This window comes from Aquimarina longa SW024 (genome assembly GCF_001401755.1).
GTDB lineage: Bacteria > Bacteroidota > Bacteroidia > Flavobacteriales > Flavobacteriaceae > Aquimarina > Aquimarina longa.
Window position 1 is genome coordinate 1 of sequence record NZ_AVQK01000034.1, and the last position, 50,301, is coordinate 50,301.

A 50,301-nucleotide genomic window follows, 5' to 3' on the forward strand; every position below is an offset into this window, starting at 1 on the left:
GTATGTGCGTACTCCTAACTTTTTAATCCACCCCGATGTAGTATGGGCAGTACACATAAATTATGGAGTAGAAAAAAAGCACATCTTATATCATAATGATAAAGAAGTACCTCTGGTAGAAGGCTATGCAGATTATATGTCATACATAGCTAAGGGATTAGAATGGATTAATAAAAAAATAAAACCCTTTGTAGAGCAATACATGCTTGGAGATAATAGAGAGAGGAAGGAAGATTGGGATAAGGTGCAAGCAATACTACAAGAATTTGTAGAAGAAAGTGTTACCGAAGTGGCATTAGGATTTCACGCAATGATAGATAAGGATCGTCTTATCAACTATTCTGAGGTGCAACCCTATAAGGCGGTGCTTAATTATTACATTTTCCAAATGGTATTGTTTTCCATTGCTTTAGATGTACTATTACTCTACCTCACCAGAGGTAAAGTAGCTCCTTCTATGTACAAAGCAGCCAAAGTTGCCAAACGACTAAAGAAAGCACAGAAAACGATTAAAAAGTTTCAGGATCAGTACGATCTTACCTTTCACATGCCTCAGATTAGTATGAATGCAGCCATATACAAAGAACAACATGGCATAGGCAAGGTTACTACCATAATAGAGTATGCATTACGAGCAGATCCATTTTTTGGGATCTCTACAGAATATGAGTTTGAACCAAAGCGATTACCAAAAGCACTCAAAAAATTTAAGGTAAAAGCTATTGTAGAAGGCAAAATTTCTTTTGATATCAATATACGTTACAACACCTTAACAGGAGAGTTCTTATTAACTAATAGTGCCAAAGATCAAAAAGCAGGAGGTAATCATACCCTGCAACCAGGAGATATCTTACAAATGCAAGGTGCTATTGGACTAGAACTAGAAGGAGAAATAAAAGTAGAAGATAAACGAGAAAAAGTATTATTAAAGGTGTTCCCTATAAAAACACATGTAAAAATAGAAGGAAAAGTAGTACTTAACTCTGCGGTAGGAATCACACGTAGATTTGGGATTCATCCTGATCTAGGTCCTTATCTGGAAGATACCTTATTCTTTGACGGGATCACAGGAGAGTATTTTCAAAATGTAGAGTTTGAAGTTATGGATCAAGAATGGTTTGATTCTAATGAAGAGGATGAGCCAACAAAGATTCCAAAATTTGGAGAAGGTACAGCTAGTCTGGGTAGAATGTATATCTTTGAAATATTTAACCCACACGATCGTAAAAAATATTATAATGAAACGAATTAACCAAATTATAGTAGCTCTATGCTGCTCTATAACTCTTATTTCTTGCGCACAAGACCATAAAAAAAATAATATGAAAAGACCTATAGAACAATTATATAGCAATGTAGACTCCTTAGACTATGAAACTATGCCCCAATATTATATAGAAGGTTATCAAAGTGGTTGCTTTTATGAAATCTATATTAATGGAATATTAAGATTTAAACACTATGAAAATGTAGGATTAATGAATCATTCTACTCCTATTAATGATTTGATTTTACAAAGTGGAACACAAAAAGTAACGGTAAAGCTATTTCCTTTAGGTAAAATAGGAGATCAGGAATTTACAACCATAGATGCTGATGCTAAATTTCGATTAAAGATTTTTAAACGAGATAAAAAACAACCTTATGAAGCATTAGGCTATGATGTGGTTAAAGAATATTTTGCCCCTACGGTAAGTGGAGAACGGGGGGATGCTTTTCTTAATGCAGGAGTACCCTACTATGAAGAAACCTTTACGTTTGAAGCAGAAGTGCCCTATGAATTAAAAGGATGGAGTGAATCGCAAGTACTTACAAAACTAGATCAAAAAGAACTGGAGGAAGAAATCCTCGATTTTTACAATGAATATGATGATATAATCCAAAAGCAAGATGAAGAAAAATGGGTAGGAATGGTTAAAAAAAGAGAATTAGAATATCTTAAATCTGTTCATTATAATGATTCTAAAAATCACAAAATAAGAAGGAGAGTTGATCATTCTATTAATATTTTTGACACAGAATTAGTACATAACATACCACTAGATGAGTATGAAATTATTTTTGGAGGAGATGGAAAAGTTGTTACTTTAAAGAGCGTTGAAAGATTAGGGATGTCAGCATATTCTTTCGCTCAAAACAAAAATCGTAATGGTAAAAGGGCAAAAGCAAGAACTTCATACTATCTATTTCTCCACAAACCCAAAGGTAGTAATAAGCTAGAGATCATAAGGTAATGGTAGCGAGGTTACAAATAGCCAAGTCTTATTATTGGGCTACTACTCTGTTGGTTTTTGTTTTTTATATTTCTTGCGCACAAGACCATAAAAAAAACAATATGAAAAGACCTATAGAACAATTATATACTAGTGTAGATTCACTAGACTATACCACCATGCCTCAATATTATATAGAAGGCTACCAAAGTGGTTGTTTTTATGAAATCTATATCAATGGAATACTAACCTTTGAACATTATGAAAATGTAGGATTGATGAATCATGCGACTCCGATTAACGATTTGATTTTACAAAGTGGCACTCAGAAAGTGACAATTAAGTTATTTCCGCTAGGTAAAATAGATGGTAAAGAATATACAACTATAGATGCCGATGATAGTTTTAGGCTTAAAATCTTTAAGCGAGATAAAAAGCAACCATATGAAGCAGGAGCCTATGATATTGTAAAAGAACATTATGCTACTCTTACTGATGGATTGCCTTATTATGAAGAGACATTTACCTTTGAGGCAGAAGTACCTTATCAATTAAAAGGATGGAGCGAATCACAAGTACTTATAGAACTAGATCAAAAAGAATTAGAGCAAGAAATTCTAGATTTCTATAAAGAATATGACGATATTATCCAAAATCAAGATGAGAAAAAATGGGTTGACATGGCTACAACCAGAGAATTGGAGTATTTGAAATCTGCTCATTACAATGACTCTAAAAACTCAGGAATAAGAAGCAGAATAAATCACTTTATTAATGTTATTGATAGCGATTTTATAGAGCCTTTTCCTATGGATAAGTATAAAATGATTTTTGGAGGTGACGGAAAAGTAGTGACATTAAAAAGTATTGACAGAAAAGGTAGAGCAGCTTATTCGTTTGGAGCTAAATTTGATAGGAATGGTAAAATGAGAAAAGTGAGGCAATCTAGATATTTATATCTCCACAAACCTAAAGGCAGTAATAAGCTAGAAATTATACGATAATGATAATTTCGCACCCAAAATCCGATTAATTCCTTTAGCTAACGAAACGAAAAAAAGACTAATATATATTATCAACAACTAAAATTGACATTAGTCGAGATGGCGTTACATACACTTATATCTCATAATTGAGCTACTGCTATACTATTGGTTTTTGTGTTTAGTAAAACACAAAATAGCATTAAAAATAGACCAATAGAACTTATATAGCATAGACTCTTTGTACTCCTTATTTTAAAAATTTTCAAAATTAATCCCTAAGTATTTTTGTACAACAACTAAATAATAAATAATATGATATTCGGATTTCCACCAAAATATGTCAAAAACATTACAGTACCAGAACTATCAGATAAACAATTATTCATTATAGCTATAGAAACTATAGAAGAACTAAAATGGAATATTGATTCTTTGTTCAAAACAGAATGTGTTGCAATTACTAAATTCTCGTGGAGATCATGGAGCGAAGAAGTAACGATTAGTATTAATAATGGCTCTATTCGTCTAAAAAGTGCTTGTATCGAAAGTCAACTAATAGATTTCGGAAAAAACAAAAAGAATGTTACTCGATTTGTTTCAACATTTAATAGAATGAAAGAAGAATTATCTTTAGCTGACATAGAAGCCAAAATTGTTAAGCTAGAAAATAGTCTTAAAGCAGCAGTATCAATATATTAAGTTACACACTTAATCAGATAATGTTTACTATTCTTAAAACCAATAGAATGAAACCAACGACCATAAAAAATACTATAGACACGATTTTGAACCCTGATTTTAGGTGTTCACTTCATCATAATACTACAGATTTCTTGTCTGATTACCCTGAATACTCAGATATTAGTTATACTCCTTTAAAAATGAATCAACGCGTGTACGGGAATTCTGATGCCTGTATTCTTCAGATCGGAAATATGATTGATATCCTAAAACTTAAAAAAACGTCTCTTTTAATTTTTGATCTTGATCATAAAATTATGTGTAACAAAGTCTTTACAGTACATAAAGAAGACTCAGAATGTACTGATCCTTATTTTTTTCCAGATTTTAGTTTTCATTTTTTAACAAATTCAGAGAGTAATGAGTTCTACTATTCTATCCCTACAGTACCCCGCAATGGCACTGATTATGCCACCAGTATCACTGGAGAAGCAGAAATTGAAGATGCCTTATATTTAAGATCTCTTCCTATTGAAGAGATCTTAAAATTTTGTAACAAACTGATCATAATGAATAAACTTTCTGTTGCATCAAATACTACAAGAGTAGCGGTTACTATTCATGAGGTCGATTATCAAAACTCTAAGTGGAGTATTTTTAAGTATTAGTTAATGGGATCTAATTTAACATGTATATCAGTTACATTTCTCATTTGTTTTTTTTGGGTGTTCTACCACCGTAAAGATCAAAAATGAATATATTAAAGGTCTAAAATATTTGAAGAAAAATGAAGGGAAATTTTTGTCAATTACAGGGAGATTTTCTCATCAAAAAGAAAATATTCTTTTTTCTACTCATAGTATAATTCTAAAAGATAAAACTAAAATAGTCTTACTCCTAAATAGATATAAAAATACAAGAAAAGTACTGATTAAAGAAAACAACGGTAAGTATATAACAGTTATAGGTAAAGTTTTTATTAATGAAATCCTTGAAAAATTCGATCTAATTTCTAGAACAAACAACCCTTATTTAGTTGATATTAAATCTATTGAATTATTCTCTGATGAATAGCATATTAAATACTTTTTTGCCTAATGTTCTATGAAACAAGTACTCTTGGTAATCATTTTTTTAGTCGTTATATTTGATAAATAAGTTAATTACAAGTTTCATATAAGTTTTTTAATATTCTTAGCTGATTCAAAATGTAGTGCAATGCATTTTTGATTTGATGCATTGATTAAATCTATTTGTTCTTTATCATCATCTAAATGTATATCAAACCCACTTAGATAGTTAAATTTATCTTGGTAGTTTGTAAGCTGAATATTACTTCCTATACCAAGCCGTATAGCTACATCAAAAATATCTTTATGAATGACCCTAGTCTGATCACCTATTATTTTTCGTGAACTAGTTATCCAAACTTCATGACCTTTTTCAATAAACCCTTTTGCTATTTTTTGTATTTCAGGTTTTTCTAAAGTATTATCAAAATCAAAACTTATCTTCATATTATTTTTTTTAGAGTTTATAATGTTGTTTTAAGCTTTACTAAATTTTCAATTTGAGTCCTTGTCCTTGTCCTTGTCCTTGTCCTTGTCCTTGTCCTTGTCCTTGTCCTTGTCCTTGTCCTTGTCCTTGTCCTTGTCCTTAACCCTTTATAAAGGGTTTGTAAGCCCTTTATAAAGGGTTAGATAATAATCAAACATGATGGATTAACAATATTTAAACAAATGTATATAAAAAATATATTTATAGTATATTTTTTATATACATTTTTTTCATTTTAAAATATATTTAATATATGATAGAGTGTATACTTCTCTGGTTGGGTTTGAACTATAGAGGGGCAATTCTAAAAGTCATTTTACTTTAGGGGGTGGGGTCGTATTTATAGTCAATTTAGTGAGGTTTTTGGCTTTTCTTCTTATGCTTTAATAATTCCTAACCGTTCGCATATTATACATCAATACTTTAACCGTTTTTGAATAGAATTTTCTTTTACTTCCAAATCTTAATAAGATTTGGAAGTAAAAGAAAAACACTAGTAAAAATAAGGCTTCCCATTATTTACAAACTAATACGCCCGAGATACACCCGAAAATGACAAGCTGACAATAATTTTATAATACCTTTCTATAGTTTAACTATTGATTATAAATAATAATACTATTCATTTCTGTTTTGTTTTCGTGTTACTGTCTGTATTCCTATTCGTCAAATATTTTAAATTTAGAGCATTACATACAAACACTTTTAAACCATAAGCAAAATGAAAACAATTAAGTTTTTTTATATATGATTATTTGCTTTAAGAAGTACCAGAAAGCTTAATTATAAGAAGGCTAAAATAAAACTATAAGAGTTTTTTATTTATTCTTATCGAGCCCATTCTTTTGTTAAAAACAAACAGTAGTTTTATTACAAAAAAGATGTATATAAACTTGCAAAGGTAACAATATATTGTTACCTTTATATCAGCAGTAAAAAAGTATTAATCTACTGATAAACATTGTTATAAAACAATAATTCCAACATTTTAAACTGCGAATTATGTCCAAACATAGTGCCTTCGTTATTTGACATTTTGAGACTGTTACACCCCTATAAATCGAGGGGAGATTTTTTTAATGCTAGTTAAAATAAATCGCCCTCGTAATGAAGATGTAACAGGCGAAACGATAAAAAGGCGGTATGGTAGAAGTTATTTAATATAACTTATAGGTTCGATTCCTATACCGTCAACAATATAAATATCAAAAGATATTTATTGAATTAAGAATTACAATTTTAATAGTTATTGCATTCTTCGGAATGTTTAACAATCACAAAACCCGTTAGCATTTATTATTAAACAATTAAAACCCGTTAGCATTATGAACAGTGAAAACCCGTTAATAAAAAACAGACTTGCCACTTATAAAGACTTTGTAGGTGAATTAAAAGTTACTTACAAAAGAACAACACTTGCCACTCAAAAAATCAAATCATCTAGAGACGCCTCAAATTTTATGAAACCATATTTTGACCTATGTATGGATGATAAAGAAGAAGCCAAAATATTACACTTAAATAGAAAAAATTGTGTTGTTAATGTTACAAATCTTACTAAAGGATCAGATTCGAATACTTTAATTCCGATTAAAGATATATTAAGAGATGTTTTATTAATTAAAACCAATAGTATAATATTATTTCATAACCATCCGAGTGGAAGTTTAGAGTTTTCAAATAGTGATATATCAGTTTCAAAAAAGCTAAAGGTAGCATGTGAACTTTTGGAAATCTCCTTATTAGACAGTATAATTCTTACTAGAGAGTCTTATTCATCAATGAATGATGAATGTTTATTTTAATACTCATCTGCACAATTACGTCCATTATAAAGTTATTAAAACCCGTTAGCATTTAAATATTATGAAAAACATATTCTTTCCCAATAACTGTTTAAAAAACCTTTTAGGCAACATCATTTTAACCATAGTATTAACATTTATAATAGTATGTATAATATTTTGCATTATTCAATTATTATTAATCCATCTGCATATTACTGTAGAGTTTGTTAAACCCTTTAATACATAAAAAAAACAAAGTTGGTTGTAGTCGATGAGACTACACTAGGCTATGTGATTACAAGGTATCTTTTAATGGTTATAAAAACGATAAAGAATACTTATACAAAAAAATAGATGAACACTTAATTAACCCGTTAGCATTATGAATATAATAAACAGAAAATACACATTCTTTTTTTTAATCTTACTTACTTCTTTTCTTTCACAATCACAAACTTTTGAACCGATAAAAAACAAAGGCTTTGACTTAGAGAGTGGGACACCTATCAATGAAAATATAGAAATAGAAAATAAAAATTTTGAGTTATTTACAACTTCTAAAGGAAGCAAGTATATAAAATGTCTTTCTGTCCGTACTGGTGAGTTTTATCCATTATGGATGGGAACAAAAACAAAATTAACTCACGAAGGGAAAAGCGTTTATAAGTCCAAAAAAGGCAAATTTTGTATTTACCTTATATCAAAAAAATCTGGTTTTCCTTATCCTGTATGGCTCACAGAACAAAAATAAAAATCAATAATTAGAATTTAAAAACTAACACACAACCATAATTTTATAGGTTGTGTGTTAATCAATACGTTAGCATTTAGCATTAAAATTAATTAACCCGTTAGCATTATAAATATGAAAGAAAGAAATAACAACAGCAATACAGTAGTACAAAATGATTTCAATGGTTGGACAGCTGAAACAACAGAAAATTATGGTGGTTATGATTGGAAAATAACCACAATGAAACAAAGTAATGGCAAAATTGCAACAATAGCAATTGCAGGAAGAGCAGGGAAAAGCAACAATTTTTTAACTTTTGAGACTTCACCCCTAACATCACCAAAAGTAAATCTAGCATCAGTAAAAGCCAACGCCACTGAAAAAAAAGTAAGGGAAACTCATATTATTGGGTTATTACAGTTTGACTGTCTTAAAGAAGCCGAACAATTACCTATTAACCCAAAAGGAGATCATAAGGAGGCTTATAAAATAGAAGTTGGGCAAGTCATATTTTTTAACGGTTACGGACAATCAGAAAGTTACCACGAAAAGAAAGTTATCTATCATATAAATACTTCTGAATGGGGTACTAATTACAAATATGTAAACCTTAAAACATTAGAATTAGGCTCTACAACTCATTTAGAACCATCTACAGAAATTTTTAGAATTGGAACATATTATATTGAAGGTGAAAAAATTAACCTTGACGAATTAAATAATATTCTTATTGAAGCAAAAACTAAAGAACGAAAACAACAAAAAAAGGAAGATGCTAGTAAATTATTAAACCAACAATTAACGAATGCCAAAATTGAAGAAGGTAAAAAAGGTTTAAAAATTCCTAAAAATGTAAAAGCCGTAATAGTTGCTGAATTAATGGAAGATAGAAGCGACAGCCAAACAGATTATTACCACAGTCAAAGCGTTCAAACTATTTATTTAGCATTTAGCACTCACAAAAGAGACTTATTTAATGAAATGCGGAAAGCCTCTTTAAATAGTGATAATGAAGAAATACGAAAATTTGCTATAAAGCCAACAGTTGACCAAAGCGGAGATGTAAAAACAAAAGAAAATGCAGAGTTTTGGACTCCCAAGGACGAACACAGAGAAAAATACTCAATGGGCGCAGGTTATTATTTACATTCTGGTTATAGCCGTAGCGGTTGGAGAATTAGCAAAGAGAAATATTTAGACTTCGAAAATGAAAATACAAAAAACCTTTTAGCTATAGCCAATGCAGAAGGACGGTATTTTTGCCAAGTGAATACTAAACAGGTAAAGCAAGATCAAGCCAAAAAAAAGGTAAGTCTTGACGGTTTAAATCTCGAAATTATTGACTATTCACAAAAAGCTATTGCAATAATAGGTAACACCAAAGAAATCAAAGAAGGATTAAAAGCTATTGGAGGAAGATTTAATTTTCGTTTAAATGTAAACAGTAAAAAAGTGGCGGGGTGGATATTTTCCAAAACTAAAGAAACTGAGGTTAAAAATTTACTTTCTAAATATAAAAATTAGAGCTATGGGGAACAAAATATATCAAGTGTTTTCACCTGATGGCTTTTCGATCAGTCAAGACACATACTCTACACCAGAAGAACAAAAAGAAGCGTTTAATAAATGGAAAAAACGTTATCAAAATCAAGGCTACTATAGTTCAAATAATGGACGAATTCCGCTAGATTATTTAGAACAATATTGTACGTTCAAGGAATTTGAAACAAGTAACCTTAACGACATTAATTTATATTATAATCCATCTTAAAAAATTAATTATAGGCGTAGGGTAATGCTTGCGCCTATTTACAAATATGAAAAGAGAGCCAAAACAAGTATTAAAAGCAATTATTTAACAACTATAACAAATTTATTTAAGACAAAAAAATGAGTAAAATAAATAAACTAGACGAAATAACAAACGAGACTAAAAGAGCTGATTTAATAAGCTATTTAATAGAAAAGCACACAACAGGCTATCAACTAACTGAAGTGATCACAAAGGGCGCAAAATTCAGCGAATATCTAAGTAACAAAAGGGACGGAACAACGGTAATTTTTAAAGAAGTAACAAACGGTGGTTTTGATGTTTTTAAATCATGTTCAGGAATAACACTAAAAGAGATAGAAGAATTTTTAAAATAATCTAAATTAAACCTGTTAGCATTTATGAAAATTAAAAACAAAAAAGGACAAGACGTTATAATCACAGATCTCAAAGAAGCTTTACGAGAAGCTAAAATCTATGTCCGTTGGCATGATGAAACGAAATTAAAAAAAGAATTAGGAGCACTGGAGGACGGAGTTATTTATTTTGAAAATGCACATTCAGAATGGGAACATAACTTAGAACAATTGAAGGAACTAGCAAATCAAATTTTATATAAAGAATTGACCTCAAAAGGATGGGAACAAACAGATCCAAGCTGTAACCAGTATAGAAAAAAGATTGAAGATAATATTTACTTATTTAGAGAAGATAGAATAATTAATCCACATACAGAAGAAATTGAGGTGTATGAATCTAAGATTAACTTATCTAATTATACCCAAATGCAAATGTTTGAGGAAGTTAAACAGTTTGGTTATTCGTTTAACGAGATGTGCAATTGGATTGATGAAGGAATAAATCCCTGTCTTATAGCTAAATGTATTTTTGAAATGGAAGTTTCATAATTAAGCTATGGTATATTTAATATATAAAACAGACAACTGGCATAGTTATAATTCGAGAGAGGTTATAGGAGTGTGTTTTGAGCCTGAAAGTGTTATAAAGACATGTAAAGAACAGGCTAAAAAAGAGGGTGAAAAAATCAAAAAAAACCAACTTTTTAACTTACAAACTTATAACCAAACACAAGGTTATGAAGGCGAAGGGGAATTTCATTTTGAATCTGTTGATACTAATACTTTATTATGAAGATATTAAAAATAGAACTAGAAGAAAATGAGCTAGAAAACGCAGAATTTGTTTTACAAGCCATTGGAAAAGCTATTGAGCATGGTTTTTATAGAGGTATAGAATTCCCTGTTAATTGGCATCTAGAAGCGAAAGCAAATTAAATATAACTTATTAATCAAAAAAAAACTTAAAACATTCTTTATAGTAATAAGAGTGTTTTAAGTTTTTAATATACGTTAGTATTTATGGAAAATAAACTTGATAAAAAATTTGTCAAACGTTGGCAAAAAAATCACAAAAGTAGATTAAAAAAAGTAGCAAGTGGTGATGGGTTAACACCTATTAAAGCACGTATGAGATTAAAATCAATGGAATCGAGAAGTAGAGAAGAAAATTTAAAAATTTCTCAAAAAGATATACTGTATTTGATTGATAAAATTACAAAAATTCTGAAAGAAGAAAATCTAAAAAGAAATATCTTTTTTTCACAGGACGAAGCACCTCAACAGCAAATACACTGTAACTATCGACACATTCAAAATCAAGCTATTTTTATAAGATGGTTTAGCCCAAGGAAAGCAAAGGATGAGCCTTCTATAATGTGGGGTTTTAGATTGAATTATATTAATTAGAAATGTAATACGTTAGCATTTATGGAAAATCAAAACACATCGTTAGAACTAATGAAAATTAAAACTAATTGGCTCGCTGAATTTCAATTCAGCTTGTCATTTTTACAGACACTTAATTTATTTTATCTTATTTTTTATGCTATTGAAGCATCAACCTTATTTATGTTAGTTTTTCCTGAGTCTTTGATAGGACTCGCAAGAATTATAGCTAGTGTGTGTATTGGTGTGGTTATTAGTTCCGCAATTATTGTAGGTACTATTTATAGTGAAAAAGAATGGGGGATGCATAAATATATATTTGGAATTATTTCACTTTTTTTTACACTTAAATTTTTTCACTTTTTTGAAACTTATGATTGGTCAATGGGAGTATTATCACTCATACTTGTTACTATAGAAATGAATCTAGCTCAAATATATTATTTAAAGTATCAAGAAGAAAAGGAAATAAAAAAAACCGAAGAAGAACTAATCATGATTAGTAGAGAACTTTTAGCAGAAAAAGGAAAGTCAATAGTTTGGGAAAAAAATACACTAGATGAAAAAAAGGAACATACCAAGACTAAAGAAGAACTTAAAGAAGTTAAAAAAGAACTCAAAGCAAAAACTTTAAATTTTCCATGCCAACATTGCGGAGCTTCAAATAGTTCTATTAGTAGTAAAAAGAAACATGAAGCAAAATGTATACACAACCCTAGAAATCAAAAAAATACAGAAACATAAGTTTCTGTATTACAAAGTTTATTTTTTTATTATATAAAAAAATAATGATAAATGATTTTAGATATTAATTAAACTAGATTATATTTAATACTATTCAATCATTTATATAAAACAGATGTCTAACAAAATGACAAAATCAGAAGAGAAATTTATTAGCTTTATTAAATTTGAGAGAAATAGATTAGGGTATTCACAGCAAAAATTAGCTGAACTTGCATTTGGAAATATTAAAAATGCAAAGCAAAGAGTTTCTAAAATTGAAAGAGGTCTAAACAGTCCTACCTTAGAGACTATCGACAAAATTTTAGAAGTATTTAATTCAGAAATAGATTTTTTAAAAAAATAACACATAATTCTAACTGAATTATTATATTTCTTAAAATTCTAAATTTCTTCTAAATGGTTAAATATAATAAACATCAAAATGATAGAACGAACTATCCTCAAAAACATAGATTAGAAATTATATATAATAAGGATAGAAATGAAACATTAGGAGAAATGCTTATTAGAAGGAATCATTTACTAATTTTATTATTCGAAAGAATACAAGAAGCCCCCATTGAATTATATGGTAAAGCGGAAGCTCCAATGATTATTTTAAATCGTAAAATAAAACTAACTGCATTTGTAAAAAAATTTAAACTAAACTTTACTAATAGTCCACGAATAAACTCAGAAGTAGTATATACAATGACTATTAATGCAACAGCTATGTTAGAACCTTTTACTATTAACGAATTTATTCAAGATTATGAACAAGAAGACTGGGGGCAAACTATAACTAGACTTCTTGGTAAGAAAACTTTTCTCGAAGAAAAATATAAAGAAAATTTCTCAAAATAGATAAGAGCATCTAGGAGTAGTTTAAGAAAGGACTATAATACTATTATGCAAGAATAAAAGCTCTATAAATTACAATCCTTCGGAAGCATTTCGAAGTAAAGAAATATAAATAAAAATTAAACAATTAAAAAACAACATATTAGGTGGTGGATAACTTTCAACGACCAATACTTTATTAGAATGGACGGGGAGCAGATCTCTGATATTGTAGCATTTTCATTACAGGAGAGCGTAGGCGAGCACTCTTTTTTTAGCGTTACCATACGCACTGATGTATTAGAAAGCAATACCGATCAGGATAGCGTACTGGGAGATAGCAGACGATTCTTAGGTAGAGATTTCTCTATACAAGCACGATCCATTATGGCTATAGAGGGCTATAGCGAACTCGCTTTTAAAGGAATAATCACTGCTATGAATCCACAAAAAGGATATAATGGAGCATCAGAAGATGTAATTGTATTCGAGGGATATAGTAGCTCTATCATACTCGATAATGGCCCAGAATATAAATCCTATAATCAGATGCCACTAGCAGATATTGTACAAGAAACATTAGGGGTCTATGATCAATCTAAACTAAATGTTACTATAGCACCAGAGGATAACAGTACCCTACAGTATTCTGTAATGAATGGAGAGAGCCGATATCAGTATCTAAAACGATTAGCTATATCCAAAGGAGAATACCTACTCTATAATACAGACACCCTATATTTTGGGAAACCTCATCTAGGAGACACCATCCCTCTTACCTATGGTATAGATCTAAAGAGTTTTAAAATAGGTATCACCCCTAAGCATGGAAAAACAACCTATTTTGGACATAACTACCACACCGAAGAAGATACTACCGCAGCCACTACCGATGTCGTAACCAATGCACAGGGAGTAACCGCCATAGCCAATACCGTAGCCGATGCCTTATATAGTGCTACCACACAGGCACAGCACCAATCCTATGAGCACCCAGATCTACAGCAGCGTATCGATACCCGCGTAGCACTACAGAAAAAAGTAACACAGCAGCAGCAAGTTATTATCACTGGTGATAGCACACATATCGGAATTAGCCTAGGTAAAGTAATCAGCATCCGTAATGAGCGAGGTACCTATGGTAGTTATAGGATAACCGATATAAAACACAGCCTAACCGCGATCGGAGCTTACCAAAATAAGATCACAGCTGTACCCATAGATATAGATATATTTCCTCTCACAGATATACAAGCATTCTCTAGTGCACAATCCAATACCGCTACCGTAGTAGATACCAATGATCCCGATAGAATAGGACGTATAAAAATCCGATACCCTTTTGACAATCAATCAGGAGCTACAAGCCCCTGGATACGCGTCGTTACGCCATATACAGGAGCCGATTATGGGGTACATATACTTCCAGAAATTGGAAGTTCTGTACTTATTAATTATCATTCTGGAGACATCGATCAGCCGTATGTTATAGGAGCACTATATACAGGAGTCAACAAACCCGATCAGTGGAACTCTGATGCTAACAATAAAAAAGTAACCCGCACCCGTAGCGGTCATACCATAGAGCTCGATGATACTGAGGGGCAAGAGATGATCAATATCTATGATAATGAAGGCAGTAGGATTAGTTTTAATACCCAAGAAAAATCACTATACATCGCTGCGACAGAAAACATAGAGATCACCGCTAAGAATATCCGTATCGCTGCAGAGGAGCACATCAATATCCAAGCCAATCAAAATATACAAGTAGCAGCACAGCAAGACCTTAGCGCACTAGCAGAAGGCACTGTAGCACTACAATCCACTGGCGATATGACTGCCAGAAGTAGTAGCAACCTAGCCATGGAAGCCACCAGTAATCTTACTGCCTCTGCACAGAATACCACTATAGAAGGACAAACCACCGCAGAGATCAATGGTGCGCAGACCAAAATAGCAGGGCAAGCCCTAGCAGAAGTAACAGGAGCAATCGTAAAAATCAACTAACTATGCCAGGACCAGCAACCACAGTAGGCAGTATGCACCTATGTCCCATGTGTACAGGTACCGTACCCCATGTAGGAGGCCCCGTAATAGGCCCAGGAGTACCCACCGTATTAATCGGCAATAAACCCGCCGCCACTATAGGAGATCTATGTACCTGCGTAGGACCACCAGATACTATTGCTACAGGAGTATCCTCTGTACTAATCGGTGGCAAACCTGCCAGTACCCTAGGCGATACCACAGCACATGGCGGTAGTATTACAGAAGGCAACCCTACCGTACTAATCGGTACAGGATGTAGCCAACCAAGAGCAGTGATGCCCATTGCAGAAATACCGTTCCCCACCATCTCTATTGTTAATAGAATACTCGGCAATACCAGAGAAGCACAAGCCAATCAAGAAGAGTTACGACAACAGTCAGAAGAACAACATGGTTATTTATCTGAATTTAATGTAAGCTTTTAATTAAAAACAACTATGAATATTACATTTCCTACAGATAATCTTGAGAATAAAAAAATTGATTTTAGAAGCGAATTTGGTAACTTTTTAATTGGTGGTGAGAATACTTGGCATGGAGGAATTCATATAGAAGGGAAAGATAACTCCATAAAAGCTATTGCAGATGGTAGAATTATTGCTTATCGATTTACCGAAGACTACAAAGAGGTTATAAAAAAGAACATAGCAACAGGTCAGGAGCATTTATACATCTACTCTAACTGTTTTATAATAATTCAACACGATTTTGACCTTGTAAAACACCTTGTAAAAAATAAAGGAAAAAAAGATGAAAGCATAGAAAAGAAAGTAGAAAACATAACATTCTATAGCTTATATAACCACTTATTACCTTTAGACTCTTTTAACTCAAAAGAAGTACCTCACTTTATGAGTAAAAAAGCTTGTAAAGTGAGTAAAAAGGAAGGATTTCCTTCTAGTTTTAAAACAGGATTAAATGCTCGTATCCTAAAACTAAGCGATAGCAACCCTAATAGTTCTGTAATCGATATGGATAATTCTGGTATAAAATTAGTAATACCCTATCAGGACACAGTATCAAAAGTATATGATAATGAAGGTAATCCAATTATGATTGGTAATTATGCCAAAGTAACATATACAAAAGACGGAAAAGAAATAAAGGATATCTATATCTGTACCAAGGATTATAAGAATCAAAAAAGAGTAAAAGACTTAGGGGATTCCTATCAAGTAGTTATCAAAGAAGACACTCCAAAAACCAAAGGTGCAAGAGTAAGAACCAGTAGTAGCGGTGATGTAACAGCTATTATTCCTTATGGAGAAGAAGTAACAATTATCGAAACAAATGGTAATTGGTATACCATCAAAGGGTATGAAGGTGTTAGCCATAAAGGCAATTTTTTAGAACAAAGCTCAGTCGACAAAAGTAAAATAACAACTGATACAATAGTACCTTGCGACATCCCTATTAAAAAAGGTAAATTGATAGGACATACTGGTTTAAAACAAAGTAGAGCTAAAAAAGGTGATTATTACGTATGCCATCATGAAATATTTATGGCAGATAATAATGATGATAAGATTAAAAAATTTTTAAACGATGATTTTAACATCCACTCCGAAGAAGAAAAACCACTAGACAAAAAGAAATACTACAAACTACCAAAAGACGTTATCCTTTATAAAACACTAAAAGTACCCGATAATGCTACAATAAGAAAAAAAACCCCTGTAAAAGTAATCGCTAAAAAAGATAAGTTCTGTAAAGTAAAAATTCTTGACAAAGTAGAACGTATTGTTGAAAAAAGCGCTTTAGTTGTAAATAATCAAAAAACAAAAGGCAAAAAAATAGTTTATAATATTGCAAATTTTAATTACATCTCTAAAATATTTGATTCAATACTTTCTGAAGAAGATACACTCACCCATATAGAAGACGTAGAAAATAGTCTAGTAAAAGTTAGTTATGAGCCAGAAGGCGAATATATTGATTATAATTTTTGGATTCCATTCTCTGATTTATCTAAGAACTATGAATATGAAATTAAAAACACCAAAACAAAAGTATACAAGAGTGTAAGAAATGCAAAAAGTATAATCGATTACATGAAAGCCCCCAGAAATGAACCCGAAGAAATAGAGTGGTTTAGTTTTAATTTTCTACGAAATATCCTAAATAATAATGATCAACCAGAAGAAGTAGAAAGAAAGAATGTTACCAAAAAAACATATAAAGCAGAAGAAGAAAAAGAACTATTAAAATTTGTTCCACATCAGTTATTAGTAGATGCCGGTGCAACCTATGTAAATAGTACAAAATCAAGATTAAAAAAAGGAGGCGCCAATGCAGGACATTACCCTGTTACCGCAACTAAGATCGATAGCTTTAATAAAATAAATACGATTTTCGAAGGAAAATTAAATAAAGCAGAAATTTCGCCTTTATTTTATACACATCCAGGATTAAATTGTAATGCAGAAGGAGGAATAGGAACCTCACACAGAAGGGTAACATATGTCTACAAAGAAGTAATTGAAAAAAATATAGTCCCCAACATTATACACGAAGATGAAAAAGCAATACAAGCTATAATACCTGTCGAGCTCTATAGAAAAATTGAAAGCAGTAAAAATTATCGAATAATACCGATTGACAATACAGGGCAAGACCCCAAAGTACACGAACATGTCGATACCTTATTTGTTTTTTTTGAAAACAAACTCCCCAATGTATCCAGCTTTGAATTAAAATGGAAAGAAGCCTGTAATGAAAAAGGAGATAGGATAAGACCCATTAATAAAGCTACACACAGACTCCTAGAGTTTAATATAGAAGAGTTTAACCAAAAACAAGAAATACAAAGCCATAAACTAAAAGGAGGCTATACCCCAAAGGTTGGAGACGAAGTAGGATTGGTAAAAGATGTAACAGATATTTGGTTGGCAAGACCAGACAACAATAAAGATACTGATATTACACTAGAAAAACCTACGATAGTAAAGACAACCAATGAAAAAGATATTATACTAGGCGAAGAAAATGGCAATTATCATTATAAACAAGTAGTGACCCATAATCTTTACCTAGGTAACGAAAATGAAACCATAGAAAAAGGTTGGGTAAAGATTGATAAGTTTAATGAAGAAAAATTCTTTAGCCCATACAATTGGAATCAATTTGGTTTTACTATATTAGACGGAGGAGATGAGTATATTTATGCAATAAAAGACACTCCTGGTCATACAGATACTAAAAGCGATTTTATAAAAAAAATATGGAAGAACTTTAATATATTAGGCCCTGTCATAGATGCTAGCGAAGTTAGATTTGCCTTAGGTATGAATGAGGTTCGTTATGAAATGAGTAGAGTAGTCGCCAAACATAAAAATGAGTGGAGTTATAAATATGAGGAGGTAGAAGCTGATGTAGAAAAGTTTTATACTGCACAAATCAAACTTGCTAAAAAAAATAAACGCAAGCAAGACGTAATTGATAAAATGGAAAATCAAAAACAAGAACATCTTAATAACTTAAAAACGCAAGTAACAGATTTAATGTTTTGGGATGATGCCAGTAAACCCTATGTCCCCAAAGTAAGAAAGGTCGAAAAGCCTATTTTATTAAAACCTAAATCTGTAAAACTAGATTTTGGTGTTACAGACGAGCATAGAGCAGATTATAAAGAACAAGACACTCCAGTAACAACAGCTAAACCTACAACAACAGCATCTGAAACAAAACCCGCAGAAACTAAAAAAGAAAAACCAAAACAACCAGAACGAATATTTCCTGCATCACCAAATGTATATCATTTTCATCCCATTGCTTTTATCAATCAAATGAGATTGATGTTTGGAGAGCAAACTGGAGAATGTTATTGTAACCGAGATTTAACTACTGAAGAATTTAAAAATATATTTACAAGAATCCGTAAGAGTGAAAAACTTGGCAATGGTATCTTAAATCATAGTAATTGTGCTATTCCAAGTGATGATAAAACTTTTGAAAGGTTAACAGAAGAGTTAAATAAGACTACAAAGAAATACGGTATTAATCAGTGTGTGCAAAAAATGCATTTTATAGCTCAATTATATTGGGAATCTGCACGATTTACTACAGGATTAGAGTTTGCAGATAGTAGCGGTTATAATCCTGGTCAGCATGATGAAGCAATAAATAATGGTAATACTCAAATGGGTGATGGCCCAAAATATAAGGGGCGTGGATTTATGCAATTGACCTGGCGTAACTCTCAAATAAAATATTTAAAATATGCTGCTAAGTTTGATGGAGATTTAAAAGGTAAAACAGATGAAGAACTCGAATTGCGTAGTAACAATTATGAAACCTATATATCCGAAAATTTATATTATGCTATGGATTCAGCAGGATGGTTCTGGTCTAATTATAAGAAAGCAGGTTCTAAACATTCTGAAATAAAAAAGAAGTCATTAAATGAAATAGCGCTTTTTGGCGATAAGTATATCAATTACATTTCAACTTTAGTGAATGGAGGGGGAAATGGGAAATCGGAACGTAGAAAATACTATAGTCTTTTAAGAAATATTTTTAAATATGATTTTGTATGTATCAATAACGAAAATAGACAAGATATAGAATCTAGCGATATTGCTCCTTGGGTTAAATTTGTGTATCAAGAGTTTGCAGAATATCAGGGTTTAAATGAAACAGAATCTCCTTTAAAAGAAAAAATAGTAAAATATCATAAGCCTGGTAGAAAGAGTGGTGATCATACAATTTCTTGGTGTGCATCTTTTGTTAATTGGTGTTTTGTGCAAGCTGGATATCCAAATATAAACTCTGGATCTAATTGGTATGCCTTTGATTGGGCTCCAGAAGGTAATACTAAAGCATCAGATAAAGATGTAGCAGGACTTACAGGATGGAAAGAGGGTGAGAAATGTGAAGCATTTGTAGGAGCAATAGTAGTACTGAATTACTCACACTGTGCAATTATAGTAGGAAAAAATACTTCTCTAAATAAATATGTATACATAGGAGGGAATCAAGGTAATGGTAGTGTTTCTGGGACACAACAAATTAAGTATGGTACTGTTACAATAGGCAATGAATATGCGATAATGAAACCAATAAAATATAACCCAACTTCTTATGAGTTGCCCGAAATGAATGAGAATGCAGATGGCAGTTATGCGTCAACACGTTAAACCATACAACAAAATGAATAGATTTTTTAGCACAATTATATTACTAACCTTGTTTTTCGCTTTAGGGTGTAAAAAGCAGGAAAATATGAAATCAAGTAGTTCTTTTAATAAAGAACAAACAAATACAATTATTAATAATCCAAATTGTTTTACAAAGAGCGATATTGCAAAGCTGAATGATCATTATACAAAAATAGAGAAAGCATTAAAGCAAGGAGATAATTTTGATTTGGGAAATTCAATAGTTTATTATACAAAAAAGCATAGTGAACTAATTTTAAGAAAATTGAAAGAGAGTACATGCTCTGCAAGACCTATTGAATATTCTGGAAAATGTCTAGAAACTATAAGTTTATATATAGATTATAAAGAAGTTTTTGATACAGATGATGGTAAACATCTAGCAGAAGAAACGTATGAAATAATATTATCTAAGAAAAATAATAAGTTTTTTTCCAAAACCTCCTTATAGCTATCTATTATGAAATTTAGATCTTTATACTGTTTCTTTTTATTTTTTATTTTCTTGATTTCATGTAAATCCCAAACAAAAGAAACAATTAATAGTAATGATCAATCTGTAAAAGAAATTCTATTGGAAGAAGGTGAAATTTTTATTTTTTTAGAAAATAAAGTGCTTTTGAAACTTAATTGTCCAATGTTTTTAGATGATAAGTTTAAATATTCATATAACCTAGATACTCTGAAAATTCACGAATATGACTCTAATTATGGAAACTTTATAGACTGGAATTATATCTATAGAGATAGTACTTTATTTTTAACTAATTTAAATGCTTTCTTCCCATTTAAGCAAGATACCTTAGGACGTAATAAATATTGTACTATGGATAATTTGAATAGGGATATACGTAGTATTGATAGCGAACAATTATTTGATGAGTTTAATTCTGATAAATACTGTGAATTAAGAAAAGAGAAATAACCCCCCTGCTGTTCCTAGTATGGCTACCGCTAGTTTGCAACTAGTGGCGGTATGAGTAAGTAATAAAAATATAAGATAAACCACAGCAGTTTTTGTTGTGGATTTTTGAAATTTTGCGTTGCAAAATTTCAAAAAACAGATGTTTAAGAATAATACCACCAATAGAAACAAAGTATTCTATAATATGAATACCGACTTAGCAACATATAAAAAAAATAAAACCACAACAACCTCTATTAAACAAGAAGAGGTAAAACAACCAGAACGAATATTTCCTGCATCACCAAATGTATATCATTTTCATCCCATTGCTTTTATTAATCAATTGAGATTGATGTTCCCGCAGGCAACCGGGGAGTGCTATTGTAACAAAGATTTTACCGCAGAAGATCTACGAAAAATAGTAAAAAGAGTTCGGGATAATACGTTTGATAAAACATCAGGAGAATCAATATCCTATCATCATGAAGATAAATTATTTTACGATGGGGATGTTCCGCAATCAGATCAAAACTTCGAGAAATTAACAGAAGTATTAAATGCATCTTTTAATAAATACGGGATTACCAATTGTATTCAAAAAATACATTTCCTTTCTAATATGTATATAGAAACGCAGTTCTTTACAAAATTAGAAGAAGGAGAAAATAAATGGACTGATAAATACAAACCATATATAGGTCGTGGATTTATGCATTTAACGCATGATTATCACTATAAAGAATATTCTAATATTACTGGTAATGAAGATATTTTCTCTGGAGCTAATTACAAAAAGGTTGCTAGTGATATCCATATAGCAGCTGATACTGCTGGTTGGTATTGGAAAAAGAACAACCTAAACAAGCATGCTGACAAAGATGACATAAGAGCTACCAGTAAAGTAATTAACCCTGCTTTATTACAGTATAAAAAAGGTCGTCGTATAGCATGGATCAAACTCAAAGAAGCTTTGGGGGGTTATCCTTATAATTGTGTAACCGATGCCAGTAAACATGAAGCCCCTGTATATGGTGAAGGAGTATTAGAAGAAATGCGTAAATGGGCAGATCAGCATGTGCAGTATAAGCAAGAATCTGAATGGATAAAGGGAATAGGAACAACGGGGCTTCGTACTTCACAAACCAAAGATGCTGTAGGTAGACTTGATTGTTCAGAGTTTGTATGTAGATACCTCCATAAATTGGGTATTACAGATACAATTAAAGCATTGACTACTAAACAAATGAAAACTCAAAAACTATTCAGAACTAATTTAGGAAGTGATAATATAAATCATGTTACAGGAAGCGAAAGTTCTGATTTTGTACCACAGGCAGGAGATATATTCGTATGGAGGAAAATAGGTGGTGGTCACACAGGTATTGTTCATAGTGTAGATGGAGATAATATCACGATTCTAGAGGCTATTGGAAAAGGAGGATCTTCTGATGAAGAGCACAATATAGATAACGGAGGTTATGAAGGTAAAAATTGTACGCGTACTTCTGTATATCAAAGAATAGGAGGGGCGTTAGCCGGTCACGCAGGGTGGAAAGGATATTACAGACCTAAAAATTATACTAAACAATTGTAATGAAAAAGCTATTATTAGTACTTATAATCTTATGTATTTGCATAAGTTGCAAAGGACAGACTGAAAGTAAGCCAGAAACTTCTGTAGCTACCTTTAAGTATTTATCAGACAAAGAATTACAATCCAAATCGGCAGAAGAATTAAGATTTCTTCGTAACGAGGTGTATGCAAGAAAGGGATATGTGTTTAAAAGCGATGAATTTAATCAATATTTTAAAACTAAGTCTTGGTATAAGCCTAATTCCAATATTTCTTTAACACTTACCGATCAAGAAAATACTTATATCTCTAAAATAAAAAACTTAGAGAAAAAAGTAGATGATAATTCTTCAATAGTTAATTGTATTGATTTTTATCACGTTAATAATTCAAAAGTATACCCATTGTCTGGTGCTAAAATAGAGAATGAAGATCTTCCTAATGGATTAATCGACATTGAACTAAGTCATAATAACTTAAAACCTGATATAAAAGAAATTTTATTTGATGGATCTATTTTTAATTTAAATTGTGAAGAAAACTATAATTATAGATTTATAATTACAGCATATCCTAATGAAAACCTTCATTCATATTTAATTGTAGGTAATCTAATTGAAATCAAAAAGTTATATGGTAGCTTTGGTTCTTATGACGATCATCAAGAGTATGATTTTGTATTAGATCATAAGGACTTAGAAATCACTATTGAGAGTTGGCAACGGTATAAAAAAATATCTACTAGCGTTGAGAAATACAAGCTTACGGATCAAGGTTTGATAGCGTTATAAAATGCAGAAGGTACTATTATTGATATTTATATGGTTTTTTTGGTTTTGCAAAGGGCAAACAGAAAGCAAATCAAACAATACTAATGAAGTCGCTTCATTTGAGTTCCTGCCAGAAGAAGTATTAAAGACAAAAAACAAAGAAGAACTACGTTTGATAAGAAATGAGATATTTGCACGTAAAGGACATGTGTTTAAAAGCAATGATCTTAATGAGTACTTTAAAACGAAATCTTGGTATAAACCTGACCGTGATATAAAAATTTCTTTATCAAATAATGAACAACTTTATATAAAGAAAATTAAAGAATTAGAGCAAAAAACAGAAGATAAGATACATATTGATAATCTAAATTGCATTAATTCTATTGATAGGAATAAATCAAGTATCTATCCGTTAACAAATGAAAAATTATTATCTGTAGAAATTGAAAAATTAATTTCTAATGCTGAAAATTATCACAAATATAAATTCTATGAAGACATACGGGAATATATTTGCGAAGGTAAAGGTTCTTTTATATATAATATAAATTGCTTAATGGAAATTGAAAACATCTTATTTGTAACATACTGTGGCGAAGACCCTACTTCTCATATATTTAGTATCAAAGGAGATAAAATAATAAACAAAGTGAAAGTTATAGATTCTTCATTAAGAGAGGGTGAGGGCAGCATCACGAGTGGTTTTTATGATATTGATTTTAAACTAAATAAAGATGATTTAGAGGTTTATAAGATTTTTAAAATCTGGGATAAAGAAAACAGTACAGAAGAAAATCGATACCCAACTAAAGAGATTAGACGGGAAGTAACCAAATATAAGCTTACGGATCAGGGTTTGATAGCGTTATAAAATGCAGAAGGTACTATTATTGATATTTATATGGTTTTTTTGGTTTTGCAAAGGACAAACTGAAAACAAGCCAGAAACTTCCGCAGTTACTTTTGAGTATTTATCAGACCAAGAATTACAATCCAAATCAAAAGAAGAACTACGATTAATTAGAAATGAGGTATTTGCTCGTAAGGGTTATGTTTTTAAAAGTGAAGACTTAAACACTTATTTTAAAACCAAACCTTGGTATACACCTGATGCTACTATAAAAGTTACTTTATCTGATGAAGAACAAAATTATATTGATAGGGTGAAAAACATAGAAAACCCTAATAAAAAAACAGATAAATGTTTAGATTATATTAACGATAATATTAAGAAAGTTTACCCCATATCCCAAAGTATAATGGAAAGTAAAAAATGGGGTTTAAATAATTATTTAGGCGATTATTACGAAAGTAACTATGATCGTATAGAATCTGTAATACTTAAAGAAGGTATTTATTGTGATGGTTTTTACTTTTACAATATAAATTGTAATACTGAAATAGAAACAATTCTAGTCAAGGCTTATTGCAATGAACAACCTATATTCAATATTTTAAGTGTTAAAGAAAGTAAAATAATCAAAATAGTCAAAGTTGTAGATTCTTCATTAAGAGAGGGCGAAGACGATTTTGAGGAGGGTTTTTATGATATCGATTTTAAACTAGATAAAGATGATTTAGAGGTTTATAAAATTTTTAAGAAGTGGGACAAAGAAAATAGTACCGAAGAAAATCAATATCCAACCAAAGAAATTCGTAGAGAAGTAACCAAATATAAGCTTACGGATCAGGGTATCGTTAAATTATAAAGATGGGGTATCACGTAATTAATATAACAAACGGAGTTTTACAACATGATTATGTAGAGTTGAGTTATATTGATTTTATTACTAAAGATTCCATTATTTACCAAGGTGAGTCGCACTGGAAACCCTTTAAAGTATCTGAATCTAAACAATATAAACAGTTTTCAGAAGGTTGGTATCGAGCAGGCATCCAAGCACAAGAAGTCTTTAAAGAACAAGCAATGTCTAATGGTTTGATCTTAGAAGAACTCAATCAAGATCAAAAAAGTTTTAAGCTCTACACAAAAAATGCAAAAAAGCCTGCAAATGTTATTCAGAAAATGAAAAACTTAAAAGAGCAAAAGCTAAAAAATCTAGATCAACAGGTAGAAGATTTAATGTATTGGGATGATGCCAGTAAACCCTATGTCCCCAAAGTAAGAAAGGTCGAAAAGCCTATTTTATTAAAACCTAAATCTGTAAAACTAGATTTTGGTGTTACAGACGAGCATAGAGCAGATTATAAAGAACAAGACACTCCAGTAACAACAGCTAAACCTACAACAACAGCATCTGAAACAAAACCCGCAGAAACTAAAAAAGAAAAACCAAAACAACCAGAACGAATATTTCCTGCATCACCAAATGTATATCATTTTCATCCCATTGCTTTTGTAAACCAAATGAGGATGATGTTTGGAAAAGAAACAGGAGAATGCTATTGCAACAGGGATTTAACTATTGAAGAGTTTAAAAATATTTTCACTAGGCTAAGAAAAAGCGAAAAATACAATTTAGAAATATTAAATGCAAGTAACTGTTCAATACCCTCTTCAGATAAAACATTTGAAAGGCTTACAGAAGAATTTAATAGAACAGCTAAGAAGTATGGTATCAATCAATGTATTCAAAAAATACACTTCTTATCTCAAATCTACTGGGAATCAGACAGGTTTAAAACAGGACTAGAATATGAAAGTGGTAATCACTATAATCCTGAAGGAGGTCATTCCAAATCTAAGCAAAATGGTAACACTCAATTTGGAGACGGTCCGAAATATAAAGGTCGTGGGTTTATGCAATTGACTTGGCGCAACTCTCAAATGAAGTATTTAAAATATGCAGCTAAAAACACAGATGGAGCATTAAAAGAAAAAACTGATGCTCAACTAGAATTGCGTAGTAATAATTACGAAAAATATATTTCTGATGATCTAATTTATGCTATGGATTCAGCAGGGTGGTTTTGGTCTAATTATAAAAAGATTGTGTTCACAAAAAAATCATCTAAACAAAAATATGCTGATATTTATGGCAAGTCACTCAATGAAGTAGCCTTAAAAGTTGATACATATCAAAACTTAATCTCGATATTTGTAAATGGAGGGGGAAATGGTAAAGAAGAGCGAACGAAATATTATAATATATTGAAAAGAATTTTCAGATATGATAGTAAATGTATCAATAATAACTATTCGCAAAGTAATATTATAGATGAAGACTCTTCTACTCCGTGGGTTAACATTGCAAAAATGGAAATTGGAGTAGAAGAAATTTATGGTACAGATTATAATGATCCAAGAATTTTAGAATATCATGAAACTGCTGGATATACTAAAAGTTTGATGGGAAGAGAAATTACAGATGATTATATTGAGTCGAAAAAAATTCTTGATCCTTGGTGTGGTTCTTTTGTTTATTGGTGTTATTTAAAATCTGGAATTGTCAAAGAAGACTTAAATAGTACAGGATACAACTCTTTTTCTTGGGAAAATTGGGGCACCGCTCCTGATAAATTTGAACCATGTTATGGAGCATTGGCAGTATGTACTTATTCGCATGTAGCTTTTGTTGTAGGAAAAAAGGGAGATAAGATAGTTTTACTAGGTGGTAACCAAACAGGAGGTGATAAATCAACCAATGGTATGGTCTGTTATAGTGCAATTGATAAATCAAAAATTAAGGCGTATAGATACCCCAAAAATTATAAAATAAGTGATATTAATTATGATCTTGAAGAAATTTCTACGGATGCAAAAGGAGATAATCATTCTTCTAGCCGTTAGTATAATATTTATAAATTGTAAAGATAGTTCACAAAATATAGATATAGGAAAGGTACAAGAAAAACCTTGCGATAAATATGAAAGGAAGGGAAATGTACTAATTAATTGTACATCTTGGGAGGATAAATATGGAACTAGTACAATTATCTTTTCTAAAAATGTTGACAAAAATAGCAAAGCTGAACTATTTGTAGAATTAATTAAAAATAATTCTAGTACGCCATATCTAAATGTATATGATTTTATTAAAGATTGTCCAGTAGATTTTGATATCAACTACATAGATAACTCTTTATCAATCACTGATCTCAACTCAGATAATATAAAAGAGATTACTTTCTTGTATGAATCTGCATGTCAGGGAGGTATTGGCCCTACCGCAATGAAGCTAATCATGATTGAGGGCAAGCAAAAATATAAAATTAGAGGACTTAGAAAAGATGAAGTTAGCATAAGAAACCCTGATATAGCTGTTAATTACAAAGAGTCTCGTATTGACAAATCTTTTGATAAAGCTCCAAAAGAATTTCTTTCTTTTGCCAAGAAGAAGTGGATAAAGAACCATGGAACTCAACTAAAAGAAAATAGTTCAGTATCAAAAAGAATTCAAAAAATAGAACCATTAGACGAAGGCGAGGTATCTGTACTTTTATCTGATCGTTCTCTTATCAAATTTGAAGATCCTGGACCTAGCTTTTACAATTTATCAGAATATAAAATTGATAAAGACAACCTAATAATAGTAAATTCAGGAGATCATTATGGAAATCAGGTTTCAACCTTTTTAAAATTAAATCCTGAGAACAGTAAACTTTACGTTATCAAAGTTATAGCCAACTTTGTATTAAAGCAAAAACCTGAAAATAATCTTAAAACTTGTACTATAGACAATATCAACATTCCTGTAATCAATTATGATGCTGACGAAATCTATGATAAATTAACCAATGCAAAAGATTGTACTTTTAAAACTATGTAATGTATCACCCGCTAGCGTTCGTTTGTAACGAATGCCGAGTATAAGTAATCGATAAGATATATGATTAATCCACAGCAATGATTTGTTGTGGATTTATTGTTTTTAAGAGAAGGCTTGTTTGGTTTTAAAGTTTTGGATTATGTTATCAATCAAAAAGAAGAGTTTACTTTTAGTGTCGTTATCTAACTTTTCAATATCATAAATACGCTGTAAGACAGCTTTGTCTAAATTAGATGCTTCGGCTTCTCCAGTTCTTGAAAACTATTTTACAGAGGCACAGTTTGAAATTTTGAAACAGCATAAAGATTATAATGAAGATCAAATAAAATGGGAATTACTTGATGCTTATTCCTTTTGGGGCAGAAGGAAATGCCGATGTAGTTTATGAACTTATTAAAGATTTTAATACGATTGTATCTAAAGAGAAGATAAAAAAAGAAACTATAGAATCAGATAGCGAATAGCTGTGATATTGCATAATGCACTATCTCTAAAATAAATATAAAATATTAAAAATCTAAGATAGAGTTAATAGAACTCTGTATATAAAAATTACTGCTACTATTTTGTAATTAGCAGCAGTATATTATATATATCTTTAGAAAAGAACAGCAATACAGCCTTTTCTTAAATTAATAGAAAAAAGTTTTTCTTCAATCATTCTATTTTGTAGTTTTAAAAACATAAATATTTAAACCAATTCATTAATGGGAATTTTTGACGAAATAAAGAAAAAACTTAGCCACGAGTTTATAGATATTATAGAATGGTTAGATCATACAGATGATACTATTGTACATCGGTTTGAACGGTACCAAAATGAAATTAAAAACGAAGCTCAGCTTATCGTAAGAGAAGGACAAACAGCAGTTTTTATAAATGAAGGACAATTAGCAGATGTATTTACACCCGGAACATATACCCTAAATACCAAAAACTTACCGATCCTTACCACATTAAAAGGGTGGAAATATGGTTTTAATAGCCCTTTTAAAGCCGAAGTATACTTTGTAAATACGCACTTGTTTACTAATGAAAAATGGGGAACCAAAAATCCTATCACCCTAAATGATGACCGTTTTGGTTTGGTAGAAATTCGTGCTTTTGGCACGTACGCTTTTAAGATTAATGATGCGGGTAAATTTATTATCGATATCGTAGGAACTGATGCTAATTTTACCAATTTTGAAATTAATGAACATCTAAAAAGTTTAATTTCTACTCGTTTTACCGATACTATTGGAGAAGCTAATCTGCCTATAGAGCTGTATGCTGCCAATACCACAGAGTTATCAGAAACTTGTCTCGAAGTAATGCAACATGAGTTTAACTCAGTAGGTATTTCTCTAGAAAAATTCTTTATAGAAAATGTTTCTATGCCAGAAGAATTAAAGAAAGAAATATTCGAATATAGTAGAATTGATAAACTAGATTTAGATAAATTAACCAAATTTAAAACAGCTAAAGCTATCGAAGCTGCTGCTGCCAATGAAGGTGGTACGGCTGGTGCAGGAATGGGTATGGGAATGGGGTTTGTGCTCGCACAACAAATGGGAGGTATGATGAATCCTATGACAGCACAACAGCAAGTACAACCTCAGCAAACAACTCCAGTCGCTCCCCCTCCAATGCCTGTGCAGATACAGTATTTTTATGGGCAAAATGGGCAACAAGTTGGACCAGTATCTTTTGAACAACTTAAAGTTTTATTTGCCAATAGAACGATTAATAAAGACGCTCTAATCTGGAAACAAGGAATGAGTAATTGGACTGCACTAAAAGATGTAGAGGAACTAAAAGCTTTTCTAGGAGGAAACACTCCCCCGCCATTACCAAATAACTAAAAAAAACTGTTAATCATGTTTTATAAAGTCCTAACTGAAGTTTTTTAATGATAGTCAACAGGCTAGGATAGGTATTTCTATGGAAGAAGAGAAGAAAGTAGTTTCAGAACATAAAAAATCGTGTACTAATTGTGGTGCAGAATTAAAATATAAGCCCGGTACAGATACTGTTACCTGCGAATATTGTGGGCATCATGAAACAATTATACCTCATCAAGATGGGTTTCAGGAACTAGAACTTAAGCCATATCTCGATGAAATGGGGTCTCAATCCCATTCTGAAGAGATTATGATGCTACATTGTAAAAACTGTGGCGCAAATCAGCATATCGAAGAGCATTATAAATCATTGCACTGTGTATATTGTACTATGCCCTTGATTATTGAGGATGCATATAAAGAAGATTGGATTTTACCTGGTGCTATACTTCCTTTTCAATTCGATCAGAAAAAATCACATCGGATTTTTTCTAAATGGGTTAAAGGGTTATGGTTTGCTCCTAATAACCTTAAAAAAGCAGCATTAGATCCTCAAAACACCAAAGGGTTATACTTACCATATTGGACGTTTGATGCTCAGTTATATGCTAATTATACAGGAGAGCGTGGAGAGTATTATTATGTCGATGTTGCTTATACAACTACAGAAAATGGTAAAACAGTTAGAAGAACTCGACAAGAACGAAGAACAAGGTGGTCGTCTGCAAACGGAAATGTTAATGGTTTTGTTGATGATACATTGATCAAAGCATCACATCAAAACAAAAATCCAATTCCTAAAAAATTATCAAACTGGAATCTGGATGCGCTCCAACCTTTTAATACTAGTTTTTTAGCAGGTTTTGTTACCGAAAAGTATACTATCCCATTAAAAGATGGTCATCTATCCTCTACCAAAGAGGCAGAAGGTATTGCAATATCATGGGCTAAACAACACATAGGAGGAGATACACAGCGAGTGCATCATATAGATATGAGCTTAAGTGAAGAGACTTTTAAACATATTTTGCTTCCGGTATATATTAGCGCATATCGCTATAATGGAAAAAAATATAATTTCTTTATTAATGGTCAAACTGGAGCTATCTCAGGAAATAGACCCTATTCTTTTTGGAAAATATTCTTTTTTGTAGTGTTTATACTTATTGTAGTAGCAGTTATCTTCTGGTTTTCAGAAAAACAGTAAATCAATAGTCTGTCCATAAACAAAAAAGCATCCTAATAAAAAATAGGATGCTTTTTTATATATCAGGTCATCTTTCTGTTACAGATCAAATTTAATTCCCTGAGCTAATGGTAATTCTGTAGTGTAGTTTATTGTATTCGTTTGGCGACGCATATATACTTTCCAAGCATCGGATCCTGATTCTCGACCGCCTCCTGTTTCCTTCTCTCCTCCAAAAGCACCACCAATCTCTGCTCCAGAGGTTCCTATATTAACATTAGCAATTCCGCAATCAGACCCTGCATGTGAAAGAAAACGTTCTGCTTCTCGTAAATTATTAGTCATAATTGCTGAAGAAAGTCCTTGTGCCACTCCATTCTGAACCTCGATAGCATGCTCTATATCACCACTATATTTTAAAAGATATAGTACGGGTGCAAATGTTTCGTGCTGTACAATTTCAAAAGTATTATCAGCCTCTGCAATAGCAGGTTTTACATAACAACCACTTTCATATCCTTCTCCAGAAAGTACGCCTCCTTCTACCACAATATTCCCTCCTTGTTCTACTACTTTTTGTAATGCATTTTGATATCCTTTTACAGCATCAGTATCAATTAATGGTCCTACATGATTATTTTCGTCTAATGGATTACCGATTCTTAATTGTCCATATGCAGCCACTACTGCATTTTTTACAGTATCATAGATAGACTCATGAATAATCAATCTACGTGTCGAAGTACAACGTTGCCCCGCAGTTCCTACCGCACCAAATACAGCCCCAATAACAGTCATTTTAATATCTGCATCTGGAGTAACAATAATAGCGTTATTACCTCCTAACTCTAACAATGATTTTCCTAGACGCTGCCCTACTGTTGCTCCTACAATTTTACCCATTCGGGTAGATCCTGTCGCAGAAATTAATGGAACTCTTTTATCCGTAGTCATCATCTCTCCTACTTTATAATCTCCATTAATCAAACAAGATAGTCCTTCTGGTAAATTATTATCTTTTAAAACTTTTGCTATAATATTCTGACAGGCAATCCCACAAAGAGGTGTTTTTTCGCTAGGTTTCCATACACATACATCCCCACAGATCCAAGCCAATGCAGTATTCCATGCCCATACAGCTACCGGAAAATTAAATGCAGAAATAATTCCAACAATCCCTAGTGGGTGATATTGCTCATACATTCTATGCCCAGGACGTTCTGAATGCATTGTTAATCCATGTAATTGCCTAGATAATCCTACGGCAAAATCACAGATATCAATCATTTCTTGTACTTCTCCTAAACCTTCTTGATAAGACTTACCCATTTCATAAGAAACTAACTTCCCTAATGGTTCTTTTAACTTTCGTAATTCTTCACCAAATTGTCTTACCACCTCTCCACGCTGTGGAGCAGGTTGTATTCTCCATGTTTTAAAAGCTGCCATTGCTGTCTGAATTACTTTTTCATAATCTGCTGCAGTAGTAGTTTCTACTTTGGCTATCAATTTTCCATCTACTGGAGAGTATGATGAAATTGTGTCATCAGAAGAATACCAATTCGACCCAGTTGATGTGCCTTTGTTATACTCAGAAACACCTAGTTCTTGTAATGCTTCCTTAATTCCGAAATCTAATATTGCTAATGCCATGTGTATATTTCTTTTTGAAAAGATAAAGATAATGTGTTTTGAAGATAAATTAAATTTTGATCTATTCTAAAGTAATTTTTGAATAATTTTTTAAGAAAAGTATTTCAAAAAAATCAATTCTTAATTAAATTACAGTTATAGAAATTAAATTGATTTCCTCTTCTTTAACACAAATAACTAACCTGCTCCTATAATTACTTTCTTTTTAAAGGTAAAAAAAAATAGAACTCATTATAAAGTATTAAAAAAAAGAAATCGCTCAAACAAGATTTCTCTTGTAGAGCGATTCCCAACTAAATAACCAACCAAAAAGTTTATATTATTAAGTATACACTACTATTTATTTTGAAAGCTTCATAAAATCAGCTTTTTTTATTCTTTTCTTTTCATTCTGAGTTGGCTTTCCATTCTTGGAACTCTTAAACAACAACTGTCTTCTACCTACAAATTGGTATACCGTTTCAGAAGCTGGGTGAAATAATTCTATTTTACTGTCATTAATAACGGATAACTCAAAGAATTCATTGTCCAGATAATTGTAATCAAGTGTTAAAGTTTTCTTATCAAAAATGTTAATAATATCATTTACTTGATAATTACCTATATAATCATAGAGAATATCATTAATCGGAATTCCTATTTCGTCCTTAGAACTTTTAAAATTTTCTCCAGATCCAAAATATGCAAACTTTAAATAGTTTTCATTATCAAATTCATTGAGTACTCCAATCTCACTAGTGTAAACTTTTTCCCATGTTTCATACTCTTGTAAGAAATAATGAATGTTGTCATAAAATATCCTATCGTAATCAAAAGTATTACGTTGATGACCTATTAAAAAATAACTAGTATTAGTGACTTCATCATACAATTCTATTTCATTATCAGAAAGCTGTGTTACTATAAGCCTATATGATCCATCGATATCATGGTTAATATCTAAATCCATCCGAAATGTATCATAAAAACCTACATCTAGCCCAAAACCATTGCCATTACTTCCAATACCAACTAAGTTATTATTAGCAAGAAATGTTCCATTCTGAAAAGACACTGTAAATGCTTTTTGTAAAAAAGGAAGCTCTCCATTTCCCTTTGTACGTTCGATATCTACATACCAAATTTCATAAGTATGCAATAGCGTATTAAGACTAATTGATGGTTCTTCTCTATAAATATCTTTTTCTATATAAACATCTTCTTCGATAACAACATCTGCTGAACAAGAGGCAAATAAGGTTAAACCTAAAAAAATAATCGAAAGTAGTTTTATCATTTTCATATCTCGTGAATTTTCAATTTCACTTAATTGAAAACCAAAACATGTGCCAAACTTATAACAAACTAGTAATCAGGTTTTATTTTGAATTGGATTTTCTTATTTTTGAAGCCACAATATTTTTATGGAAAAAATGCTAAAATTTGCTGTAATCGGTGGTGGTAGTTGGGCAACTGCCATTGTAAAAATGCTTACCGAAAATCTTAATGAAGTAGGTTGGTATATGAGAAGTACCTATGCCTTAGAACACTTAAAGAGACAACAACACAACCCCAATTATCTAAGCTCTGTCGAGTTTAAAAATGAACAGCTTAAACTTACTAATGATATAAATGAAGTAGTTGCGTATGCAGATTATCTGATTTTTGTAATACCATCTGCATTTTTACATAGTGAATTGGCTAAACTCACAATTTCTTTAGAAGATAAAGTGATTTTTTCGGCAATCAAAGGTATTGTTCCCGAAACAGGTCGCATTGTAGGGGAACATTTTAATGAACAATATAATATCCCATTTAGTAATATTGGGGTTATTACTGGGCCTTGCCACGCAGAAGAAGTTGCATTAGAACGCTTATCTTACCTCACTATTGCCTCTAATGATGAAGAAAAAGCTCAAATTATGGCAAATCATCTGTGCAGTGACTATATTAAATGTAAGGTCAGTGATGATATTATCGGTACTGAATATGCAGCAGTACTTAAAAATATCTACTCCCTCGCAGCAGGTATAGCACATGGACTTGGATATGGTGATAATTTTCAAAGTGTTTTAATGAGTAACGCAATTCGTGAGATGAAACGTTTTATCAAAAAAGTACATAAAATGAAACGTAATATTAATGATTCTGCATATTTGGGTGATTTATTAGTAACAGGATATTCGGTTTTCTCTCGTAATAGGATGTTTGGTAATATGATTGGTAAAGGATATACCGTAAAAAGTGCTCAAATGGAAATGAGCATGATTGCAGAAGGGTATTATGCTGCAAAAACAGCCTATGAACTTGATGCTACAAAAGCTACGCGAACACCTATTATTGATGCTGTACATGCTGTTTTATATGAGAATAAAAATCCTAAAAAAGTATTTAAAAAACTTACGGATAAGCTAGATTAATTATTCTTATCTTCATACCTCTGATTTTAGTACAAGTCTTATGAAAGAGCTTATCGAAATATTCTATACTGGACTTAGCAATCGTGATGCTGAGGCAATGCTATCATGCTATCATGATGATGTTATTTTTGAAGATCCTGCCTTTGGAAAATTAAAAGGGGATAGAGCAAAGGCTATGTGGCGTATGTTATGTAAAAATGGGAAGGATCTAAAAATTGAGTTTTCTGAGATTGAAAGTACTATAAACACTGGGAAAGCACACTGGGAAGCTTGGTATAAGTTCAGTAAAACCGGAAGACTTGTTCATAATAAAATCAATGCGCAATTCGAATTTAAAGACGGTAAAATTATAAAACATATTGATCATTTTAATCTACATCGATGGGCTTCTCAGGCTATAGGATGGAAAGGAAAATTGCTTGGCGGTACAGGTTTTTTTAAGAAAAAACTAATTAAACAAACCAATAAAATGCTCGATAAATTTATGACCCTCCCATCTTTATAATCCCATCAACCTATGAAATCATTACAAATCGTACAACCAATCGTATCTGTCAATTGGCTTTCTGAACACTTAGATCATCCTGATCTAGTACTTTTGGATGCAACAATAAAAAAAATAGCTTCTAAAAAGGACGAAAAAAAATCAAATTTAAAGATTAAGGGAGCACGCTTCTTTGATATCAAAAATACATTCTCTGACAAAGACACTGATATTCCTAACATGTTACCTTCTCCAGAGGCTTTTGCTGAAGCCTGTAAAGCATTAGGGATTAGTTCTCATCATACAATAGTAGTGTATGATACATTAGGGATCTACTCTAGTCCTAGAGTATGGTGGATGTTTAAAGTGATGGGACATCAAAACGTAGCTGTATTAGATGGTGGATTTCCTGCTTGGCAAAACGCTAAACAACCTTGTGAAACAGATGATACATCCCAACAAGTATATCATCTTGGTAATTTTAAAGCTACTTATATCTCTAAGCTCGTTTCAAATACCAAAAGTATACTCCAAGAGATGAATACTAAAACTACCCTAATTCTAGACGCACGCTCTTCTGGGAGGTTTAAAGCAATAGAACCAGAACCCAGAGAAAGTCTTAAAGGAGGACATATTCCGAACTCAATCAATTTGCCGTACACCAAAGTATTGAACAATGGAAAAATGAAATCTCCTACGGAGTTACAAGAAGTACTAAAGAATTTTAATATCGAAAATAAAAAACTGATCTTTACATGTGGATCAGGAATCACTGCCTGCATAATCATGCTCGCTACTGAACTGACAGAGCACCAAAATGGATCAGTATATGATGGTTCTTGGAGTGAATGGGGACAATTAGATGGAGTACCTATCCAATGTTAAACATAAATCAAAATACTTGCTTAATATTTTTATATGAATTATTTTTTACGATTAACTTTTTGCTTTGTATTACTATCAATAACTAGTTATGCTCAAAAAGTACAGAAGTTTAGTTTACAGGATTTTTATAACTATAATGCTGAATTAGAATATACTGTAGACTCTATCTATAACACATTAAATGACCGACAAAAAGTAGCTCAAATGATTATCACTTCTGGTGGAGAAATAGGTAAACCCGAAGCTACAGTTCAAAAATTAGCAATGCAAGATGCTATTGGAGGTGTCGTATTTTTAAAAGGTCATAAACAAAAACATATAGACAATATTACTACGCTTAACAATATTACTACAAAAAATAAAACCATTCCACTGCTGTTTAGTATGGATGCTGAACCTAGTTTATTTTCTAGTAGAATTAAAGGAGCACAAAATGTAGGCAAAACTATTGATATCAAAAATGAAACACAATCTGATTCCGTTGTAACCATTATAAATCGCGAACTTAGAGACATGGGTGTCCACCATAACTATGCTCCTGTACTAGATATTAGCCCTAACAATGAAGCTATTAAATCTAGAAGTTATGGAGATAATAAAGAAACTGTGATTCAACTAGCAAATCAATTTATAAAATGTACACAAGAAGGAGGCATTATTGCTACTGCAAAACATTTCCCTGGTCATGGACTTGTAAAAGGTGATACTCATAAACAAAGTGTATATATTGATGGTCCATTACAAGAAGTAGATAACTATAAAAAAATTATTGAAGACGGTGTGCTCTCCATAATGATTGCGCATATTACTATAAAAAATAATCTAACGTATGATACCAATGGATTACCATCTAGCTGTTCTCGAAAAATTATTACTGGCTTATTAAAAGAAAAGATGGGATTTAAAGGCGTTATTATATCGGATGCTCTTAATATCATGAAAGCTGTTACGATTTTAGACAATGCACCTTTATTAGCTTCCAAAGCAGGCTGTGATTTAATCCTAATGCCTCAAAACGAAATAAAAACCATTGATACTATTCTTGCAGAAATAACAACTAATGCAGCTTATAAAAAGCAAGTGATGCAGTCTGTTAAGAAAATTTTGAGATTAAAAATTTGTGCAGGAGTAATTAAATAATCAAAATAGCAATCATACACTAAACTCAATCAACTTTAATTTACTATACATTTTGCTTTTTTCTATACTCTAAAATCGAAATTATTATATAGTAGAATTCCAGATTGAGAGAAAAAAGAATGGTAATAGGTACCAAAACTTGATATTCTTTTTTCTCTTTATGAGTTAAATACGAATACAACATACTTGTACTATCTATAAATTTAACTTACTAATAAAAATCTTTCTAACAAATTATACCTACATAATTTAGTAGAATAACGCTACATATTATAAGAACTAATATCGTTGCATACCTCTTTTTTTAAAATTCTATATTAATAAGAAGTATTCTTATCAACTATAATTATAAAAAACATAGCATTCTATGAATTTTATAAAAATATTTTTTTTAAACCAATCATTGATCTTAAATCATAAAAAACAGCTAATCACATTTTAGTTTAAAATAGAATAAATATTTTAAAAACAATAGATTACCTCACTTATGTATTAAAAATGTTTAAATTATTTTTTTTGTTCATTATATAATTTGACTCTTAGTTCCACGTAAAAATCAAAAATAATAGCTTTAACAGCATTATGATTATCCAAGTTAATCTTTAAAACATAGCTGTCTAACATATCATGGTACCATTTCCATAAAGTATCTGTTCTATCTCTAAAGCCCATTAATGATAAAATCGCTATACCAAGTTCAAAGCTAAAAAAAGAAGTATCAAATCCTATTATACTTAATTGATTGATTAGTTTAGCACTTAATAATTCATTTCTAATAAGAAATAAAATTAAATCTTCATTTGTAGATAGTCTAAATTGTGGGAAATCCTGAGTTTCTAAGTCTATTTTCATAGGTTCATTTGTTATTTTAATGGTCTTATAAAATTAGTGGAGTTCCCGGCCTTTGCTAAAGCAAGTATTTTATGATTTCTAAATACTGCCAAGTGCTATATTCTTAAAAGAAGCGGGTAATATGTATTTTCTAGTATAAAGAGTTTAAAATAGTATATGCTAATCAAAACTATATTTTCTCTTTAAAAATATTTCTAAATATGGTAACTAATGAATAGAATTACTGGGTAGGAAAATATAATTCTAATTCTTTGTGCCCAATAGTTATTTCAATTGTATAAATAAGTTAAACATACTGTTCATTATTTATATTATTTTTTTAGCGTTTTACGGTATTCTGCTTTTTCTTCTGCAACTTTAAGTAGTTCTGTAGAACAATCCATTTGATAAATATGTTTAGCCATTTTATCACTTATATATTCGTTACGTAACTCCTTAGTGTCAAGGTCAAAAATTGCTGCCAATTTAGAGAGTTTTTTCTCATCAAAATTACGTTTACCATTTTCAATTTTACTCAGGTTAGCAGAATCTAGCTCTAATTGAGCAGCTAACTGGGTTAGTGTAAACTTATTTTTTGTTCTCAATAATTTAATATATTCCCCAAAAGTTTCCTTCATATGACTTGTCATTATGTGACAAATATATTGTTTTTTATAAATCTATCATAAGAAGTCTATCATTTTTATGATAAAATATTTACTTGTACTTAACTAAATTGATATCAAAGGTAAATCATATAAATAAGAATAATACTAAAAAAAAAGACTGTCCTCTCACAGACAGCCTTTTACCACTTAAAAATCTCATTTATATATTCCTACATAATTCTTACTTATATGCTCCCTTTTTATTTTAATTAGATACTTATTTTATTTAAAAAACTTTCCTTTTCTCTCCTGTTTGCTTAAAGGATATTTAATTTACTATAAAATCGTATATGTTTTGCTAACAGATTGAGTTAATCTAAAATATCCAAAAGCATAATTCTTTTTATTTGTAGTATTTATACAATTACCACGCAACGGAGCTGGAATAGTACTAAAGGCATCCCCACTACCTTCTGACTGCCCAATTAATAACCGCATATAATTATAATACCTTTCTGATGCTCCAAATAATTTAATGTCAATAATATCTCCTGGAACAAACTCTTCTATTTTATTTTTTTTATCTTCTAATTTTTCAAATTCAAAACTCTTCTCATTCCCATTTGTAAATTCATCTGAATCATATCCTAGTAAAGGTAATACATCTCCTCGTTCAAGAAATTTCACTAAATAAAAGTTTTTTTCATTTACAGGGTCATTAAAAAAGACCTTAATTTCTATAGCATCTGTATCAGTTCCTTTATCTTTAGATTGTTCGATATTCGAGATATCACTAACTGGCGTCATGGTTTCTTTGGCGATATATGTTTCATTATTATAGATAACCTCTAAAGTGTATGATTGATTTAATACAGGAACAAAGTCTGCAATAGTATATGTACCATCATTTTGATCTATAAAAATAAAATCTGTACCATCATTATCATTAATTACCTTTACTGAAGCGCCAACTACTTTTTTGTAAACCACAGAATCAAAATATGGCGTAGATTCGCTTAATTTTATTGTTTGTACATTTCCTGAAGTTCCTTTTTCCCAATCTAAAGAAGCCTCTATAACAAGTCTTGAATCTGTTTTTGGGATATCTACATTAACGACATCTGTACAGGATGTAAAAGCAATAATTACAATCGAAAGTACACTGATTATATATGTTTTCATCTTTTTATTTTTTAAATATTATTTTAGAATTATTTTAGAATTATTCATTCCTAAAACTTAAAATTATAAGATACTGAAGGTATTATTGAACCAAAAACAGCTGTCCTTGTAGCTTCATTAACTCCTGTTCCTTGGTTTTGTGTAAAAGATATTGATGCTGCATTTCTACGTGCATATAGGTTATATATTCCAAAAACCCATTCTCCTTTCCATCTTCTATGAGGCTTATTATTGGGTCTATAAGTTGCAGAAATATCTAATCTATGATATGCTGGTAATCTATTAGCATTTCTGCTAGAGTAACTCGCAATAGATAGGCCTTCATATTGATATTGTGCGTTTGGATATGTTACTGGTCTACCAGTCTGAAATACAAAATTAGAACTGAAAGTCCATTTATCATTTAGTTTATAAATACCTGTAATAGAAATATCATGAGTTCTATCATAAGCTGCATTATACCAATCTCCATTATTGATACCAGGACCTTTAACATTATCCCCCAAGGTTCTTTGTTCTGCTTTCGAAATCGTATATGCTAACCATCCTGTAAAGTTTCCTTTGCTTTTTCTAAATAAAAATTCTAGCCCGTATGCTTTAGCTTCTCCATTTAATATTTCTGTCTCTATAGTATTTTGTCCTATTAAATCAGAACCATCTATATAATCTAACCTATTTTTTATAGTTTTATAATATGCTTCTACTTCTAGTGAATACACATTATCTGTAAAGTTCTTAAAATACCCTAGCGCATATTGATCTGATAATTGAGGTTTAATAAACTTACCACTTGGTGTCCATACATCTAAAGGGGTTACAGAAACCGTATTAGATAGTAAATGTATATATTGACTTGTTCTAGAATATCCTGCTTTTATAGATGAGGATTCTGTAAGTTGATATGACAACCCCATTCTTGGTTCTATATTACCATAGCTTTTTATTGTCTTTCCTTTTTTATATACTGTTTCTCCTGTCTCTATTCCTTCTTCATAAATTTCTAAATCTTCATTATACACCACAGGTTGATCATTTCTATAATTTTTTAATGTTTGCCCTCCTTGCCTTGAAAATGTACTATAACGCAATCCATATTGAGCTGTTAATCTCTTCGATATTTTATGTTCGGCACTTATGTATAAACCTGTTTCAAAAGCTTTTTTATCATCTAGTTTTGTATAATTTATTGGCGAAGTTGATGATGTTGGTTTAATTTCACCAGGAGTAAAATCATAGGATATTATGTTTCCTCCAAAATCTAATTTAAAATTATTACTAGCATAATATTTAAGATCATATTTGAGATTATAATTTTTAATCGATGATATCCAATCGAATTCAGAAGATTTTAAAGTTAATTCATAGTCGTATTTACTATATATAGCAGATAAATTAGAAAATAATTTATCAGTAAAAATGTGATTCCAACGTAAATTACCTGATAGATTACCATAAGAGCTTTCAAAACTTTTTCCAAAATTAAACACATCTCTACCAAAATATCCCGAAAGATATAGCTTATTGTTTTCGCTTAATTTATAGTTTGTTTTTAGGTTAACATCATAAAACTTAACCTTACTATCTTTTAGATCCTCTAAACCACTCATAAATAAATGAGCATAAGAACCTCTTCCCGCAACTAAAAAGGACCCTTTTTTATTAAACATTGGTCCCTCTACTGCTAATCTACTAGAGATGATACCAACCCCACCTGTAAGACCTATTTTTTTATTATTCCCATCTTTTTGGCGAACATCTAAAACAGAAGAAACTCTACCTCCAAACCGTGCAGGAATACCTCCCTTATACAACTTAATATCTTTTATAGCATCAGCGTTAAAGACAGAAAAAAAACCCAATAAATGAGAAGAATTATAAATGATAGCTTCATCTAATAATATAAGGTTTTGATCAACCGCACCTCCTCTAACATTAAATCCACTAGTCCCTTCTCCACTATTAGTTACTCCTGGTAGGGTTTGAATTGATTTTATAATATCTACTTCTCCTAACACCACAGGCATTTTTTTCATTGTTCCTGCTTTTAGCTTAGAAACACTCATTTCAGGTTTTTTAATGTTAACATGCCCTATTTCTTCTGAAGTAATAATAACTTCATCAAGCTCCTCTGATGTCGTAACCATCTCAAAATTTAGTTTCTTATCACCATCCAAAGTGATTTCCTGAAAGATATCATCATATCCCATATAGGAAATAACTAATGTGTATGAACCTGCTGGAGCTGTTAAAGAATAGAAACCATATTCATTAGTAATTACTCCTATTGTTGTATCTTTAAAAAAGACTGAGGTTCCGAATAAGGTTTCTCCATTACTTATGTCGCTTATAGTACCACTTATAGTATGCTTTTCTTGAGCTGACGCCTGATATAAAAAGGATGTGAATAGAATAAGTGTGAGAATTGTTTTTTTCATTTTTAGGTTTTAATGAGTTAAATTAATAATAGTAACATACAGTATTTACGAATTTGACTGTATTAAAGTTTTTGTATAAAAAACTTATTTAATCATATTTTTGTTACACATAATACTATATTGATATTCAGTTGGTATAAAAAGGAAGGTTTTATCTCTCCTACCATTTTACTCATAGACAAATTGAATTTATAATAGTTGCATATCAATTATCATATTTTTTTAATCAATTATTATTTAGTTTTGGTTTACAGTTTTAATGGGTAATAAACTTAGAATCAATCTGTTTCTTATTATTAAAAAAGTAGATACTAATCAAAAAAAAGTGGAAACTAGAAAGTCTCCACTATAGAAAATATAAATTTTATTTAACTTTTAGGCAGTCATCTCACTAGCCGCAAATTTTTTCCTAAAATAACTTATAATCTCTTCTGCACTAGCTGTATCAGAGACTTCTCCTTTTATAAAATACTTAAGAATTTCTAGTTGATCATCTTCTGGATTATTCTTTATATGATTACATAGTGTTTCTAATTGCTTGGCATGTACAAAATTCCAAGTGATTGATATACTATCAGATACACAAGTAACATCATGAAACCAACCTGATGGAAATAAAATAATTTCTCCTGGAGATAATACATCTTCATAATCATGAGTTATATCTGAGAAACTAGGAAATTTGTTAAGGTCTGGATTTTTAACATCTACAAAATCTCCATTATTCATAACATTTTTTTGCTTGTCTGGACCATAAAGATAGAAGTGTTTTTGACCATAGAACTGACACAAAACGGCATTACTCATAAAAGGGTCTTTGTGTAATCTTGTTCTTGAGCCTTTTCCTGAAATAAATAATCCTTTATACGGATAATTATACTCTGTAATACTCTTTGAATCACTCCCTTTGGTACTTGGCACTGCTAAGGATGTGCTAGGTACAAAATAGGGTTGACTCCAAAAATTCTTTAACGAATCAAAAGCTTTGTCTGACCAATAAAAATCAACTTCTTTTAATTTTGTATACCATCGCATGTATTGCTTAGACAATCCTTCTTTCTCGCTTCTAAAAAAATTAGCATCTATGTATTTTTCAAGCGGTTGAATGGTCTGTAAATCAAATAAATCGTTATAAACTTGTACTTTATGATGCCCAAATTCTTTCTTTATATATTCGGGTTTAAATTTCTCTAAATCCCAATTCTCCATAGCATCTGTTACAATCACAGGCTTATTAGATACGATATGTTCTTCTATAAATTTTTCTTCGGTTATACTTTTAACTCTAGGTACTTTCATTACTCATTAATTTTTAATTACACATTATTTTAAAAAGAATTTTTAATTCTTATTCTATTATCTTAGATTATATTTTTAGTATCAACTGACATAGTTTAGGTATGATTTATAAAATGGAAATATATATTTTGCTGGAATTCTAAGTCTAAGCCCTAGATAAACTAACATATTATAATATACATTTTTTCTCGGTGCTCCTTTCCATAATGTTCCAACTCCTTTTTTTGCACTTTGGGGTGTATGCCAATCAATATTAAAAGATATTGATTTACTTAATCCATGAACTTGATGAAGCATACCTGGTGGCATATATAAGATGTCTCCAGGGTTTAAAACAGCTTCCATAATTTTTACTCCTTTAGCATTAGGGAATTCCTCATAGTCGGGGTTTTGAGGATCAAACTTTGCCCATCTCCAACCTTCTATATAACAATCATCTTTTTGATTTATATCAATTAAAATAAATTTCTTTTTCCCTACAACCTGAAAAAATAAATTATTAGTTAACAATGTATCAAAATGCAATGGGGTTAAACTACCTGTTGCTCCCATAAAAAATTGTATGTAGTTTTGCCATTCTGGCCAATACCACTTTGGAAATAGTTCTTTAGGAAAAGGTGCTATATCTGATAAATACTCAGGAAACATATAAAAAAAAGGAATATCATGTAAATATCCTAAAGGCTCTGTATTAAGTCCTAATTTCAAGTCTTGTTCATATTTATCCAAAAGTTCTATATAAGTACTTAACAACATTTTCTCTCGTCTCCCTTCTTTTACCTTACCCATTTTTATAGGCACTTTTATCCCATTCTCCTTAGATTTGAAATATTCAGTATCCCAATTTAAAGCGTTCCAATCCGAAGTCATATTTCTAATGACAACGGGTTTTCCTTTATTTACAAAATCGTTATAAAATATATCTCTAGTAATATGATCTACTATAGTTATATGTTCAAATAATTGTAATTCATCTATTTTTGATTGAAGTTTTTCCATTATTTATTTACTAAAAATGTATACTTATTGTTTATTTTTTTCAAAAAAAAATATTATTGATTATTACATTTTCTTTTGAAGTTATAGAGTCTCTATTGATTATTGATAACCATATATTATATAGAAGTATGGATTATACTAATACATCTTCATTCTTTTCTGTTTCTGCTATCTTTTCTAATTCCTTTTTTTCTGCTTCTTTTTTCTGTGCCTCTTTTTCTAATTCAAAACTATATAGTTTATCTAACTCACTTACTGGTTTGCTTCTGCTATATAAAATTGAAAATATAATTAACGAAATTCCTGCTATTGTAAATACTCCTATTATTGCTGGAGTTGTAATTGTTCCTGGAAAATGACCCAATACTTCTGGAGGTAAATCTTTTAAAAAATGTTTTAAAGTATCTACTAAAAATCCTGATAGTAAGAAAGCTAAAGGACCAGCTCCTCCTACCACTAATTCCTCAAAACCGGCTAAACGTCCCATCATTTTTACTGGAATAATTGTTTGAGAAAATGCTTCGTTTATAATATCAGAAATTGTAGCTACCATTATTACCAACATTCCACCAATAGCTAAGACATATATATCAACATTTATCCAGAGTAGTGCAAGAATTACCCCTACAAAAATATTAACATAAGTAATTTTTTGAATTGGTTTTTTAAAGCTTGATGTACTTCCCATAATAATACCACCGACCAATGTTCCAAGACCAATGCATGTTAAAACAATTCCTAATACATATTCATCTGAAAAATCTAGTATTAATGGTGTAAATAAAACTTCCACTAACCCCATAAAGAAATTAATCCCAAAGAAAAAGATGAATAAATGAACCAATGCTTTTCTTTTTTTCAGGAAATTCTTTATTGTTTTCCAATCATTTTTCATACTAAACTCTTCATCAGACTGCTCCACCACTACAAAGTTGATCATTAAAAAGGCTAGTATAGCTATCGAAAAAGTAACTACATCAATCAAAAATATGTTACTCATCCCTATCATTTTATACAGTACAGGAGCCAAAATTGGAACTCCCATACCTATAATAGCAAATAGAGTAGCCGTCATCCCTTGAGCTTTTATTAATTTATCTTTAGAAACTAGAGCTGTAGTAGCTACAAAAAAGGCAGTAAAAACAAAAGTGCTCGCTACAGATCCTATTCCCGACACTACCATAATATGCCATGGTTGCAATTCTCCTATATTATAAAGTAACATGAGGAGAATACTTCCTATAGCAGCAACCAATTGCCCATAGATAATCATCTTCTTTTTGTTCCAACGATCTACAAAGCTACCTATAAACGGAGCTAAAAAAACGGCAGGAGCAGCTTCAAAAAACCAAATAATAGCATAAGATGACACAGAACCTTCTGGTTGATCAAGTACCCATACGCTTAAAGCAAAATCTGTTAAATCAGTACCAAATAACGAAACCATTATTAGCGATGCGTACATTAAATATTTCTTCATTTATTTATTTATTTACTGTTAATATTTAATCTGTAAAAAAAATCAACTTATACAACACCTCGATCAATTTGATTAACCTAAACTATATAAGTTATTAGCAAACAAATGAAATTGAAAAAAAAGCATAGTTGGATTACTAGTAAGGATGCATTTATAAAAGTCATGAAAACTATTTTTTTTCAAAAAAATAGTTGCTTGATTATTTTCTTAAACAGCTATCATTAATTTCTAATATAAATGCATCATTTTTTTGATTTTAAACCCCCTCCATATATTCTTCTTGGATAGAGCGTTGTTTTAAGTATGTAATAATTTCATTTACATGAGGAGGTTCTAACATAGTCTCATGAGTTCCTGAAACTTCTAATACTGGAATATCTTGATCCGTATATTTACTCCATCCTAAGTCTGCCGGCCCCTCATCTTGAAGTGTTTTAAATACTATAATTGGTACATTTTTTTCTACTAAAGTTTGAGGAGAATAATCAAAAATAGCATTTACATTAGCTGTAAAGACCGCAATACGACCACGTATTTGATTTTCTAAATGCAATAGATCTGGATTACTTTTTATTAAACTATAAACCGTATCTAATTGCTCTTCTTTAGATTTTCCTTTGAGTGCTGATTTCTTTACAACAAAATTAGTATTTAATAGTCGATTAACTTCATCAATTGTATAGAGAATAATATCTCCAAATGACTCTTCTTCTTCTGAAGAATCTATCAGGTCTTCCTCAGGAGCAACCCCATCTAAGATAATGAGTTCTTCAATTTCAAATCCACTTCGCTGTAATTGCTTTGCCATTTCATAAGCTATAGTACATCCAAAAGAATATCCTGCTAAACGATAAGGTCCTTCAGAGTCTACTTTTTGCATTTCGGAAATAAATAAAGCAGTCATTTCTTCTATCGTTTTTAAGACTGGGGATATTCCATCTAAACCAGGAGACTGAAAAGCATAAAAAGGCTGATTCTCTCCTAGTGCTTTTGATAGACTAATATATGTCATAGCTGTTCCACCTCCCGGAGGAGCGCAAAAAATAGGTCTCTTATTTCCTTCCTTATTGAACGTTACAAGGATGTCTTTTTCGAATTCTATACTCGAAGACATATAGGAATTTAACGAAGCAATTGTTGGGTATTCGAATAAATGAGCTACTGATATATTTCTATTAAATATAAAATTAATCTTAGAAGTCATTTGTATTACTAATAATGAGTGTCCTCCTAATTCAAAGAAATTATCATATATCCCGATTTTATCTAAATTTAATAGTTCTTGCCAAATATCTACTAATTGTTCCTCCATTTCATTTCGAGGTGCTACGTACTCCTTGGTAGATAAGGTAGTCATATCTGGATCTGGTAATGATTTCCTATCTATCTTACCATTAGTGGTTAGTGGCATTATATCCAAATTAACCCATAATTGCGGAACCATATACTCTGGAAGACTATTCTTTAAATAGTCTTGTACTATTTCTTTATCCAAATCATCTTCTGAGACAATATAACCTATCAATCTATTATTCTCCGAACTATCTCCTTTAGCTACAACACAACTACTCATAATAGATGGATGAGATAATAAAACACTCTCTATCTCACCTAGTTCTACACGATATCCACGAACCTTTACCTGATCATCTATTCTGCCGACAAACTCTATAGTGCCATTAGCAAGCCAACGAGCCAAATCTCCGGTCTTATACATACGTTCTCCTTTAACAAAAGGATTCTCTACAAACTTCTCCTCTGTTAAATCTTCTCTATTCAGATAACCTCTAGCTAATCCTGACCCTCCAACACATAATTCTCCTACAGCTCCTATGGGAAGTAACTGTTGATTCGTATCCAATATATAGATACTAGTATTAGATATAGGTTTTCCTATAGGAACCACTGATGTAAAATCGTCTCCCTCGAAAGTAGTAGCACAAATACTTGTTTCTGTTGGACCATATGCATTAATATATCTACCAAATCGATTAGAAAATGACAATACTTGAGATAATGGCGCCTGCTCTCCTGCAGTAATCAATGTATCTAAAACTGCTAAATCAGACACATCTAATAATCTAAAAAATGCTGGAGGCAAAGTTGCACAACTAATTTTATTACTATTTATAAAATTCACAAAATAATCTATGTCTGATTTCTTATCCTCGGGGATAATAAATAAACTACCTCCTCCTAAAATAGAGGTCAATATTTCTGAGATGGAAGCATCAAAACTTTGACTCGCAAACTGAAGACAATTAGAGTCTGAAGTAATACCAAAAATATCTATCTGTGAATAAACTGTATTAATAATGCCTTTATGCTCTATTAATACTCCTTTTGGTTTACCTGTAGAACCAGAAGTATAAATAACATATGCCAGATTATCAATAGTTATATCTATTACAGGTAACTCTTTAGAATATGAAGTCATTTCTGATTTAAAAACATCCAAAAATGAATCATCTATAATCACTTTACATCCACTATCTGATTCTATATAAGAAATACGATCAGCAGGGTAATTTGGATCTATAGGTACATAAGCACCCCCTGATTTTAAAATCGCTAATAATGATACAACTAGCCATTCGCTACGCTCTAGCCTAACTCCTATTAAATCTTCTAAAACAATATCATTAGTCGATAATAAATAATTCGATAAGCGATTAGATAATTCATCTAAATCTTTATAAGTCAATTCTTTATTTTCAAAAACTAATGCAATACTATCCGGAGAATTATGAACTTGATTTTCAAATAAATCTATCAAGGTCATATCTGATCGATAAGCAACATCTGTAGCATTGAATAGCTCTAATAGTTCATTTTCTTCTGTCAATGTTAACATCGATAAAGAACTAATATTCTGAGTAACATCATCTACAATACTACGTAATAATTCTTGATAATGAACCAACATACGGCGTATCGTAGCTTCTGTAAATAAAGCAGTACTGTACACTATTCCTAAGTCAATACCTGACTCACTTTCCTCAACACTAAGAGTTAGATCAAATTGTGAAGTATTTACTCCATGCTCATAAGGTTCTATAGTTACTCCTTCTAATTCAATATCTTCATCTTCTGGAGTATTTTGTAATACAAACATAACCTGAAACAAAGGAGACGTACTCATATCACGAGTCTTTACAACATTACTTACCACTTTCTCAAAAGAGGCTAGTTGATTGTTATACCCTCCTAAGGTTGTTTCCTTAACACGAGATAATACCTCCCTAAACGTTGGATCTCCACTTAAATCACTACGTAAGGCTAATGTATTGACAAAGAAACCAATCATACCCTCTAAATCCGATTGTGTTCTATTGGCAATAGGAGTACCTACACAAATATCATCCTGACCACTATATCGTGATAACAAGACCTTAAAGCCTGATAGCAATAACATAAACATTGTAACTCCCTCTTGCTTACTTAACAATGCCAAATCAACACACAACTCCTTGTCTAACTCAAATTCAAGACCACAACCCTCACTACTCTGTACAGAAGGACGAGCATAATCCGTAGGTAAAACTAATGGAGAAACATCAGATAACTTCTCCTCCCAATACGATAACTGAGTATCTAACACCGATCCATCAACATAAGAACGTTGCCATAAAGCATAATCAGCATACTGTAATGTCAACTCAGGAAG

Annotated in this window: 47 protein-coding genes; 36 read left to right on the plus strand and 11 right to left on the minus strand. The window is 31.1% G+C overall.

The window, feature by feature from the left end; all coding sequences use genetic code 11:
* The 6 genes from N456_RS24315 to N456_RS07930 all read left to right on the plus strand — a co-directional run.
* Window positions 1–1,252 (plus strand): hypothetical protein (locus N456_RS24315; protein ID WP_082422479.1); only part of this gene is annotated, 1,252 nt, incomplete at its 5' end.
* Window positions 1,239–2,234: a hypothetical protein gene (locus N456_RS07910; RefSeq protein WP_062055689.1), complete on the plus strand. Its 996-nt coding sequence runs from the start codon at window positions 1,239–1,241 to the stop codon at window positions 2,232–2,234. The genes N456_RS24315 and N456_RS07910, both read left to right, overlap by 14 nt.
* A 101-nt stretch (window positions 2,235–2,335) precedes the next feature.
* Complete coding sequence (locus tag N456_RS07915) at window positions 2,336–3,217, plus strand: hypothetical protein (protein WP_148639237.1); 882 nt, start codon at window positions 2,336–2,338, stop codon at window positions 3,215–3,217.
* Between the two features lie 294 nt (window positions 3,218–3,511).
* Window positions 3,512–3,898, plus strand: a complete 387-nt coding sequence (locus N456_RS07920; RefSeq protein WP_062055693.1) for a hypothetical protein — start codon at window positions 3,512–3,514, stop codon at window positions 3,896–3,898.
* A 47-nt stretch (window positions 3,899–3,945) separates the two neighbouring features.
* On the plus strand, window positions 3,946–4,548 hold the full coding sequence (locus N456_RS07925; RefSeq protein WP_148639238.1) for a hypothetical protein: 603 nt from the start codon (window positions 3,946–3,948) through the stop codon (window positions 4,546–4,548).
* A 109-nt stretch (window positions 4,549–4,657) separates the two neighbouring features.
* Window positions 4,658–4,954 carry a hypothetical protein gene (locus tag N456_RS07930; RefSeq protein ID WP_062055697.1) on the plus strand — a complete coding sequence of 99 codons (297 nt, stop codon included), beginning with the start codon at window positions 4,658–4,660 and terminating at the stop codon, window positions 4,952–4,954.
* 98 nt (window positions 4,955–5,052) lie between these two features.
* Here N456_RS07930 and N456_RS07935 read toward each other — a convergent pair whose 3' ends face one another.
* Window positions 5,053–5,397 carry a hypothetical protein gene (locus N456_RS07935; RefSeq protein WP_062055698.1) on the minus strand — a complete coding sequence of 115 codons (345 nt, stop codon included), beginning with the start codon at window positions 5,395–5,397 and terminating at the stop codon, window positions 5,053–5,055.
* A gap of 1,365 nt (window positions 5,398–6,762) precedes the next feature.
* Between N456_RS07935 and N456_RS07940 the strand changes: the two genes are divergently transcribed.
* The 26 genes from N456_RS07940 (at window position 6,763) to N456_RS08055 (ending at window position 31,260) form a co-directional block, all read left to right on the plus strand.
* The gene (locus N456_RS07940) at window positions 6,763–7,242 is read left to right on the plus strand and encodes a JAB domain-containing protein (protein ID WP_062055700.1); all 480 of its coding nucleotides are present in this window, start codon (window positions 6,763–6,765) and stop codon (window positions 7,240–7,242) included.
* A 364-nt stretch (window positions 7,243–7,606) separates the two neighbouring features.
* The gene (locus N456_RS07945) at window positions 7,607–7,975 is read left to right on the plus strand and encodes a hypothetical protein (protein WP_062055702.1); all 369 of its coding nucleotides are present in this window, start codon (window positions 7,607–7,609) and stop codon (window positions 7,973–7,975) included.
* 114 nt (window positions 7,976–8,089) lie between these two features.
* Window positions 8,090–9,481: a hypothetical protein gene (locus N456_RS07950; RefSeq protein WP_062055704.1), complete on the plus strand. Its 1,392-nt coding sequence runs from the start codon at window positions 8,090–8,092 to the stop codon at window positions 9,479–9,481.
* A gap of 4 nt (window positions 9,482–9,485) precedes the next feature.
* Entirely contained in the window at window positions 9,486–9,728 is a 243-nt protein-coding gene (locus N456_RS07955) for a hypothetical protein (RefSeq protein WP_062055707.1), read from the plus strand.
* A 119-nt stretch (window positions 9,729–9,847) separates the two neighbouring features.
* Window positions 9,848–10,105 carry a hypothetical protein gene (locus tag N456_RS07960; protein WP_062055709.1) on the plus strand — a complete coding sequence of 86 codons (258 nt, stop codon included), beginning with the start codon at window positions 9,848–9,850 and terminating at the stop codon, window positions 10,103–10,105.
* 24 nt (window positions 10,106–10,129) lie between these two features.
* Window positions 10,130–10,636, plus strand: a complete 507-nt coding sequence (locus tag N456_RS07965) for a hypothetical protein (RefSeq protein ID WP_062055711.1) — start codon at window positions 10,130–10,132, stop codon at window positions 10,634–10,636.
* A gap of 7 nt (window positions 10,637–10,643) precedes the next feature.
* Window positions 10,644–10,880, plus strand: coding sequence for a hypothetical protein (locus N456_RS07970; RefSeq protein WP_062055713.1), 237 nt, complete (start codon window positions 10,644–10,646; stop codon window positions 10,878–10,880).
* Window positions 10,877–11,023 (plus strand): hypothetical protein, encoded by a 147-nt coding sequence (locus tag N456_RS24320; protein ID WP_158447850.1) that lies wholly within the window; start codon window positions 10,877–10,879, stop codon window positions 11,021–11,023. The genes N456_RS07970 and N456_RS24320 overlap by 4 nt, the downstream gene beginning before the upstream one ends.
* An 84-nt stretch (window positions 11,024–11,107) precedes the next feature.
* Window positions 11,108–11,494, plus strand: coding sequence for a hypothetical protein (locus tag N456_RS07975; RefSeq protein ID WP_062055715.1), 387 nt, complete (start codon window positions 11,108–11,110; stop codon window positions 11,492–11,494).
* 21 nt (window positions 11,495–11,515) lie between these two features.
* Window positions 11,516–12,217, plus strand: coding sequence for a hypothetical protein (locus N456_RS07980; RefSeq protein WP_062055718.1), 702 nt, complete (start codon window positions 11,516–11,518; stop codon window positions 12,215–12,217).
* A 127-nt stretch (window positions 12,218–12,344) separates the two neighbouring features.
* Window positions 12,345–12,563 (plus strand): helix-turn-helix domain-containing protein, encoded by a 219-nt coding sequence (locus tag N456_RS07985; protein ID WP_062055720.1) that lies wholly within the window; start codon window positions 12,345–12,347, stop codon window positions 12,561–12,563.
* 53 nt (window positions 12,564–12,616) lie between these two features.
* Window positions 12,617–13,063, plus strand: a complete 447-nt coding sequence (locus tag N456_RS07990; RefSeq protein ID WP_062055722.1) for a hypothetical protein — start codon at window positions 12,617–12,619, stop codon at window positions 13,061–13,063.
* Window positions 13,064–13,243: 180 nt separating this feature from the next.
* Window positions 13,244–15,049 carry a type VI secretion system Vgr family protein gene (locus N456_RS07995; RefSeq protein ID WP_062055724.1) on the plus strand — a complete coding sequence of 602 codons (1,806 nt, stop codon included), beginning with the start codon at window positions 13,244–13,246 and terminating at the stop codon, window positions 15,047–15,049.
* A 2-nt stretch (window positions 15,050–15,051) separates the two neighbouring features.
* A complete protein-coding gene (locus N456_RS08000; protein WP_062055725.1) occupies window positions 15,052–15,516 on the plus strand; it encodes a PAAR domain-containing protein in 465 nt (154 codons plus the stop codon).
* Between the two features lie 12 nt (window positions 15,517–15,528).
* Window positions 15,529–20,226: a hypothetical protein gene (locus N456_RS08005; RefSeq protein ID WP_062055727.1), complete on the plus strand. Its 4,698-nt coding sequence runs from the start codon at window positions 15,529–15,531 to the stop codon at window positions 20,224–20,226.
* A gap of 85 nt (window positions 20,227–20,311) precedes the next feature.
* Window positions 20,312–20,698 carry a hypothetical protein gene (locus tag N456_RS08010; protein ID WP_062055729.1) on the plus strand — a complete coding sequence of 129 codons (387 nt, stop codon included), beginning with the start codon at window positions 20,312–20,314 and terminating at the stop codon, window positions 20,696–20,698.
* A gap of 9 nt (window positions 20,699–20,707) precedes the next feature.
* Window positions 20,708–21,172 (plus strand): hypothetical protein, encoded by a 465-nt coding sequence (locus N456_RS08015; protein WP_148639239.1) that lies wholly within the window; start codon window positions 20,708–20,710, stop codon window positions 21,170–21,172.
* A 139-nt stretch (window positions 21,173–21,311) separates the two neighbouring features.
* Window positions 21,312–22,748: a CHAP domain-containing protein gene (locus tag N456_RS08020; protein WP_062055733.1), complete on the plus strand. Its 1,437-nt coding sequence runs from the start codon at window positions 21,312–21,314 to the stop codon at window positions 22,746–22,748.
* Window positions 22,748–23,518 carry a YARHG domain-containing protein gene (locus N456_RS08025; protein ID WP_062055735.1) on the plus strand — a complete coding sequence of 257 codons (771 nt, stop codon included), beginning with the start codon at window positions 22,748–22,750 and terminating at the stop codon, window positions 23,516–23,518. Before N456_RS08020 ends, N456_RS08025 begins: the two co-directional genes overlap by 1 nt.
* 1 nt (window position 23,519) lies before the next feature.
* Window positions 23,520–24,371: a YARHG domain-containing protein gene (locus N456_RS08030; RefSeq protein WP_062055737.1), complete on the plus strand. Its 852-nt coding sequence runs from the start codon at window positions 23,520–23,522 to the stop codon at window positions 24,369–24,371.
* A 1-nt stretch (window position 24,372) separates the two neighbouring features.
* Entirely contained in the window at window positions 24,373–25,209 is an 837-nt protein-coding gene (locus N456_RS08035; RefSeq protein WP_062055739.1) for a YARHG domain-containing protein, read from the plus strand.
* A 2-nt stretch (window positions 25,210–25,211) separates the two neighbouring features.
* A complete protein-coding gene (locus tag N456_RS24840) occupies window positions 25,212–27,251 on the plus strand; it encodes a hypothetical protein (protein ID WP_062055741.1) in 2,040 nt (679 codons plus the stop codon).
* Window positions 27,217–28,230, plus strand: coding sequence for a M949_RS01915 family surface polysaccharide biosynthesis protein (locus N456_RS08045; RefSeq protein ID WP_062055743.1), 1,014 nt, complete (start codon window positions 27,217–27,219; stop codon window positions 28,228–28,230). Before N456_RS24840 ends, N456_RS08045 begins: the two co-directional genes overlap by 35 nt.
* 341 nt (window positions 28,231–28,571) lie before the next feature.
* Window positions 28,572–28,694, plus strand: a complete 123-nt coding sequence (locus N456_RS25130; protein ID WP_262482820.1) for a hypothetical protein — start codon at window positions 28,572–28,574, stop codon at window positions 28,692–28,694.
* Between the two features lie 243 nt (window positions 28,695–28,937).
* A complete protein-coding gene (locus N456_RS08050; RefSeq protein ID WP_062055745.1) occupies window positions 28,938–30,074 on the plus strand; it encodes an SPFH domain-containing protein in 1,137 nt (378 codons plus the stop codon).
* A 79-nt stretch (window positions 30,075–30,153) separates the two neighbouring features.
* Window positions 30,154–31,260, plus strand: coding sequence for a TFIIB-type zinc ribbon-containing protein (locus N456_RS08055; protein ID WP_062055747.1), 1,107 nt, complete (start codon window positions 30,154–30,156; stop codon window positions 31,258–31,260).
* 78 nt (window positions 31,261–31,338) lie between these two features.
* Here the strand turns inward: N456_RS08055 and amaB are convergent, their stop codons facing one another.
* Complete coding sequence (gene amaB / locus N456_RS08060) at window positions 31,339–32,892, minus strand: L-piperidine-6-carboxylate dehydrogenase (RefSeq protein WP_062055749.1); 1,554 nt, start codon at window positions 32,890–32,892, stop codon at window positions 31,339–31,341.
* A 340-nt stretch (window positions 32,893–33,232) separates the two neighbouring features.
* Complete coding sequence (locus N456_RS08065; protein ID WP_062055751.1) at window positions 33,233–34,174, minus strand: hypothetical protein; 942 nt, start codon at window positions 34,172–34,174, stop codon at window positions 33,233–33,235.
* Between the two features lie 121 nt (window positions 34,175–34,295).
* Between N456_RS08065 and N456_RS08070 the strand changes: the two genes are divergently transcribed.
* The 4 genes from N456_RS08070 to N456_RS08085 are packed head-to-tail and all read left to right on the plus strand — an operon-like array spanning window position 34,296 to window position 37,800.
* Window positions 34,296–35,291, plus strand: coding sequence for an NAD(P)H-dependent glycerol-3-phosphate dehydrogenase (locus tag N456_RS08070; RefSeq protein WP_062055753.1), 996 nt, complete (start codon window positions 34,296–34,298; stop codon window positions 35,289–35,291).
* Between the two features lie 40 nt (window positions 35,292–35,331).
* Window positions 35,332–35,796, plus strand: a complete 465-nt coding sequence (locus tag N456_RS08075; protein ID WP_062055755.1) for a nuclear transport factor 2 family protein — start codon at window positions 35,332–35,334, stop codon at window positions 35,794–35,796.
* A gap of 12 nt (window positions 35,797–35,808) precedes the next feature.
* A complete protein-coding gene (locus tag N456_RS08080) occupies window positions 35,809–36,660 on the plus strand; it encodes a sulfurtransferase (RefSeq protein ID WP_062055757.1) in 852 nt (283 codons plus the stop codon).
* 33 nt (window positions 36,661–36,693) lie between these two features.
* Complete coding sequence (locus N456_RS08085) at window positions 36,694–37,800, plus strand: glycoside hydrolase family 3 N-terminal domain-containing protein (RefSeq protein ID WP_062055759.1); 1,107 nt, start codon at window positions 36,694–36,696, stop codon at window positions 37,798–37,800.
* 507 nt (window positions 37,801–38,307) lie between these two features.
* On the opposite strand, the gene N456_RS08090 is transcribed toward N456_RS08085, so the two are convergent.
* From N456_RS08090 to N456_RS08125, 8 genes are all read right to left on the minus strand, one after another.
* A complete protein-coding gene (locus N456_RS08090; RefSeq protein ID WP_062055761.1) occupies window positions 38,308–38,652 on the minus strand; it encodes a hypothetical protein in 345 nt (114 codons plus the stop codon).
* A gap of 311 nt (window positions 38,653–38,963) precedes the next feature.
* The gene (locus N456_RS08095) at window positions 38,964–39,269 is read right to left on the minus strand and encodes a helix-turn-helix domain-containing protein (protein ID WP_062055763.1); all 306 of its coding nucleotides are present in this window, start codon (window positions 39,267–39,269) and stop codon (window positions 38,964–38,966) included.
* 306 nt (window positions 39,270–39,575) lie between these two features.
* Window positions 39,576–40,421: a DUF4249 domain-containing protein gene (locus N456_RS08100; RefSeq protein ID WP_062055765.1), complete on the minus strand. Its 846-nt coding sequence runs from the start codon at window positions 40,419–40,421 to the stop codon at window positions 39,576–39,578.
* Between the two features lie 50 nt (window positions 40,422–40,471).
* Window positions 40,472–42,856: a TonB-dependent receptor gene (locus N456_RS08105; protein ID WP_062055767.1), complete on the minus strand. Its 2,385-nt coding sequence runs from the start codon at window positions 42,854–42,856 to the stop codon at window positions 40,472–40,474.
* 375 nt (window positions 42,857–43,231) lie between these two features.
* Complete coding sequence (locus N456_RS08110; RefSeq protein WP_062055769.1) at window positions 43,232–44,155, minus strand: cupin-like domain-containing protein; 924 nt, start codon at window positions 44,153–44,155, stop codon at window positions 43,232–43,234.
* A gap of 81 nt (window positions 44,156–44,236) precedes the next feature.
* The gene (locus N456_RS08115; RefSeq protein WP_062055771.1) at window positions 44,237–45,154 is read right to left on the minus strand and encodes a cupin-like domain-containing protein; all 918 of its coding nucleotides are present in this window, start codon (window positions 45,152–45,154) and stop codon (window positions 44,237–44,239) included.
* A gap of 133 nt (window positions 45,155–45,287) precedes the next feature.
* Window positions 45,288–46,634, minus strand: a complete 1,347-nt coding sequence (locus N456_RS08120) for an MFS transporter (RefSeq protein WP_062055773.1) — start codon at window positions 46,632–46,634, stop codon at window positions 45,288–45,290.
* Window positions 46,635–46,890: 256 nt separating this feature from the next.
* A partial coding sequence (locus N456_RS08125; protein ID WP_148639240.1) for a non-ribosomal peptide synthetase occupies window positions 46,891–50,301 on the minus strand: 3,411 nt, incomplete at its 5' end.

Excerpts from the sequence above, each read along its gene's own strand:
- N456_RS08090 (WP_062055761.1), bottom strand. The coding sequence starts at position 38,652 with ATGAAAATAGACTTAGAAACTCAGGATTTCCCACAATTTAGACTATCT.
- amaB (WP_062055749.1), bottom strand. The coding sequence starts at position 32,892 with ATGGCATTAGCAATATTAGATTTCGGAATTAAGGAAGCATTACAAGAA.
- N456_RS07990 (WP_062055722.1), top strand. The coding sequence starts at position 12,617 with ATGGTTAAATATAATAAACATCAAAATGATAGAACGAACTATCCTCAA.
- N456_RS07975 (WP_062055715.1), top strand. The coding sequence starts at position 11,108 with ATGGAAAATAAACTTGATAAAAAATTTGTCAAACGTTGGCAAAAAAAT.
- N456_RS08010 (WP_062055729.1), top strand. The coding sequence starts at position 20,312 with ATGAAATCAAGTAGTTCTTTTAATAAAGAACAAACAAATACAATTATT.
- N456_RS08015 (WP_148639239.1), top strand. The coding sequence starts at position 20,708 with ATGAAATTTAGATCTTTATACTGTTTCTTTTTATTTTTTATTTTCTTG.
- N456_RS08070 (WP_062055753.1), top strand. The coding sequence starts at position 34,296 with ATGGAAAAAATGCTAAAATTTGCTGTAATCGGTGGTGGTAGTTGGGCA.
- N456_RS08030 (WP_062055737.1), top strand. The coding sequence starts at position 23,520 with ATGCAGAAGGTACTATTATTGATATTTATATGGTTTTTTTGGTTTTGC.
- N456_RS07920 (WP_062055693.1), top strand. The coding sequence starts at position 3,512 with ATGATATTCGGATTTCCACCAAAATATGTCAAAAACATTACAGTACCA.
- N456_RS08085 (WP_062055759.1), top strand. The coding sequence starts at position 36,694 with ATGAATTATTTTTTACGATTAACTTTTTGCTTTGTATTACTATCAATA.
- N456_RS08100 (WP_062055765.1), bottom strand. The coding sequence starts at position 40,421 with ATGAAAACATATATAATCAGTGTACTTTCGATTGTAATTATTGCTTTT.
- N456_RS07910 (WP_062055689.1), top strand. The coding sequence starts at position 1,239 with ATGAAACGAATTAACCAAATTATAGTAGCTCTATGCTGCTCTATAACT.
- N456_RS07960 (WP_062055709.1), top strand. The coding sequence starts at position 9,848 with ATGAGTAAAATAAATAAACTAGACGAAATAACAAACGAGACTAAAAGA.
- N456_RS07955 (WP_062055707.1), top strand. The coding sequence starts at position 9,486 with ATGGGGAACAAAATATATCAAGTGTTTTCACCTGATGGCTTTTCGATC.
- N456_RS08075 (WP_062055755.1), top strand. The coding sequence starts at position 35,332 with ATGAAAGAGCTTATCGAAATATTCTATACTGGACTTAGCAATCGTGAT.
- N456_RS25130 (WP_262482820.1), top strand. The coding sequence starts at position 28,572 with ATGCTTATTCCTTTTGGGGCAGAAGGAAATGCCGATGTAGTTTATGAA.
- N456_RS07950 (WP_062055704.1), top strand. The coding sequence starts at position 8,090 with ATGAAAGAAAGAAATAACAACAGCAATACAGTAGTACAAAATGATTTC.
- N456_RS08025 (WP_062055735.1), top strand. The coding sequence starts at position 22,748 with ATGAAAAAGCTATTATTAGTACTTATAATCTTATGTATTTGCATAAGT.
- N456_RS08065 (WP_062055751.1), bottom strand. The coding sequence starts at position 34,174 with ATGAAAATGATAAAACTACTTTCGATTATTTTTTTAGGTTTAACCTTA.
- N456_RS07970 (WP_062055713.1), top strand. The coding sequence starts at position 10,644 with ATGGTATATTTAATATATAAAACAGACAACTGGCATAGTTATAATTCG.
- N456_RS08020 (WP_062055733.1), top strand. The coding sequence starts at position 21,312 with ATGTTTAAGAATAATACCACCAATAGAAACAAAGTATTCTATAATATG.
- N456_RS08050 (WP_062055745.1), top strand. The coding sequence starts at position 28,938 with ATGGGAATTTTTGACGAAATAAAGAAAAAACTTAGCCACGAGTTTATA.
- N456_RS07985 (WP_062055720.1), top strand. The coding sequence starts at position 12,345 with ATGACAAAATCAGAAGAGAAATTTATTAGCTTTATTAAATTTGAGAGA.
- N456_RS08035 (WP_062055739.1), top strand. The coding sequence starts at position 24,373 with ATGCAGAAGGTACTATTATTGATATTTATATGGTTTTTTTGGTTTTGC.
- N456_RS08005 (WP_062055727.1), top strand. The coding sequence starts at position 15,529 with ATGAATATTACATTTCCTACAGATAATCTTGAGAATAAAAAAATTGAT.
- N456_RS24320 (WP_158447850.1), top strand. The coding sequence starts at position 10,877 with ATGAAGATATTAAAAATAGAACTAGAAGAAAATGAGCTAGAAAACGCA.
- N456_RS08110 (WP_062055769.1), bottom strand. The coding sequence starts at position 44,155 with ATGAAAGTACCTAGAGTTAAAAGTATAACCGAAGAAAAATTTATAGAA.
- N456_RS08095 (WP_062055763.1), bottom strand. The coding sequence starts at position 39,269 with ATGAAGGAAACTTTTGGGGAATATATTAAATTATTGAGAACAAAAAAT.
- N456_RS08000 (WP_062055725.1), top strand. The coding sequence starts at position 15,052 with ATGCCAGGACCAGCAACCACAGTAGGCAGTATGCACCTATGTCCCATG.
- N456_RS07995 (WP_062055724.1), top strand. The coding sequence starts at position 13,244 with ATGGACGGGGAGCAGATCTCTGATATTGTAGCATTTTCATTACAGGAG.
- N456_RS07945 (WP_062055702.1), top strand. The coding sequence starts at position 7,607 with ATGAATATAATAAACAGAAAATACACATTCTTTTTTTTAATCTTACTT.
- N456_RS08120 (WP_062055773.1), bottom strand. The coding sequence starts at position 46,634 with ATGAAGAAATATTTAATGTACGCATCGCTAATAATGGTTTCGTTATTT.
- N456_RS07980 (WP_062055718.1), top strand. The coding sequence starts at position 11,516 with ATGGAAAATCAAAACACATCGTTAGAACTAATGAAAATTAAAACTAAT.
- N456_RS08055 (WP_062055747.1), top strand. The coding sequence starts at position 30,154 with ATGGAAGAAGAGAAGAAAGTAGTTTCAGAACATAAAAAATCGTGTACT.
- N456_RS08080 (WP_062055757.1), top strand. The coding sequence starts at position 35,809 with ATGAAATCATTACAAATCGTACAACCAATCGTATCTGTCAATTGGCTT.
- N456_RS07965 (WP_062055711.1), top strand. The coding sequence starts at position 10,130 with ATGAAAATTAAAAACAAAAAAGGACAAGACGTTATAATCACAGATCTC.
- N456_RS07940 (WP_062055700.1), top strand. The coding sequence starts at position 6,763 with ATGAACAGTGAAAACCCGTTAATAAAAAACAGACTTGCCACTTATAAA.
- N456_RS08115 (WP_062055771.1), bottom strand. The coding sequence starts at position 45,154 with ATGGAAAAACTTCAATCAAAAATAGATGAATTACAATTATTTGAACAT.
- N456_RS07915 (WP_148639237.1), top strand. The coding sequence starts at position 2,336 with ATGAAAAGACCTATAGAACAATTATATACTAGTGTAGATTCACTAGAC.
- N456_RS08045 (WP_062055743.1), top strand. The coding sequence starts at position 27,217 with ATGCAAAAGGAGATAATCATTCTTCTAGCCGTTAGTATAATATTTATA.
- N456_RS08105 (WP_062055767.1), bottom strand. The coding sequence starts at position 42,856 with ATGAAAAAAACAATTCTCACACTTATTCTATTCACATCCTTTTTATAT.
- N456_RS24840 (WP_062055741.1), top strand. The coding sequence starts at position 25,212 with ATGGGGTATCACGTAATTAATATAACAAACGGAGTTTTACAACATGAT.
- N456_RS07935 (WP_062055698.1), bottom strand. The coding sequence starts at position 5,397 with ATGAAGATAAGTTTTGATTTTGATAATACTTTAGAAAAACCTGAAATA.
- N456_RS07925 (WP_148639238.1), top strand. The coding sequence starts at position 3,946 with ATGAAACCAACGACCATAAAAAATACTATAGACACGATTTTGAACCCT.